68 protein-coding genes (2 of these 68 only partly in view) are annotated in these 54098 nt (G+C 61.1%); 9 read left to right on the top strand and 59 right to left on the bottom strand.

The genetic code is table 11. From position 1 onward, the window contains the following. The 5 genes from ppdK to ACYQ3S_RS08410 all read right to left on the bottom strand — a co-directional run. On the bottom strand, window positions 1–1556 hold the 5' portion of the coding sequence (gene ppdK, locus ACYQ3S_RS08430) for a pyruvate, phosphate dikinase (protein WP_459688455.1). The gene continues 1078 nt to the left of window position 1, outside the view; 1556 of the gene's 2634 nt are visible here — the first part of the coding sequence; the start codon lies at window positions 1554–1556; the stop codon falls past the left edge of the window. Between the two features lie 287 nt (window positions 1557–1843). Further along, window positions 1844–3493 carry a trypsin-like peptidase domain-containing protein gene (locus ACYQ3S_RS08425; RefSeq protein WP_459688453.1) on the bottom strand — a complete coding sequence of 550 codons (1650 nt, stop codon included), beginning with the start codon at window positions 3491–3493 and terminating at the stop codon, window positions 1844–1846. An 87-nt stretch (window positions 3494–3580) separates the two neighbouring features. Then, entirely contained in the window at window positions 3581–4084 is a 504-nt protein-coding gene (locus ACYQ3S_RS08420) for a flavin reductase family protein (RefSeq protein ID WP_459688451.1), read from the bottom strand. A gap of 78 nt (window positions 4085–4162) precedes the next feature. Further along, window positions 4163–6670, bottom strand: a complete 2508-nt coding sequence (locus ACYQ3S_RS08415; RefSeq protein WP_459688450.1) for a DNA translocase FtsK — start codon at window positions 6668–6670, stop codon at window positions 4163–4165. Window positions 6671–6731: 61 nt separating this feature from the next. Beyond that, window positions 6732–7565 (bottom strand): undecaprenyl-diphosphate phosphatase, encoded by an 834-nt coding sequence (locus ACYQ3S_RS08410; RefSeq protein ID WP_459688449.1) that lies wholly within the window; start codon window positions 7563–7565, stop codon window positions 6732–6734. A gap of 280 nt (window positions 7566–7845) precedes the next feature. Between ACYQ3S_RS08410 and ACYQ3S_RS08405 the strand changes: the two genes are divergently transcribed. Genes ACYQ3S_RS08405 through ACYQ3S_RS08380 form a run of 6 tightly spaced genes read left to right on the top strand, consistent with a single transcriptional unit; the run spans window position 7846 to window position 12717 of the window. Beyond that, window positions 7846–8061, top strand: coding sequence for a hypothetical protein (locus tag ACYQ3S_RS08405; protein ID WP_459688470.1), 216 nt, complete (start codon window positions 7846–7848; stop codon window positions 8059–8061). Continuing rightward, on the top strand, window positions 8046–9356 hold the full coding sequence (locus ACYQ3S_RS08400) for a terminase large subunit domain-containing protein (protein ID WP_459688468.1): 1311 nt from the start codon (window positions 8046–8048) through the stop codon (window positions 9354–9356). Before ACYQ3S_RS08405 ends, ACYQ3S_RS08400 begins: the two co-directional genes overlap by 16 nt. A gap of 46 nt (window positions 9357–9402) precedes the next feature. Beyond that, window positions 9403–9612: a hypothetical protein gene (locus tag ACYQ3S_RS08395; RefSeq protein WP_459688447.1), complete on the top strand. Its 210-nt coding sequence runs from the start codon at window positions 9403–9405 to the stop codon at window positions 9610–9612. Beyond that, window positions 9602–11158: a portal protein gene (locus ACYQ3S_RS08390; RefSeq protein ID WP_459688445.1), complete on the top strand. Its 1557-nt coding sequence runs from the start codon at window positions 9602–9604 to the stop codon at window positions 11156–11158. The genes ACYQ3S_RS08395 and ACYQ3S_RS08390 overlap by 11 nt, the downstream gene beginning before the upstream one ends. Further along, on the top strand, window positions 11136–11645 hold the full coding sequence (locus tag ACYQ3S_RS08385; RefSeq protein WP_390124723.1) for a hypothetical protein: 510 nt from the start codon (window positions 11136–11138) through the stop codon (window positions 11643–11645). Before ACYQ3S_RS08390 ends, ACYQ3S_RS08385 begins: the two co-directional genes overlap by 23 nt. 31 nt (window positions 11646–11676) lie before the next feature. Then, window positions 11677–12717: an FN3 associated domain-containing protein gene (locus tag ACYQ3S_RS08380; RefSeq protein WP_459688443.1), complete on the top strand. Its 1041-nt coding sequence runs from the start codon at window positions 11677–11679 to the stop codon at window positions 12715–12717. 66 nt (window positions 12718–12783) lie between these two features. Here the strand turns inward: ACYQ3S_RS08380 and ACYQ3S_RS08375 are convergent, their stop codons facing one another. Beyond that, window positions 12784–13065: a hypothetical protein gene (locus tag ACYQ3S_RS08375; protein WP_459688441.1), complete on the bottom strand. Its 282-nt coding sequence runs from the start codon at window positions 13063–13065 to the stop codon at window positions 12784–12786. A gap of 149 nt (window positions 13066–13214) precedes the next feature. Between ACYQ3S_RS08375 and ACYQ3S_RS08370 the strand changes: the two genes are divergently transcribed. From ACYQ3S_RS08370 to ACYQ3S_RS08360, 3 genes are read left to right on the top strand one after another with little or no spacing between them, the layout of a single operon-like run. After that, window positions 13215–13583 (top strand): hypothetical protein, encoded by a 369-nt coding sequence (locus ACYQ3S_RS08370; protein WP_459688439.1) that lies wholly within the window; start codon window positions 13215–13217, stop codon window positions 13581–13583. Next, on the top strand, window positions 13583–15403 hold the full coding sequence (locus tag ACYQ3S_RS08365; RefSeq protein WP_459688437.1) for a hypothetical protein: 1821 nt from the start codon (window positions 13583–13585) through the stop codon (window positions 15401–15403). The genes ACYQ3S_RS08370 and ACYQ3S_RS08365 overlap by 1 nt, the downstream gene beginning before the upstream one ends. 16 nt (window positions 15404–15419) lie before the next feature. Continuing rightward, entirely contained in the window at window positions 15420–16367 is a 948-nt protein-coding gene (locus ACYQ3S_RS08360; RefSeq protein ID WP_459688436.1) for a hypothetical protein, read from the top strand. Between the two features lie 341 nt (window positions 16368–16708). Here ACYQ3S_RS08360 and eno read toward each other — a convergent pair whose 3' ends face one another. The 53 genes from eno to ACYQ3S_RS08095 all read right to left on the bottom strand — a co-directional run. Then, complete coding sequence (gene eno / locus ACYQ3S_RS08355; RefSeq protein ID WP_459688467.1) at window positions 16709–17983, bottom strand: phosphopyruvate hydratase; 1275 nt, start codon at window positions 17981–17983, stop codon at window positions 16709–16711. Between the two features lie 87 nt (window positions 17984–18070). Further along, the gene (gpmI, locus tag ACYQ3S_RS08350; protein WP_459688434.1) at window positions 18071–19771 is read right to left on the bottom strand and encodes a 2,3-bisphosphoglycerate-independent phosphoglycerate mutase; all 1701 of its coding nucleotides are present in this window, start codon (window positions 19769–19771) and stop codon (window positions 18071–18073) included. A gap of 114 nt (window positions 19772–19885) precedes the next feature. Further along, on the bottom strand, window positions 19886–20656 hold the full coding sequence (gene tpiA / locus ACYQ3S_RS08345; RefSeq protein WP_054326931.1) for a triose-phosphate isomerase: 771 nt from the start codon (window positions 20654–20656) through the stop codon (window positions 19886–19888). Between the two features lie 224 nt (window positions 20657–20880). Further along, window positions 20881–22071, bottom strand: a complete 1191-nt coding sequence (locus ACYQ3S_RS08340) for a phosphoglycerate kinase (protein WP_054326932.1) — start codon at window positions 22069–22071, stop codon at window positions 20881–20883. Window positions 22072–22287: 216 nt separating this feature from the next. Then, complete coding sequence (locus ACYQ3S_RS08335) at window positions 22288–23163, bottom strand: DegV family protein (RefSeq protein ID WP_459688432.1); 876 nt, start codon at window positions 23161–23163, stop codon at window positions 22288–22290. Between the two features lie 10 nt (window positions 23164–23173). Beyond that, on the bottom strand, window positions 23174–23659 hold the full coding sequence (gene trmL, locus ACYQ3S_RS08330; RefSeq protein WP_459688430.1) for a tRNA (uridine(34)/cytosine(34)/5-carboxymethylaminomethyluridine(34)-2'-O)-methyltransferase TrmL: 486 nt from the start codon (window positions 23657–23659) through the stop codon (window positions 23174–23176). Between the two features lie 128 nt (window positions 23660–23787). Further along, the gene (locus ACYQ3S_RS08325; protein WP_459688428.1) at window positions 23788–24726 is read right to left on the bottom strand and encodes a hypothetical protein; all 939 of its coding nucleotides are present in this window, start codon (window positions 24724–24726) and stop codon (window positions 23788–23790) included. Then, window positions 24635–25213, bottom strand: coding sequence for an RNA polymerase sigma factor (locus ACYQ3S_RS08320; RefSeq protein WP_459688427.1), 579 nt, complete (start codon window positions 25211–25213; stop codon window positions 24635–24637). The genes ACYQ3S_RS08325 and ACYQ3S_RS08320 overlap by 92 nt, the downstream gene beginning before the upstream one ends. Window positions 25214–25391: 178 nt before the next feature. After that, window positions 25392–26297, bottom strand: coding sequence for a riboflavin biosynthesis protein RibF (ribF, locus tag ACYQ3S_RS08315; protein ID WP_459688425.1), 906 nt, complete (start codon window positions 26295–26297; stop codon window positions 25392–25394). A gap of 45 nt (window positions 26298–26342) precedes the next feature. After that, window positions 26343–27260, bottom strand: coding sequence for a tRNA pseudouridine(55) synthase TruB (truB, locus tag ACYQ3S_RS08310; RefSeq protein ID WP_459688424.1), 918 nt, complete (start codon window positions 27258–27260; stop codon window positions 26343–26345). Further along, window positions 27247–28206, bottom strand: a complete 960-nt coding sequence (locus tag ACYQ3S_RS08305) for a DHH family phosphoesterase (RefSeq protein WP_459688423.1) — start codon at window positions 28204–28206, stop codon at window positions 27247–27249. The genes truB and ACYQ3S_RS08305 overlap by 14 nt, the downstream gene beginning before the upstream one ends. Then, a complete protein-coding gene (gene rbfA / locus ACYQ3S_RS08300; RefSeq protein ID WP_459688421.1) occupies window positions 28203–28574 on the bottom strand; it encodes a 30S ribosome-binding factor RbfA in 372 nt (123 codons plus the stop codon). The genes ACYQ3S_RS08305 and rbfA overlap by 4 nt, the downstream gene beginning before the upstream one ends. 108 nt (window positions 28575–28682) lie before the next feature. Beyond that, window positions 28683–31046, bottom strand: a complete 2364-nt coding sequence (gene infB, locus ACYQ3S_RS08295; RefSeq protein ID WP_459688420.1) for a translation initiation factor IF-2 — start codon at window positions 31044–31046, stop codon at window positions 28683–28685. A 194-nt stretch (window positions 31047–31240) separates the two neighbouring features. Then, window positions 31241–31744, bottom strand: a complete 504-nt coding sequence (locus tag ACYQ3S_RS08290; RefSeq protein WP_459688419.1) for a L7Ae/L30e/S12e/Gadd45 family ribosomal protein — start codon at window positions 31742–31744, stop codon at window positions 31241–31243. Further along, the gene (gene rnpM, locus ACYQ3S_RS08285) at window positions 31734–32012 is read right to left on the bottom strand and encodes an RNase P modulator RnpM (RefSeq protein WP_459688417.1); all 279 of its coding nucleotides are present in this window, start codon (window positions 32010–32012) and stop codon (window positions 31734–31736) included. Before rnpM ends, ACYQ3S_RS08290 begins: the two co-directional genes overlap by 11 nt. A 22-nt stretch (window positions 32013–32034) precedes the next feature. Then, entirely contained in the window at window positions 32035–33099 is a 1065-nt protein-coding gene (gene nusA, locus ACYQ3S_RS08280; RefSeq protein WP_459688415.1) for a transcription termination factor NusA, read from the bottom strand. Between the two features lie 18 nt (window positions 33100–33117). Then, window positions 33118–33582: a ribosome maturation factor RimP gene (locus ACYQ3S_RS08275; RefSeq protein ID WP_459688413.1), complete on the bottom strand. Its 465-nt coding sequence runs from the start codon at window positions 33580–33582 to the stop codon at window positions 33118–33120. Between the two features lie 261 nt (window positions 33583–33843). Beyond that, window positions 33844–34188, bottom strand: a complete 345-nt coding sequence (gene rplQ / locus ACYQ3S_RS08270; RefSeq protein WP_054326946.1) for a 50S ribosomal protein L17 — start codon at window positions 34186–34188, stop codon at window positions 33844–33846. Between the two features lie 70 nt (window positions 34189–34258). Next, window positions 34259–35206, bottom strand: a complete 948-nt coding sequence (locus ACYQ3S_RS08265; protein ID WP_107631617.1) for a DNA-directed RNA polymerase subunit alpha — start codon at window positions 35204–35206, stop codon at window positions 34259–34261. An 84-nt stretch (window positions 35207–35290) separates the two neighbouring features. Next, window positions 35291–35884 (bottom strand): 30S ribosomal protein S4, encoded by a 594-nt coding sequence (gene rpsD / locus ACYQ3S_RS08260; protein ID WP_459688412.1) that lies wholly within the window; start codon window positions 35882–35884, stop codon window positions 35291–35293. Between the two features lie 18 nt (window positions 35885–35902). After that, entirely contained in the window at window positions 35903–36310 is a 408-nt protein-coding gene (gene rpsK / locus ACYQ3S_RS08255) for a 30S ribosomal protein S11 (protein WP_054326949.1), read from the bottom strand. 16 nt (window positions 36311–36326) lie between these two features. Further along, complete coding sequence (gene rpsM / locus ACYQ3S_RS08250) at window positions 36327–36695, bottom strand: 30S ribosomal protein S13 (protein ID WP_054326950.1); 369 nt, start codon at window positions 36693–36695, stop codon at window positions 36327–36329. A 374-nt stretch (window positions 36696–37069) separates the two neighbouring features. Then, a complete protein-coding gene (rpmJ, locus tag ACYQ3S_RS08245; protein ID WP_031472205.1) occupies window positions 37070–37183 on the bottom strand; it encodes a 50S ribosomal protein L36 in 114 nt (37 codons plus the stop codon). Between the two features lie 261 nt (window positions 37184–37444). Further along, window positions 37445–37663, bottom strand: a complete 219-nt coding sequence (infA, locus tag ACYQ3S_RS08240) for a translation initiation factor IF-1 (protein ID WP_016148769.1) — start codon at window positions 37661–37663, stop codon at window positions 37445–37447. A gap of 22 nt (window positions 37664–37685) precedes the next feature. After that, window positions 37686–37964, bottom strand: coding sequence for a KOW domain-containing RNA-binding protein (locus ACYQ3S_RS08235; protein ID WP_054326951.1), 279 nt, complete (start codon window positions 37962–37964; stop codon window positions 37686–37688). Beyond that, a complete protein-coding gene (gene map / locus ACYQ3S_RS08230) occupies window positions 37964–38728 on the bottom strand; it encodes a type I methionyl aminopeptidase (protein WP_459688409.1) in 765 nt (254 codons plus the stop codon). The genes ACYQ3S_RS08235 and map overlap by 1 nt, the downstream gene beginning before the upstream one ends. 3 nt (window positions 38729–38731) lie before the next feature. Next, complete coding sequence (locus ACYQ3S_RS08225) at window positions 38732–39361, bottom strand: adenylate kinase (RefSeq protein ID WP_459688408.1); 630 nt, start codon at window positions 39359–39361, stop codon at window positions 38732–38734. A gap of 18 nt (window positions 39362–39379) precedes the next feature. Further along, window positions 39380–40669 carry a preprotein translocase subunit SecY gene (gene secY, locus ACYQ3S_RS08220; protein WP_459688407.1) on the bottom strand — a complete coding sequence of 430 codons (1290 nt, stop codon included), beginning with the start codon at window positions 40667–40669 and terminating at the stop codon, window positions 39380–39382. A gap of 1 nt (window position 40670) precedes the next feature. Next, on the bottom strand, window positions 40671–41111 hold the full coding sequence (gene rplO / locus ACYQ3S_RS08215; protein WP_459688406.1) for a 50S ribosomal protein L15: 441 nt from the start codon (window positions 41109–41111) through the stop codon (window positions 40671–40673). 3 nt (window positions 41112–41114) lie between these two features. After that, the gene (gene rpmD / locus ACYQ3S_RS08210) at window positions 41115–41297 is read right to left on the bottom strand and encodes a 50S ribosomal protein L30 (protein ID WP_031472218.1); all 183 of its coding nucleotides are present in this window, start codon (window positions 41295–41297) and stop codon (window positions 41115–41117) included. Between the two features lie 17 nt (window positions 41298–41314). Beyond that, window positions 41315–41818, bottom strand: coding sequence for a 30S ribosomal protein S5 (gene rpsE, locus ACYQ3S_RS08205; RefSeq protein ID WP_054326956.1), 504 nt, complete (start codon window positions 41816–41818; stop codon window positions 41315–41317). A gap of 18 nt (window positions 41819–41836) precedes the next feature. Beyond that, entirely contained in the window at window positions 41837–42196 is a 360-nt protein-coding gene (gene rplR / locus ACYQ3S_RS08200; protein ID WP_054326957.1) for a 50S ribosomal protein L18, read from the bottom strand. An 18-nt stretch (window positions 42197–42214) separates the two neighbouring features. Next, entirely contained in the window at window positions 42215–42760 is a 546-nt protein-coding gene (gene rplF / locus ACYQ3S_RS08195; RefSeq protein ID WP_054326958.1) for a 50S ribosomal protein L6, read from the bottom strand. Between the two features lie 15 nt (window positions 42761–42775). Beyond that, the gene (rpsH, locus tag ACYQ3S_RS08190) at window positions 42776–43174 is read right to left on the bottom strand and encodes a 30S ribosomal protein S8 (protein ID WP_054326959.1); all 399 of its coding nucleotides are present in this window, start codon (window positions 43172–43174) and stop codon (window positions 42776–42778) included. Window positions 43175–43621: 447 nt separating this feature from the next. Next, complete coding sequence (locus ACYQ3S_RS08185) at window positions 43622–43807, bottom strand: type Z 30S ribosomal protein S14 (RefSeq protein ID WP_031475639.1); 186 nt, start codon at window positions 43805–43807, stop codon at window positions 43622–43624. 16 nt (window positions 43808–43823) lie between these two features. Next, window positions 43824–44369 (bottom strand): 50S ribosomal protein L5, encoded by a 546-nt coding sequence (gene rplE / locus ACYQ3S_RS08180; RefSeq protein WP_459688404.1) that lies wholly within the window; start codon window positions 44367–44369, stop codon window positions 43824–43826. Window positions 44370–44388: 19 nt separating this feature from the next. After that, window positions 44389–44706: a 50S ribosomal protein L24 gene (rplX, locus tag ACYQ3S_RS08175; RefSeq protein WP_054326961.1), complete on the bottom strand. Its 318-nt coding sequence runs from the start codon at window positions 44704–44706 to the stop codon at window positions 44389–44391. A gap of 15 nt (window positions 44707–44721) precedes the next feature. After that, a complete protein-coding gene (rplN, locus tag ACYQ3S_RS08170) occupies window positions 44722–45090 on the bottom strand; it encodes a 50S ribosomal protein L14 (protein WP_054326962.1) in 369 nt (122 codons plus the stop codon). A gap of 12 nt (window positions 45091–45102) precedes the next feature. After that, window positions 45103–45360, bottom strand: a complete 258-nt coding sequence (rpsQ, locus tag ACYQ3S_RS08165; protein ID WP_054326963.1) for a 30S ribosomal protein S17 — start codon at window positions 45358–45360, stop codon at window positions 45103–45105. Window positions 45361–45375: 15 nt separating this feature from the next. Further along, a complete protein-coding gene (rpmC, locus tag ACYQ3S_RS08160; RefSeq protein WP_054326964.1) occupies window positions 45376–45576 on the bottom strand; it encodes a 50S ribosomal protein L29 in 201 nt (66 codons plus the stop codon). After that, window positions 45576–46004 carry a 50S ribosomal protein L16 gene (gene rplP, locus ACYQ3S_RS08155; RefSeq protein WP_054326965.1) on the bottom strand — a complete coding sequence of 143 codons (429 nt, stop codon included), beginning with the start codon at window positions 46002–46004 and terminating at the stop codon, window positions 45576–45578. Before rplP ends, rpmC begins: the two co-directional genes overlap by 1 nt. After that, on the bottom strand, window positions 46004–46789 hold the full coding sequence (gene rpsC, locus ACYQ3S_RS08150; RefSeq protein ID WP_054326966.1) for a 30S ribosomal protein S3: 786 nt from the start codon (window positions 46787–46789) through the stop codon (window positions 46004–46006). Before rpsC ends, rplP begins: the two co-directional genes overlap by 1 nt. 13 nt (window positions 46790–46802) lie before the next feature. Further along, complete coding sequence (gene rplV, locus ACYQ3S_RS08145; protein WP_459688401.1) at window positions 46803–47138, bottom strand: 50S ribosomal protein L22; 336 nt, start codon at window positions 47136–47138, stop codon at window positions 46803–46805. 17 nt (window positions 47139–47155) lie between these two features. Then, a complete protein-coding gene (rpsS, locus tag ACYQ3S_RS08140; RefSeq protein ID WP_054326968.1) occupies window positions 47156–47437 on the bottom strand; it encodes a 30S ribosomal protein S19 in 282 nt (93 codons plus the stop codon). A gap of 18 nt (window positions 47438–47455) precedes the next feature. After that, on the bottom strand, window positions 47456–48289 hold the full coding sequence (gene rplB, locus ACYQ3S_RS08135) for a 50S ribosomal protein L2 (protein ID WP_054326969.1): 834 nt from the start codon (window positions 48287–48289) through the stop codon (window positions 47456–47458). Between the two features lie 196 nt (window positions 48290–48485). After that, window positions 48486–48779 carry a 50S ribosomal protein L23 gene (rplW, locus tag ACYQ3S_RS08130; RefSeq protein ID WP_054326970.1) on the bottom strand — a complete coding sequence of 98 codons (294 nt, stop codon included), beginning with the start codon at window positions 48777–48779 and terminating at the stop codon, window positions 48486–48488. Continuing rightward, window positions 48779–49402, bottom strand: a complete 624-nt coding sequence (rplD, locus tag ACYQ3S_RS08125) for a 50S ribosomal protein L4 (protein ID WP_054326971.1) — start codon at window positions 49400–49402, stop codon at window positions 48779–48781. Before rplD ends, rplW begins: the two co-directional genes overlap by 1 nt. 18 nt (window positions 49403–49420) lie before the next feature. Beyond that, window positions 49421–50116, bottom strand: a complete 696-nt coding sequence (gene rplC / locus ACYQ3S_RS08120; protein WP_459688465.1) for a 50S ribosomal protein L3 — start codon at window positions 50114–50116, stop codon at window positions 49421–49423. Between the two features lie 322 nt (window positions 50117–50438). Further along, window positions 50439–50750, bottom strand: coding sequence for a 30S ribosomal protein S10 (gene rpsJ, locus ACYQ3S_RS08115; protein WP_054326972.1), 312 nt, complete (start codon window positions 50748–50750; stop codon window positions 50439–50441). A gap of 520 nt (window positions 50751–51270) precedes the next feature. Then, window positions 51271–52227 (bottom strand): anti-sigma factor family protein, encoded by a 957-nt coding sequence (locus ACYQ3S_RS08110; RefSeq protein ID WP_459688399.1) that lies wholly within the window; start codon window positions 52225–52227, stop codon window positions 51271–51273. Beyond that, a complete protein-coding gene (locus tag ACYQ3S_RS08105; RefSeq protein WP_459688397.1) occupies window positions 52224–52826 on the bottom strand; it encodes an RNA polymerase sigma factor in 603 nt (200 codons plus the stop codon). Before ACYQ3S_RS08105 ends, ACYQ3S_RS08110 begins: the two co-directional genes overlap by 4 nt. Window positions 52827–52859: 33 nt before the next feature. Next, window positions 52860–53831 carry a tRNA dihydrouridine synthase DusB gene (gene dusB / locus ACYQ3S_RS08100; RefSeq protein WP_459688395.1) on the bottom strand — a complete coding sequence of 324 codons (972 nt, stop codon included), beginning with the start codon at window positions 53829–53831 and terminating at the stop codon, window positions 52860–52862. Between the two features lie 108 nt (window positions 53832–53939). Further along, window positions 53940–54098 carry the 3' end of a DedA family protein gene (locus ACYQ3S_RS08095; protein WP_459688394.1) on the bottom strand. It continues 360 nt past the right edge of the window, so only the last 159 of its 519 coding nucleotides appear in the window; the start codon falls outside the window, past its right edge; the stop codon is at window positions 53940–53942.

Raw genomic sequence — 54098 nt, 5'->3', positions numbered from 1 at the left:
CCGGTCAGCTCCGCGTCCTGTGTTTCGATCTTGCCGAGGTATACGTTGCCGGTCGAGCCGTCGAGCGAGATGAAGTCGCCCTCGTGTACGACCGTCCCATCGGCAAAGGTGAGCGTCTTGTCCGCCTCGGAAACCTTGATGCCGTTGACGCCGGCGACACAGCAGGTACCCATGCCGCGCGCAACAACCGCCGCGTGCGAGGTCATGCCGCCGCGCGCGGTCATGATGCCCTCGGAAACCGCCATGCCGTCGATATCCTCCGGCGAGGTTTCCTGACGCACCAGGACGACCTTGAGGCCGGTCTTGTGTGCTTTCGCCGCTTCCTCCGCCGTGAAATAGACCGCGCCACAGGCCGCGCCGGGGGATGCCGGCAGGCCGGTCGTGATCGGGGTCGCCGCCTGAAGCGCGGCGGGAACAAACGTCGGGTGCAGCAGAGCGTCGAGCTGCTTGGGCTCGACCTTCATGATGGCCTGCTCCTTGGTGCAGACGCCTTCGTCCACCAGGTCGACCGCGACCTTGAGCGCCGCCTGCGCGGTGCGCTTGCCGTTACGGGTCTGGAGCATGTAGAGCTTGCCGTTTTCAATAGTGAACTCCATATCCTGCATGTCGCCGTAGTGCTGCTCCAGGCGGGAGGAGATGTCCACAAACTGCTGGTAAACCTCCGGCATGGTATCGGCCAGCGCGGAGATCGGCTGCGGGGTGCGGATGCCGGCCACGACGTCCTCGCCCTGCGCGTTCATCAGGAATTCGCCGTACAGCTTCTTTTCGCCGGTCGCCGGATTGCGGGTGAACGCAACGCCCGTACCGGAGGTGTCGCCCATGTTGCCGAACACCATGGACTGCACGTTGACCGCGGTACCCCAGGAATGCGGAATATCGTTCATGCGGCGGTAGGTATTCGCGCGCGGGTTATCCCACGAACGGAATACCGCGCGGACCGCTTCCATAAGCTGCTTTTTGGGATCCTGCGGGAAATCCTCGCCGAGCGACTTCTTGTAGTGATCCTTGAACAGGACGATCAGCTCGCTCATATCGTCCGCGTCCAGCTCATTGTCCAGCTTAACGCCCTTTTTGTCCTTAACCTGGTCGATGAAGGTTTCAAAGGTGGACTTGGGCAGCTCCATCACAACGTCCGAGAACATCTGGATGAAACGGCGGTAGGAGTCGCGCGCGAAACGCGGGTTATTGGTCAGCTTCGCAACCGCTTCGCAGATCTCGTCGTTCATGCCGAGGTTGAGGATGGTGTCCATCATGCCGGGCATGGAAGCGCGCGCACCCGAGCGGACGGATACCAGCAGCGGGCGGTCGGGATCGCCGAGCGTTTTGCCCGTGACTTTTTCCAGTTTATCGAGGTACTCCATGATCTGCTCCTGGATATCCGGATAGATCGTTTTTCCGTCCTCATAATACCGGGTGCAGGCCTCGGTCGTGATGGTGAAACCCTGGGGAACAGGCATGCCCAGTCCGGTCATCTCCGCCAGATTGGCGCCCTTTCCGCCGAGCAGTTCACGCATTTTGCCGTTGCCTTCCGGGAACATGTAAACATACTTCTTCATTTGGGTCTTCTCCTCCATTTCGTTTCTGTGCTCTCCACACACTTCACTCACGCAAAGATATTATATCATGCGGGGCGCTTCGTGTTCTATTGTGGGATTTCACCGATTTACCAAAGCTATATTGTGCAAAATGACGGTAAAATATGAAAGTTTCTCCATGCTGCGGCTTTTTATTTCTCCGTTTTTTGCATAATCCATCCTTTTTCCGACAAATCATTTTGCTTTTTTGACGGTTTCCCGTTTTTATTTCCCTTTTTGTGAAATGATACAGCGTTGACGCAGAAAATTCATCTCCGCCCGCATCCTGCGCAAATGCCTGCAAAAAAACCGGCGGCCTGAGGCAGACCGCCGATCAAGTTGGAATGAAGTCCGGTTACGACCACCGCAAGAACATCGTATCCCTGATAGGTCGTTTGATAAAGCTGCACGGAATACAGATATCCGGCCGAGGAGGTGAACGCATCTCCGGAAAACAGGTAAAATGTATTTTCGTTCAGCGCCGCATAGTACTGCAGCAGCTTTTGCTGCTCGTCCGGCATGTCGGACATCTTATAATAAAAATAGCTTCCCCCAAAGGAGGGGTTCCGATCGCGCGACCACGCGAACAGGGGTACGCCGGTCACTTTGCTGAAATCCGGCACCGGATACAGCCCCGCGTAGCAGCGGGATGCCGCCGGACGGTGCGCGTCCGTATAGGCGGCGACGCTTACCGCCTCGCTGCCGTTCAGTTCCTCCAGCGCGGTGATCGGCACGGAGAACGACGGCTTGCCGCCGGATTGGCTGCTGACCGTGATGCCGACCAGCCTTCCGGCGCTGTCCACCAGCGCGCCGCCGGAATTGCCGCTGATGACCGAGGCGCTGCTCTCGATCATGGGCGTTGTGTAATCCGTATTATAGGGGTCGATCACCGTTCCCTGCGTCAGCTTCGCCCTTCCGCCGCCGGGATAGCCGAGCGCATACACCGTATCGCCCGCCTGCACCGTTTCCGCAGTCTGCAGGTACGGCAGGCCGCTCCCCTCAAGCTGGATATGCGCGATGTCCATATCCGCGTTCAGGTCATATATGCTGACCTCATGGCGTGTGCCGTCCGTCAGCTCCGCGACCAGGCGGTACACGCCGTTTACCACATGCCCGCAGGTGACCGCGTCTCCGTCCGGCCCGATCAGCACGCCGCTGCCCATGCCGAGCAGGCTTCCTTTCGCATCATAGGAGTACAGCTTGAACACCGCGGGCATGCAGTACGCCATCGCCTCGTCCGCGGTCAGCGTCTCCCTTACCTCCAGCGTAACCGTCTGCCGCAGCGCCGGCTCTACCATGCGCGTCACGATCGCGGCAGCTTCGCTGCGCTTGATGGTGCTGTCCGGCAAAAGCCGGCCGGCTGCGTCCGAGCCGGTCAGGACGCCCGCTCGGTACAGCAGATAGGCCGCATCGGCGTAATACGCCCCCTCCGGCACATCGGGGATCGCCCCGTCCTCCACGAAATTGACTGATTCGAGCGCTTCCTCCGGAAAAGCCTTCGCCAGCACGTCCGCGAACGCGCCGCGGGTCGCCGCCGCTTCATAGCTTTCCAGCGGCGCGGACAGGATGCCGTTTTCCAGCGCGTATACCGCATAAACCGCATACCACGGAGAGGAGGCCGCAAAGTCCGCCGTGCCGTTCTGGTAAATGCTGTGCAGGCAGGCCGCCAGCTTGACCGCTTCCGCCATCGTGAGGCTGCTGTCCGGCGCAAAGGACGTTTGCGAAACGCCGTTGACCAGGCCGTATTCATAGGCCAGCTCCACGTTTTCCGCATACCAGGCGTCAGACGGCACATCCGCAAACTGGCCGGTATAGGGCTGCTGTTCGGTAAAGTTCTCATAGCCTGCGAACGCCGGCGCGGGCAGTACGCCCAACGCCAGCACAGCGCACAGAAGCAGGCTGAGCAGTTTTCTTTTCACAGATGGTTTCCTCCGGTTCCGGTTGTTTTCTTTTTCAGTATACGCCCGGCACCCTGTCGATTTTGTGAACAGTCTGTAGAGATTTGATTAACCTTTGTACGCCGCAACGATCTCGCCGATATACATGGCATGGAAATCGCGGTTCGCATAGTTCTTATCCAGAATCTCCTGCTGCAGAATATCCTCCGGCGCAATCTCGCTCCGGCAGCGCTTGCGGCAGACAAGCACGAGCGCCGCCTCCGCAAACGTCGGCTGCCCCTCCACAAACACCGGCGTCAGGCCGCTGTCGTGCATTTTATCCATGTCCCGTCCGGACTTGGTACCCATCAGGTTCAGGGCTTCGCGGTGTCCATCTTGTAAAAATGTCAGTGTAAAATACTCACTGTTGTCAACAAATTCCTTTGTATACCGGCTGTGGCGGATATAGCAGGTTGCGGAGGGCTTGCCCCATATCACGCCCACGCCGCCCCAGCTTGCGGTCATGGTGTTCCACTTGTCTTCCGTCCCTGCGGAAATCAGCATCCACTGCTTACCGATCATCTCGAACGGGTTAAACGACTGCTCTGCAATATTGATCTTGGTCAAAGACATAATAAACCCTCCTGTTGGAAATTAAAAATGAACAACGGGGAAATACGCGGCAGTCCCCTTTTGAGGGGAGGCGCGGCTTCAATCGAGCGGCGTATGCCGCCGCAGCTTCATTTCCTGCCACTCCTCTTTGGAAATCAGGATTTGGCGCGGCTTGGAACCCTCGAACGGACCGATGATGCCGCGCTCCTCGATCTGGTCGATGATGCGCGCGGCGCGGGAATAGCCGAGCTTCAGACGGCGCTGCAGCATGGAGGTGGACGCCTGGCGGCAATCCATAATCACATCGATCGCCTCCTCGATCATATCGTCCTCTTCCTCGCCCGGGTCGCCGGAGGCGCCGCCCTTGCCCTCCGCCTGCTCCGCCTGGCGCTCAATATGTTCGAGTATCTCTTCATTATATTCGGCTGTGCTTGTCTCCTTGATATGCGCGATCACCGCTTCGATCTCATCCGACGAAATAAAGCAGCCCTGCACGCGCGTGGGCTTGCCCTCTCCCAGCGGGGCGTACAACATGTCGCCTTTGCCGATCAGCTTTTCCGCGCCGGTCGTATCCAGGATAATGCGGGATTCGATCTGGCTGGCCACCGCGAACGCGATGCGGGACGGGATATTGGCCTTCATGATGCCGGTAATGACATCGGCCGACGGACGCTGGGTCGCGACTACCAGATGCATGCCCGCCGCGCGCGCCTTCTGCGCGATGCGGCAGATCGAGGTCTCGACCTCCTTGGCCGCGACCATCATCAGGTCTGCCAGCTCGTCGATGACAATGACGATCTGCGGGAGGACCTGATACTGCTCGGGCGCGCCGCCCTCCTCCTGCTCCGCCTTCGCCCGCTCGGCGCGCATCAGGTCGTTATAGCCGACCAGGTTGCGCACCTGATGGTCCGCGAACAGCTTATAGCGGCGCTCCATCTCGCCCACCGCCCAGTTGAGTGCGCCCGCCGCCTTCTTGGGGTCGGTCACGACCGGAATCAGCAGGTGCGGGATGCCGTTGTAATTACCCAGCTCGACCATCTTGGGATCGACCATAATCAGCCGGACTTCCTCGGGCGTGGACTTGTACAGCAGCGAGATCAGCATGGAATTGATGCACACGGATTTGCCCGATCCGGTGGTACCCGCAATCAGCATATGCGGCATTTTCGCAATATCGCCGATCACCGGCTTGCCGGTGATGTCCTTGCCCACGGCAAAGGACAGGCGGCTGCGCGCGTTGGTGAACGCCGGCGAAGCGATACACTCGCGGATGAACACGGTATTGACCGCTTTGTTCGGCACCTCGATGCCGACCGCGATCTTATCCGGTATGGGCGCGATGCGGACGGATACCGCGCCGAGCGACAGCGCGATATCATCCGACAGCGCGGTGATGCGGGAGATCTTAATGCCGCGCGGGATGGTCAGCTCGAACCGCGTGACCGAGGGGCCGCGCACAATGCCGATGATCTGCGCGTCGATATTGAACGACTGCAGGGTGTCGATCAGGCATTCGGAATTTTCCCGCAGCTCGGCTTCCGCGCCCGCCGCCGATGCCCGCTTGCCCTGCGCCAGCAGCTCGATCGGCGGATAATCGTAAACCGGAACCGGCGCTTTCTGGCTCTCGTCCATCTGCTCGCTCAGCGCCGCCTGCTCCTGCTCCCCGATCTTTTCCGCCTTCTTCGGCGCCTGCTCCGCCTCCGCCGGCGCTTCCTCTTCCTCCGGTTTATTCTCCACCAGGTCCATGATGCTGACCTGCTCGCCCGTCGTTTCCTCCTTGAGCGAACGCAGGTATTCATCCGGTGCGATCGGCTTACCGCCGTGCATGCGGCGCGGCGGCGCGTCCGGAGCCTCGCCCGGCTTGTCCTCGCCCGGCGGCTCGACGTCCAGCGGGATATCAATATTCACCTTGCGGCGCGCGGCGCGCCGCTCCTCCCGTTTCTGCGCATGGACGGCGGCTACCTCATGCACATTGGGCAGCTTAGCCGGCGCCTCGTAGCGCTCGCGCTCCTCCTCGTCCTCATATTCATACGCCGGGGGGCGGAACATATCCATCAACGCCTGCGGCGTGATGCGGCAGGCGGCCAGCAGCGCCGCAACCAGCAGCAGCAGCAAAACCAGCAGCGCGCCGATCGAGGACAGCGCCCACTCAAACACCATATACAGGCCGCCGGACAGCAGGCCGCCGGATTTCATCTCCATGCCGGACTTCAGCAGGCCGGACAGGGTGCTCATGGAGAACGCATATTCATTGGCGCAGGTGATTGCATGCACGATGCCGCCCGCCAGCACGGGCAGCAGGGCGATGCAGCAGCCCCGCAGGCGCACCGGCCCTTTGCGACGCGCGATCAGAAGCGCCGCCAGCCCCAGCAGGGCGAACGGCAGCACATAGCTGCCTGTCCCGATCAGCGCGCCAATCCCCCGATGCAGGGCGTCCAGCACGACCCCATCGATCGGCAGCAGCGACAGCAGGCACAGCAGCCCCGCCACGCCCCAGATCGCGCCCCAAGCCGCGCGCGGCAGAAGCGTCTCCGGCTCGGGCGCGCGGCGCGCGGCCGCTTTCCCGCGCGGCGCGCTTTTTTTGGTTGTGGTTTTTCTTGCAGCCAAATTATTGAAACCTCTCTTCCGTTCTCTTTTCCATACCGCGGCAGGCCCCGCAGCGGAACGGTCAGACCACCATCCGGATCAGGCTGACAACGATCGTGATCGTACCGATCAGCGTGCAGTACACCACGAACGGGCGGAAGTTGCCCCGCTTGGACACAAACCGCACCATGCGGATCGCCGCCAGGCCGGATACCATCGCCACCAGGATGCCTACGATGTAGCAGGCGAGCGAAACCTCGCCCATCGTCGACGGATCGCGGATCACGTCGACCAGTTCCAGAATATTTGCGCCCAGAATGACGGGCAGCGACATGATAAACGCGAACCGCACGGAAAACTCGCGCGAAAAGCCGCGGAACAGGCCGGTACACATGGTGGTACCCGAGCGCGACAGGCCGGGCAGCACCGCGAAGCACTGGCCGATGCCGACGATCAGCGCATCCAGCCAGGTCGCATTCTTTTCCGTCTTATGCTTTTTCGGCGCCTTTTCCGACAGGAACAGGATCGCCGCCGTGACCAGAAGCATCAGCCCGACGACCAGGGACGAGGAGAACGCGCCCTCGATCTTGCTTTTGATCGGCAGGATGGCGAACATCGGCAGAATCGTAATCAGCAGCATGATGATAAAACGGCGGTAGGGATGGCCGTTGATCCGGAAGCCGTCCTTGATCCAGGCGAAAAATTCAAGGAACAGCTCCCTGATATCGCTCCAGAACGCAACGACAACCGACAGCAGCGTGCCAAAGTGCAGCAGCACATTAAACAGCATGTAATTCGTTTCTATCCCGTCCCCAAAAATCGTCTGGGCGAGCACCAAATGGCCGGACGAGGAAACGGGTAAAAACTCGGTCAGGCCCTGTACCAGACCCAGCAGAACGGCGAACCATAAACTCATTCTTTTTCTCCTCTCGGTGGGGCGAATTTTACATACGGTTTTATTATAGCATATCTCCGTGTCAGATACCACCAAATTTAGCAAAATACCGCCGTGTATTCGCAGGCCCGCCGCCTTTGCGCGAGGGCTGCGCCGCTTTCCGCCGCCACGCCCGCAAAAGGGTTATTTTTTTCACGTCCCGCAAAATCGAACATTTGTTCTTGACTTTTGCAGAGGATTCTCCTATTCTATGCCCTGCGGGAAAGTAAGCGACTCTATCCCCAAAGGAGGCGATGCCATTGTGCGAAAAAAGAACCATCCGGACGAGCTGATCCGGATGCTGTACGAGATCGCGGACGACGCGGAAGCGCCCGCGAACAGCCGCCTGACCGCGATCCGCGAGATTCTCGACCGGACGGTCGGCAAGGGGGCGCTGCTGGACGGCGCGGAGGCCGAGCCGCCCGCGCCGGTCGAGATCGTGTTCCAAATCGTGGACGCACGATCGAATACGAAATAACCCCGCGGCAGGCGGCGTTCATCCGGTCGGAGGCGTTTGAAACGCTGTTCGGCGGCGCGGCGGGCGGCGGCAAAAGCCACGGCCAGCTTTTGGACGCGCTGCGCTTCGCGGTGCTGTATCCGGCCTCGCGGCAGCTCATGCTGCGGCGCACCCTGCCCGAGCTGGACCGCTCGCTCGTACCCGCGTCGCTGCGGCTGTTCCCGCAGGCGGCCGCGTCCTACAAGGTGAGCGAGCACCTGTGGCAGTTCGTCAACGGCTCGGTGCTGGAATTCGGCTACTGTGATGCGGAGAGCGACGTGACCCGTTATCAGTCCGCCGAATACGATGTGATCCGCTTCGACGAGCTGACCCACTTCACGGAAAGCCAGTTCACCTACCTGCTCTCCCGCGTGCGGGGCGCGAACGGTTATCCCAAGCAGGTCAAATCCACCACCAACCCGGGCGGCGTGGGACATCACTGGGTCAAGGCGCGGTACATCGACCCCATGCCGCCCGACATCGTATACGAATGCGGCGGCGGCACGCGGCTGTTCCTGCCTGCGCGGCTGGCGGACAACCCATTTCTGCAGCAGGCGGACGCGGGATATGAAAAACGGCTGCGGCTGCTCGCCCCGCACGACCGCAAAGCCCTGCTCGACGGCGTGTGGGAGCTGGACGAGGGACGGTATTTCAGCGAGTTTTCCGCCGAGCGGCACGTCACGCCGCCGCACCCCATCCCCAAGGACTGGCGGCGTTACCTGACGATCGACTACGGGCTGGATATGCTCGCCGCGCTGTGGATCGCGCAAAGTCCGGATGGATACAGCATAGTATACAGAGAGTTATATCAATCCGGTTTGATTATCTCAGAAGCGGCGGCGGCCATTCTGAACTGCGAGCCGGCGGGCGAGCGCATCGACTGCCGTCTGGCCCCGCCCGACCTGTGGAACCGGCGGCAGGAGACCGGCAAAAGCGCGGTGGAGCTGTTCGCGGACTGCGGGCTGGACTTCGACAAAAGCAGTAACGAGCGCGTTGCCGGCTGGCTGGCGCTGCACGAGCTGCTCGCCCCGCGTCGGGACGCGCAGGGCGGGCTGCGCCCCCGCCTGACCATCTTCGACACCTGCCGCAACCTGATCCGCACCCTGCCCGCTCTGCAGCACGATAAGCGCAATCCGTCCGACACGGCGAACACGCCGCACGAGCTGACCCACGCGCCGGACGCGCTGCGCGGCTATGCCGCGACCGTGTACGAGCCGCCCCAGCCCGCGCCGCCGACCCTGTATGACTGCGAGGTGGGAGCGTTTTTGCGGTACTGAACCAGAATGGGGAATCACTGTCCCCATTCCAGAAAAGGAGGACACTATGGAACTATTATGTTACTGCATCGGCGCCGCCCTGCTGGTGCTGACCGGCGCGGTCATATCCGGCGGGCTGCCGCTGCCCGCCCCGCCCTGGCGGGAGGACGGGCGCGGCCGCAGCGGCGATGCGCCGGACGCAGCCGGAGACGCGCTCAGCCGCGACCTGGCCGCGCTGATGGCCTACGGACGGGAGGAGGATGACCATGCGGTTTGACCCCTCGCCCGCCGCGATCTGGCAAAAGTACGAGCGCGACCGCGACTACAAACGCTCGATCGGCCTGTATGACCGCGTGCGCCGCAACGAGGCCTTCTACCTCGGCCGCCAATGGGAGGGGCTGCGCGTCCAGTCGCTCGACCCGCTGATCTTCAATGTGCTGCGGCGCTGCGTCAACCTGTTCGTGTCCATGCTGGTATCGGACGATGTGGCGGTACGCGCGCAGCCGTTCGACATGGACAGCGCAGGCCGCCGGACCGCCCGTATCCTGGAGCGCGCGTTCGCGTCCGCGATCGAGCGGTCGGGCGTCAAGGCGCTCGGACGGCCGCTGCTCAAAAACGCCTGTGTGGACGGCGATGCATGCTTCTATCTCCACTTCGATCCCGCGCTTGAGACCGGTCAGGCGGTCAAAGGCGATATCGCGGCAGAGCTGATCGACTCGACCAATATCTGCTTCGGCAACCCTGCCTGCGACGAGGTGCAGCGCCAGCCCTACCTCATCCTCGCCATGCGGCGCGATGTGGACGAGGTCAAAAAGGAGGCGCGGGAAAACGGCATGGGCGCGGACGAGGCCGAGGCCATCCGACCGGACGACGACACGGACCGCCTGCGCTGCCGCCTGCACGGCGATAGCGACCGCGTAACCGTACTGCTGCACATGCGAAAGACCGAGCACGGCGTGGCCTTCCTCAAGACCACGCGCACCGCGACCGTGATGTGCGAAAAGGAGCTGCCCTACCGCTACTATCCGGTGACCCATCTGTGCTGGAACCGTGTGCGCGGCTCGTGCCACGGCGAAAGCCCGCTGACCGAAGCCATCCCCAACCAGATCGCCATTAACAAGCTGTACTCGATGTATGTGCAGTGCATCAAGCAGGTGGCCTTCCCCAAGATTATCTACGACATGACCCGCTTCCCGAACGGGTGGTCGAACGACGTGGGCAAGGCGGTCGGCATGCGCGGCGACCCGAACACCGCGATTGCGGCCGCGTTCAAGGCGCCCGATATCTCCGGCCAAGTGCTCGGTCTGCTGAAGCAGATGATGACCGACACCGCCGAGCTGATGGGCGCGAGCGAGGCCGCGCTCGGCACGGTCAAGCCGGACAACACCTCGGCCATCGTCGCAGTGCAGAACGCGACCGCCGCCCCGCTTGAGCTGACCAAAATGGAGTTCTACCGCTTCACCGAGGACTGGGCGCGCATCTTCCTCGACCTGATGGGCGCGCATTACGGGGTGCGTACGGTCGTCGTACCGGATGAGGACGGCGGCGAACCGCAGCGGCAGTCCTTCGATTTTTCCACGCTCGCCGGGCTGGATATGCGCCTGCAGGTGGACGTGGGCGCGGCGAGCTACTGGTCCGAGACCATGCAGACCATGACCAACGACCACCTGCTCGAGAGCGGTGTCATCACCGACCCGCTCGTTTATCTGGAAAACGTGCCTGACTATCAGGTGCGCGGCAAACACGACCTGCTGCACGCGCTGCGCATGCAGCGGCAGCAGCAAAAGGAGGCAAATGCAAATGCAGAACAAGACCAGACCTGACAGCCGTCCGGCGCAGCCGCTCCCGCAGGAGACGGGAGCAGCTGCATCCAACCCATTCTCCCCCGATACCGCCCAGTCCGCGCCCCCCGCCGCACAAACCTTTCCCGTGCCGGTGGACGGGCAGACCGTAGAGCTGACGCTGGAGGAGCTGATCCAGGCGGCAAGCCTGGGGCTGTCCAAACAGAACGCCTATGTGCGCCGCAACCGCGCCGCGAACGGCATGCCCAACGGGCAGATCTACGCGGCGTTCGTGGAGGAATATCCCGAGGTCAAGCCCGAGGACATCCCACAGCAGGTATGGGAATGGGCGCAGCAGGAAGGCTCGCTGGTCTCCGCTTACCGCAAGTGGGAGATCCTGGAGCTCAAGGACGAGCTGGCGGCGCTGGAAATGAACCAGAAAAACCGCCGCGCGGCGGTCGGGCCGGCGCAGTCGGACGGCGAGCCAGCGGGCGTCGATCCCGTGACTTTAGCACTGCTCGGCAAATAAACATATCGTATAAACAGGAGGTATTATACTTATGGCTATCAATCTTGCAAGCAAATATTCCGACCAGATCGCCGAGGTATTCACCCGCGCGTCCTTCATCAAGGGCAAGACCGCGGAAACCTTTGACCTGACCGGCGTCAAGACGCTCAAGGTGTACACGCCGATCACGGTCGAGGAGGTGGACTACGACCGCGACGGCGGCCTTGCCCGCTACGGCGACGTGACCGAGATGCAGGACGTGGTGCAGGAGCTGACCATGACGCAGGACAAGGCGTTCACGCTCACCATTGACAAGGGCAACAACCTCGACCAGAACCTGGTCAAAAACGCGGCCGACATGCTGCGCCTGCAGCTGAACGAAAAGTCCACACCCGCCGCGGACAAATACGCCTTCCGCCGCTTTGTGACCATGGCTGGCACGATCGTGGAAAGCGCGGCCAAGCCGACCAAGGCCGACATCATCAGCAAGATCGCGGACGCGTCGCAGGCGCTCGACGACGCGCTGGTGCCGGACGACAACCGCTATCTCTACCTGACGAGCGAGATGTACAAGCTGGTCTGCACCTCGGACGAATTCGCGGGTGTGGACGTGCTTGCGCGCCAGTCCATCGCCAAGGGCGTGTGCGGCGAGGTGTTCGGCATGCATGTGGTGCGCGTACCCAAGAGCTATCTGCCCGAGGACGTGTATTTCCTCGTCGCGCACAAGGACGCGGTGCTTATGCCCTATAAGATCGCGGACGCCAAGGTTCACGAGGATCCGGTGGGCGTATCCGGCGCGCTGATCGAAGGCCGCCATTACTACGACGCCTATGTGCTGGGGGCGAAATGCGGCGGCGTATACGCGCTGGTGGCGGCGGATACGGTATCCGACACGCCGGTGATCGCTTCGGGCAAGATCACCGCGGGCAGCGGCGCGGCCATCCGCTACACGCTGGACGGCTCCGACCCGCGCTACTCGGATTCCGCCAAGGATTATGTTGCCGATACCGCGCTGACCGCGGACGAGGGCTGCCAGATCCGCGCCTACGCGGTCGAAACCGGCAAGTACCCGTCCCCTGTGGCGGCGGGCTAAAGAAAAAAGCCGCCCATAGGGCGGCATGAGACAGGCTCTCAGCCTGGCACAAGTGCGGATATCCTATCAAAGCTTATCAACAAACTGCTTCGCCTGCACTAAACTCAGCCCTGTCTGCTCCCGCAGGTGTTTGACCGCCTGCACCGGCTGACCGCTTTTCTTGAGCAGTTTCAGTTCATTTTGTAATTTTTCACTGATATAATCCGATTTGTATTCTACATGTCCGGTAACATCCGCCAAGCTGTCCAACCGTTCTTTCAGCCTGTGGACCTGCTGCTGCAAAGCCTGCTGCCGCAAATATAGCGCCAAAAGCAGTACAGTCAGCATGGAGATCAAAAGATATGCCATATTACCTTACCCCCCATCCATCTTCATATTGCTTTATATTATAGCATCGGGGCAGGCGGCAAGTTTAAACAACATGTAAACAATCTTCAGATCGGGGCATCCGCCTTTGTGCCAGGCTGGGAGCCATATATTGCAAAAGGAGGAATCTCATGACCGGAACCGAATGCTTCCGCGCGGCGCTGAACCTGCTGTCCGAAACGCCGGACAGCGGCGCGTATTACGAACCGTTCGCGCTGGGCGCGCTCAACCAGCTGCTCGTCAACAGCCTGCGCGAGATCAACGCGGAGCGGGTATTCTGCGCCGAACAGCCGCACGCCGCGCCGCCGCGCATGGGCGCGCTGGACGAGGAGATCCCCGCGGGCGACTGGCTCGCGCGCGAGTGCTTCCCCTATGGGCTGGCGGCTCTGCTCGTGGCCGACGACGACAAGGCAAAATTCAACTGGGCGGCCGCGGAATACGCCGACCGCCTGCTGCGCCACTGTCCGGCGCAGTTCACCGGCATACAGGAGATGGTCTGATGCGCGCTTACCAGTTTCCTTTTCCCGAGACCGAGCGCGAAACCGTGGTCAGCCGTTTCGGCGGCGCGGACTTCCGCACGCACCCCACCAAGGTATCCTTGTCCCGCTCGCCCGACCTGCAGAACCTGATCTGCGACCAGAACGATTTCCTGGTCAAGCGCACTGGCTGGAAAACCCAGCAAAGCTACGGCGCGCCGCTTTTCGGCCTGTTCCCCCTGCCCGACGGGTCCGGCCTGGCCGTGCATGCGGGTACCAAGCTGTATGCCCGCCCCGCCACAGGGACGCAGACCGAGCTGTGTACGGACATGAACGAGGCGTTCTCGCAATCGTTCGTGATGAACGGCGTATTATACCTGCTCGATGGACAGATCTACCGCGCGGTGCGCAAAAACAGCGCCGGAACCGCGTGGGAGGCTGTCAAGGTGCAGGACATCGCCTATGTGCCGACCACCACGATCTCCGCGCAGCCAACCGGCGGCGGCACCAGCTACGAGGCGGTCAACCTGCTCACCCCCAGACGCATCAACACCTTCATCGGCAACGGCTCGGCGACCCAGTTCCAGGTGGACGCAAAAAATCTGGACGACACCGATGTAACCGCGGCGGTAAACGGCGCATCCGTGACCGTGTCCTCGGTCAACCGCACGACCGGCCTGATCACACTGGCCAGCGCGCCCGCGAACGCCAACGGGCTGGCCAACGTATCCATTACGTTCTCCAAGACCGTGACCGGCTATGCGGATAAGATCAACCAGTGCCGGTTTGCCGGACTGTACGGCGGCAAAAACGATACGCGCGTGTTCGTTGCCGGCAATCCGGACGAGCCGGACTGCGACTGGCAGAGCGGGCTGTATGATCCCACCTATTTCCCCGACACCGGTTATACCCGCATGGGGACGGACGCGTCCGCGATCGTGGGCTATCTCAAGCAGTATGAAAGCCAGCTTGTCATCAAGTCCGGCGGCGCGCAGGAGGCGACCAGCTATCTGCGCTCCTACCTGATGGCGGACGACGGAACGGCGCTTTATCCGCTCAAGCAGGGGGCGCAGGGCGCGGGCGCGACCGCGCCGCGCAGCTTCGCCACGCTGGGCGATCTTCCGCTGTTCCTGTCCGCGCGCGGGGTGCAGGGCGCGTTCGGTACTGCGGTCGCGGAGCAACGGACCATCCGCTCGGTGTCGGACGCGATCGTACCCAGACTGGAGACGGAAGCCGGACTGGAGAACGCCTGCGCGGCCGTGTTCGAAGGGAAATACTACCTTGCCGTGAACGGGCATATGTATATCGCGGACGGTACGCTGACCGAGGAGAACGGCGACCCCGCGTGGTTTTACTGGACCGAGGTACCCGCCCAATGCCTTGCCGTACTGGACGGCCGGCTTTGGTTCGGCACCGCTGACGGTCGTCTGTGCCGCTTCGCCCGCGCCGACGAGGATGGCGCCTACTGCGATGACGACGCGGCGATCGACGCGTACTGGCGCACACCCACCCTGCCGCTCGCGGACTGGGGTCGGGTCAAAACCGTGCGCGATGTCATCCCGACGCTCATGCCCTACTCACGGTCGGGCGCGACCGTACAGTATGAAAACGAAAACGGCGCGCTGCTCGCGCTTTCGCGCAACATGGACCTGTTCTCGTTCAAAACGCTGGATTTTTCGCGGTTCTCGTTCCGCTGCATCCCGGGCGCAGTCAGCTACCGCACCCGCCGCCGGCAACACCGCATGCCGCTGTTCGCGGTGCGCATCGGCAACGACCGGCCGGACGAGCCGTTCGGCCTGCTCGCACTCACGATCCGCTGGACGCAGGGACAGACCGTGATCTGAGAAAGGAGGGAAACACATGGCGAAAAACTACAAAGAGGATTTTGACTATTCGGAGGCGATCGCAAACACACAGGACGCGGGCAAACGTCAGGAGCTGCTCGCCGAACGCCAGAACAAGATCGATGCGGAGGGTCTGGCGGGCAAAGTCGCGTCCAACGAAGCGGTATCGACCTGGAACGGGGACTACCGTCCCTATTCGGTTTCGTCCGGCAGCAGCGGAGGCGGGGGCGGCGCCTCTGCCGGCACCAACGCGCTCAACCGGCTTTATGAAGCCGCCGAGCAGGCCCGACTGAAACGCTTTGAAGCCGCGCGCGAGCGCATCGCGCAGCAGCTTGAGCGCAATCTGGCTGCGATCGAGAGCGACTATACGGCCGGCATGACGCAGACCGATATCAACGCGCGGCAGTCCGTGCTCTCCAACGAGGAAAAGCTGGCCGCGCTCGGCCTGAACATGGGTGCGCGCAGCGCCGCCGCAACCTCGGGTACGGCCGAAACCAGCCGTATTTCGATCGACAACCAGTACCGCAGCGATCTCAACGCGCTGGGGCAGGCGCGTCTCAAGGCGCGCGCGGCCGCGCAGGACAGCGCCGCCGGACAGGAAGCCGCGCTCGAAAGCGACTACTATGCCGCCTCGGAAAGCGCTGCGCTCTCCCAGGCGCAGGCGCAGCTCGCGCAGTTCAACGCGGATCGGGATTACAGCCTGTCGGTCGCCGGTCTGACCGGCTTTTTGAACGGCACCCCCACGCTGAACTGGCGCAATTACCAGCTCAGCGTGGACAGCGCGGCAGACAGCGCACAGACGCAGGCCTTTGAGCAGGCGCTCAGCCGCTGGAAAACCAACGGCTATGTGCTGCAGCGCGACGCGGCGATCCTGGGCGTACCCGCGGGGACGCCGACCTCCGACGTAAGCTACCAAAACGCGAGCCTCGCCCTCCAGAAATGGAAAGCAGGCTATTGGTATTGATATCCGGCAAAAAAAAGCCGCACCCTTTGCCAAGGGCGCGGCTTTTTAGGAATGAAGAAGTGCGCGAATTTATGGATTGGACAAACCGGCAGTCCTGCTGCCGCCGCCAATTGATTAGATTATCAAATTTTTACTGTGAATATGATAACACATTCCTCCGCGCTCGTCAACCGTTTTGATTTACAAATACTTGAAAAATTTCTATATGTTGCCAATTTTTCGTGTTTTCTGTAATTTACTGGAAAATTATAGTGCCTTTCTTCTTATAGGGAGAAGAAACCGCTCCACAAAAAATAAGCAGGCCGTCCGCTTCTTGCGGACGGCCTGCTGTTAAGCCATTCTTACTTGTTCTTCAGGTTGAAGAAAGCATCCTTGCCCAGGTACTGCGCGACATCCTCGCCCAGCTCCTCTTCGATGCGGAGCAGCTGGTTGTACTTGGCAACACGGTCGGTGCGGCTCGGCGCGCCGGTCTTGATCTGGCCCGCGTTGAGCGCCACAGCGATGTCCGCGATGGTCGCGTCCTCGGTCTCGCCCGAGCGGTGGGAAACAACGGCGGTGTAGCCCGCGCGGTTCGCCATCTGGATGGCGTCCAGGGTCTCGGTCAGGGAGCCGATCTGGTTGACCTTGATGAGGATGGAGTTGGCAACGCCCATGTCGATGCCCTTCTTGAGACGGGTGGTGTTGGTTACAAACAGGTCGTCGCCGACAAGCTGGATCTTGTCGCCCAGCGCCTTGGTCAGCATCTCCCAGCCTTCCCAGTCCTCTTCGGCCATGCCGTCCTCGAGGGAGATGATCGGGTACTTCTCCGCGAAGTTCTTCCACATCTTGACGAGCTGCTGCTGGGTCATCTTCTTACCGGACTTCGGCTGGATATAGCACTTCTCCTCGTCGTTCCACCACTCGGAGGAAGCCGCGTCGATCGCGATCATGAAGTCCTCGCCCGGCTTGTAGCCAGCCTCTTCGATCGCCTTGACGATCACCTTGAGCGCGTCCTCGTCCTTCTTCAGGTTGGGCGCGTAGCCGCCCTCGTCGCCCACGCCCGCGGCCGGAGTGCCGTTCTCCTTGAGGGTGCTCTTGAGCTGATGGAACACCTCAGCGCAGCGGCGCAGCGCCTCGCGGAAAGAGGGAGCGGAAACCGGCATAATCATGAATTCCTGGATCTCAACGTTGTTGGTCGCATGCGCGCCGCCGTTGAGAATGTTCATCATGGGCATCGGCAGGGTCTTGGCGTTGCAGCCGCCGATGTAGTTGTACAGCGGCAGGGAAAGCGCCTCGGCCGCCGCCTTGGCAACCGCCATGGAAACGCCCAGGATCGCGTTGGCGCCGAACTTGGTCTTGTTCGGGGTGCCGTCCGCCTCGATCATGGCCTTGTCGATGGCCTGCTGGTCGAGCGCGTTCATGCCGATGATGGTCTCCGCGATCTCGCCGTTGACAGCGTCAACCGCCTTGAGGACGCCCTTGCCGTTATAGCGGGACTTGTCGCCGTCGCGCAGCTCGCAAGCCTCAAAGATGCCGGTGGAAGCGCCGGACGGAACGGCCGCGCGGCCCATGTAGGCGCCGGTGTCGCCCTCGACATAAACCTCGACCTCAACGGTCGGATTGCCGCGGGAGTCCATTACCTCACGGCCGAGTACATCAACGATTTCAATGTAGCCTTTCATAATTCATTCTCCTTTTTATATCAATTTTGGGGATACACAGATTTATTTGACGATCAGGCTGTGGCCGGTCATTTCCTCCGGCTGCTTGAGGCCCATCATTTCGAGCAGGGTGGGCGCAAGGTCAGCCAGCACGCCGCCCTCCATCAGCTTGCCCGCATGGCCGACCATCACGAGCGGCACCGGATTGGTGGAATGCGCGGTGAACGGGGTCGTACCGTCCGCGTCGAGCATCTGGTCCACGTTGCCGTGGTCGGCCGTAATCAGGCACTGGCCGCCCATCTGCTGGATCGCGGCGACAACCTTGCCCACGCCGTCGTCCGTCGCCTCGACCGCCTTGACCGCAGCCTCGAACACGCCGGTATGGCCGACCATGTCGCAGTTGGCAAAGTTCAGGACGATCATATCATACTTGCCGGACAGGATGCGCTTTACGCACTCCTCGGTCACGGCAGGCTCGCTCATTTCCGGCTGGAGGTCATAGGTCGCCACCTTGGGGGACGGGATGAGCGCGCGGTCCTCGCCCGCATACTCCTTTTCCACGCCGCCGTTGAAGAAGAACGTGACGTGCGCGTACTTCTCGGTCTCCGCGATGCGCAGCTGGGTCAGGCCCAGGTCGGAGATATATTCGCCGAAGGTGTTCTTGAGGCTCTGCGGCTTGAACGCCACCTCAACGCCTACGATCGTCGCGTCATACTGCGTCATGCAGACGTAGTGAATGTTGCGGCGGTGGCGCGGGAAGCCCTGGAACTCATGGTCCACAAACGCACGGGTGATCTCACGCGCGCGGTCGGGACGGAAGTTGGCAAAGATAATCGCGTCGTCGTCGCGGACGGTCGCGCCCTCGGTCACGATGACCGGAACCACGAACTCGTCGGTCACGCCCGCGTCATAGGAAGCCTGCATTGCTTCGTGCGCGGAGGCCGCATGCTCGCCGATGCCCTCGGCAATGGCGTTATAGGCCTTCTCGACGCGCTCCCAGCGGTTGTCGCGATCCATCGCGTAATAGCGGCCGGAAATCGTGGCGATGCAGCCGACCTCGACCGCGTCGATTTTCGCCTGCAGGCGGTCGATATATTCGATACCGGACTGCGGAGGCGTGTCGCGGCCGTCCATGAAGCAGTGGAAGCACACCTTGCGCAGACCGTTGCGGCGCGCCAGCTCGAGCAGCGCGAACATATGGTCGATATGCGAGTGTACGCCGCCATCGGACAGCAGGCCGAAAATATGCAGGGTGGAGTTAAACCACTTGCACTGGTTGATCGCGCTCATGAGCGCCTCGTTGGTGAAAAAGTCGCCGTCCTGGATGGCCTTGGTGATGCGGGTCAGCTCCTGATAGACGATACGGCCCGCGCCGATGTTGGTGTGGCCGACCTCGGAGTTGCCCATCTGCCCGTCCGGCAGACCGACATCCAGGCCGGAGGCGCCGATATACGTCATCGGGTTTTCCGCAAAGATCTTGTCCAGGTTGGGGGTGTTCGCGGCCTCGATCGCGTTGCCGCCCTTTTCGTCGCGGTGGCCGAAACCATCCATGATGATCAGCGCGGTCGGCTTTTTCGGGCCGGAGGCTTTCTTTGCCGCCGTTTTGCGGGCCGCGGGCTTCTTAGCCGCCGGCTTTTTTGCCGTGGTCTTCTTCTCCGCAGCGGCTGCGGCCGTCTTTCTCACCGCCGGCTTTTTCGCTGCGGCCTTTTCCGCGACAGGCGCCGTTTCCGCAGCCTCCTTGGCGGAGGAAACTTCTTTTTTCATAGCTAAAGCTCCTTTGGCAGAAGTGGGACGAAAGGGGACAACGATCGATATCGATGCCCCCCTCCGCGGTAACGGCGGGGGGAAGCAGCCGCTTCCCGCGCCGTATTCCTTATCTTATTGATTGGCTGCTTCCACGATGGTCGCGAAATCAGCGCTCTTCAGGGAGGCGCCGCCGATCAGGCCGCCGTCAACGTCGGGCTGGGCCAGCAGCTCGGCCGCGTTCTTGGCGTTCATCGAGCCGCCGTACTGGATGGTGATGCCGCGGGCCGCGCGCGCGCCGTACTTCTCGCGCAGGCAGTCGCGGATCGCGCCGCAGACCTCGCCCGCCTGCTCGGCGGTAGCGGTCTTGCCGGTGCCGATCGCCCAGATCGGCTCGTAAGCGATGACAACCTTTTTGATATCCTCAACAGCAACGCCCTGCAGGGCAATCTTGATCTGCTTGCGGATAACCTCCATGGTCACGTCCTGCTCGCGCTCGGTGAGCGACTCGCCGACGCACAGGATCGGGCGCAGGCCGTTCTCCAGCGCGACGAGGACCTTCTTGTTGCAGGCTTCGTCGGTCTCGTTGAAGTACTGGCGGCGCTCGGAGTGGCCGATGATCACATACTTCACGCCCAGCTCCTTGAGCATATCGGCGGAAATCTCGCCGGTGAACGCGCCGGACTTCTCAAAATGCATATTCTCCGCGCCAATGGCGATCTTGGAGCCCTTGGCAGCCTTTACTGCGACCTGAATATCGGTAAACGGCACGCAAAGAACCATCTCACACCACTTGGTCTTGGAAAGCAGCGGCTTCATCTCCTCGATGAGCGCCTTGGCTTCCGCCGGCGTCTTGTTCATTTTCCAGTTGCCGGCAATGATGGTCTTACGGTATCTGCGATTCATGTTGGTTTTACCCCTTTCAAATTTCGGACGGCGGATCCGTCCTGATCGGTTATGTATTTATACGGGGCATCGCGCGAACGCCCCGGTATAAGCACATTTCCGCACCGCACACATCCCATGCGCAGCGCGCATTTTCCACAGGAAAGCGCCGGCCCGCGGCGCCCTCCGCAAAAACCCGCGGCAGGCGCGTGGGTTTTCACATTACCCCTTTCGGCTGGGGGCGCTTACTTATCCAGCAGGCAGGCGATGCCCGGCAGCTCCAGCCCCTCCAGGAACTCCAGCGAAGCGCCGCCGCCGGTGGAGATGTGGGTCATCTTGTCCGCAAAGCCGAGCTTTTCAACCGCCGCCGCGGAGTCGCCGCCGCCGATGATGGAAACCGCGCCGGACGCCGCGATCGCCGCCGCAACCGCCTTGGTGCCGGCCGCAAAGGTATCGAACTCGAATACGCCCATCGGGCCGTTCCAAACAACCGTGCCAGCGTTCTTCACCGCGTCCGAGAACAGCTCGACGGTCTTGGGGCCGATGTCCATGCCCATCATGTTGTCCGGCAGCTGGCCGGCCTCGTAAACAACCGGCTCCGCGTCCGCGCCGAAGTGATCGCCGCAAACGGTGTCGATCGGCAGCAGGAGCTTGACGCCCTTATCCTCCGCCTTCTTAATCAGGCCGAGCGCGAGGTCGAGCTTATCCTCCTCGCACAGCGAGGTGCCGATCTTGCCGCCCTGCGCCTTGGAGAAGGTATAGGCCATGCCGCCGCCGATGATGACGGTATCGCACTTATCGATCAGGTTGTTGATGACGTTGATCTTGTCGGAAACCTTCGCGCCGCCCAGGATGGCGACGAACGGACGGGCCGGATCGGAAAGCGCCTTGCCCATGATGGAGATTTCCTTGTTGATCAGGAAGCCGCACACGGCCGGCAGGTAATCCGCGATGCCGGCGGTGGAGGCATGGGCGCGGTGCGAGGTGCCGAACGCGTCGTTGACATAGATCTCGGCCATATCGGCAAACGCCTTGGCAAGCGCCGGATCATTCTTGGTTTCGCCCTTTTCAAAGCGGACGTTCTCCAGCAGGATGGCTTCGCCCGGCTTGACCGCCGCGGCCAGCCGGTTGGCGTCCTCGCCGACAACGTCCTTCGCCAGCTTGACGTCGATGCTGAGCAGCTCGCTCAGGCGCGCCGCGACCGGCGCCAGCGAATACTTCATATTGACCTCGCCCTTCGGACGGCCGAGATGCGAGCAAAGGATAACAGCCGCGTTGTGGTCCAGCAGGTACTTGATCGTCTCCAGGGACGCACGGATGCGCTTGTCATCGGTGATATTGCCGTTTTCGTCCTGCGGGACGTTGAAATCGCAGCGAACGATGACCTTTTTGCCATTTACGTCGATGTCTTCGACACTCTTTTTGTTGTACTGCATAAAATATACCTCTCCTTAAGATATAAAATATTGCGACACGGATCAAAATCGCGGCGTTCTCTAAAAGAATTCCGCTTCCAAGACCAAATTATACTCGTTTTTCCGGTATCCCGCAAGCAAATTTACGAAAAACCTTACATTTTGGCAATCTTTTAGAGGATTTTTGCGTTTTGCCGCAAAATATTGTGAAATATTAAACAATATGCCCAATCCGGTTCAGTTTCGGGCCTGTCCGTAAAACGCGACCGCCAGGGCCTGCGGGCCGGTATTCGTGATGACCGAGGGGCCGATCGGGCTGCGGCAGACCTGTTTGAAGCCGATTTCCGTCAGCAGGCGCTTTTCCAGCTCGTCGATGCGCTCCGCGGGTACGTCGCCGTACAGCAGGAGCACGGTCTGCTTTTCCGGCTGCTGTACGCGGCCGGACACCTTTTTAATCAGGCCCGACACCAGCGCTTTTTCCCCGCGCACCTTGTCGCATACCGTAACCGCGCCGTCGTACACATGGCTGATCGGCTTGAGCCCGAGCGCTTCCCCGACAAACGCCGCGCCGCCCGAAATGCGGCCCGACCGCTTGAGGTGCGCCAGGCTGTACACGCCCAGATACGCCTCCACCCGCTTGAGCCGGCTGCGCACCACGCCCGCGATCGCCTCAAAGCTGTCTCCCTGGTCGCGCAGGCGGGCGGCCAGCACGACGATATGCCCGTAAATATAGGTGTAGGTCGCGGAGTCGATGATCTCGATCCGCATGCCGCTTCCATATTCCTCCTCAAACATTGAACGGGCGAGGCAGGCGGCCTGGCAGGTACCCGACCCTTTCCCGTTGATCAGCACGCCCAGCACATGGGTACAGCCGCGTTCATACGCGCGCCGGTAGGAATCCAGGAACTGCGCGGGCGAGACCATCGAAGTTACCGGAACCTCACGGCTGGTTTGCAGCAGCTTCCAGTACTCCTCGGCGGTGATGTCGTAATACTCGCGGAACGCGCGCCCCTCATGCGTCAGCGTGATCGGGACGACCTCTATCCCGTAGGCGTCCACCTGCGCCTGCGGGATATCCGCGGAAGAATCGGTCAGAATGTGTATCTTTTCCATAAACGCTCCCTCACTCCTGCGGGAAAGGCCCCGCCAGCCTCAGGTTTTCAAAGCCGGTCTGCCGCAACGCCTCGAACACGATCACGGCGACCGAGTTGGACAGGTTCAAGCTGCGCGCGCCCTCGCGCATGGGGATGCGCACGCACCGCTCCGGATGGGCGGCGAGCAGGCTTTCCGGCAGCCCCTTTGTCTCCTTGCCGAACAGCAGGTAATCCCCGTCCCGATACGCCGCCTCGTGATAGGCGTGCGGCGCTTTGGTCGTGGCGTAAAAATAACGCCCGCCCGGGTTTCGGTCAAAGAACTCATCCAGGTTTTTATACATGCGGACGTCGAGCAGGTGCCAGTAATCCAGGCCCGCGCGCTTCATCCGCTTATCGTCGATCGCAAAGCCGAGCGGCTCGACCAGATGCAGTACGCAGCCCGTCGCCGCGCAGGTGCGGGCGATGTTGCCCGTGTTCTGCGGGATCTCCGGCTCGACCAGAACAATATGCAGCATGGCACTCCCTCATAAAAAACAAACTACCTTTTTATTGTATGGGATGCACCGGTTTTTTTCAAGCAGTTTACCTGTTTTTCTGCAAAAATTATCCCCCGATCCGAAAGATCGGGGGATAAACCGCCACGTTATTCCATTTCCGCGTATACGCCGTAGATATAACCCTGCTCTGCGGCCTGCTCGTCGGTGAGCACCTCGCCGGTGGGCTGCGGGCCGCTCTCATCGTCCGGATACCATACGCCCAGCTTGCCGGTGCGCAGTGTGAGCGTCTGGGTGTCGCTCGTGCCGTCCGTGAAGGTGACGGTGACCGTCAGCTTCGCGCCGTCGAACTCGTCCACGCGGGCGTGCCATGCGTCGCGCAGGTCGGCATCGTCCGCCATATCGACCGACTGGGGCTCGCCCCAGAAGCCGTAGCTCACATTCGCGTCATAGTCCGCGACAAAGCCGTTCTCCACGCGGTAGCTGGCATCCACCCACCACTGGTTTTTTTCCGGTCCCCCCTGCACCATGATGTCGTCCGCGTCCGCCGTGGGCGCAAACTCTCCCATCATGATCGCCTGTACGTCGGCCTCGGTGATCTCCAACCGCTCGGTCCGGTACAGGCCGCCCTGATCGACCGAGGCGCTGACCGTTTCGATATTATCGCCGGTCACCTTGAACAGACAGCCGCTGAAAAAGCCCTTGGTGGGACTGTCCGCACCCCCGCCAGCGATATCAAACACGATCTTGCTGTCCTTCGGCGCAATAGTTTCGCCCGTGTCCGCGGCATAGGCCACGATGCCGAACGAGTTGGCCACCAGCCCGGCGACCGCCTCGTCCGCGCTCTGCCCGCCCTGCATCCGCCACAGGGCCGAGCCGCCCAGCGCCACGCCGAACGCACACGCCGTCGCCAAAATGCGCTTTACCATGCCGAAGCTGCGGCGCGGCGCCGGCGCCAGGTGCTGCGGCGCGGCCTGCCCCTCCCTGCGGCGCTCCTCACGCGCGGCCGCCAGGGTACGCTGCTTCAGCGCCTCCGGCGCTTTTATGTTTTTCATCTGTTCCCATTCGTTCCGGTTGTTCTTCTTCATCGTCCATTCCCTCCAGATCCAGTTTGAGTTGTTTGCGCGCCCGATGGAGCCGCGTGCGCACGGTTGCCGGCCTGCATCCGACCAGCGGCGCGATTTCTTCCGTCCCGTAGCCCTCTACATAGTGCAGGTGTATCACGGTCCGCAGTTCATCCGGCAGCCGTGCGACCGCATGCCACAGGTCGGCGTGGTCGGTATCCTCCGGCGCGGCCGCGTCCGGCGCGGCTTCGAGCGGCGCGGTGCGGCGGAACCACGCCGAACGGCGCAGGTCGCTGCACCGGTTGAGCGTGACCCGAATCAGCCAGGCCTTCAAATGCTCCTCATCCCGAAAATCGGTCGTGTCGCGCAGCAGCCGGAGAAACACCTCCTGATAAACGTCCTCCGCATCCGCGCGGCTTCCCAGGCGGCACAGCGCCAGCCGGTAAACGGCGTCGCCGCAGGCTTCCATCGCCTCGCACAGGAATGCGTCGGAGCGCAGCTTTGTCTGCATGGTGTTCTCTCCTCCTTTCTGTAAACAACACGTCCCCAAGCAGGGAATTGTTCTCTACCATTATAGCAGATTTCAAAAAAAAGACGGGATGGTAAATCCATCCCGTCTTTTCCCGTTGTCTTTTTCCCCGCCGCGCGGCGGACAATTTTATACCAGGCTTCCGTCCCCTGGCGCCCGCTTATTCCGCGAAGTAGGCGCGCGTCTGCCGCACATTCTCCTCGATCGCCGCGCGCAGCGCTTCCGCCGACGCAAACTGCTTTTCCGGCCGCAGGAACTTATGCAGCTCCACATGGATCATCCGGCCGTACAGGTCGCCCGCGAAATCCAGCAGGTGCGGCTCGATGGTCGGCGTGCCGCTGTCCAGGAACGTGGGCTTGACGCCGATATTGGTCGCCGCGATGTGGCTTTCCCCGCCCACCAGCACGCGCGTCGCATAAACGCCGTACGGCGGCAGCGCCATCTCGCCCGGCAGACGCAGGTTGACGGTCGGCACGCCCAGCACACTCGTTCCTACCTTGCGGCCATGCTCGACCACGCCGGTCACGGTATACGGATGGCCGAGAAAACGCGCGGCTGTTTCCATATCGCCCTGGGAAATGAGCTGGCGGATATAGGTGGAGGACACCACGATGCCGTCCATCTTGACGTCATCGATGCAGTCGTAGCCGATGCCGGCCTTTTCGCATTCCTCCGCCATGCCGGCGGCGTTGCCCCGCCCCTTGTAACCGAAGCGGTTGTTCCTGCCGGAAATGATCCAGGCTGCGTGGAACTGCTCGATCAGCACCTTATGGATAAAGTCGCGCCAGTCCATATGCTGCATCTTCTCGTCAAAATGGATGAAGATCACCTCGTCCACGCCGCCGAGCTTTTTGATCTCCTCCCGTCGGTAGGCGTCCGCCGTAATCAGCGGCACCTGGCGCCCCAGCACAACCGAATCCGGATGGACGTCGAACGTGCATACCGCGCTCACGCCGCCGATCTGCCTGGCGCGCTCCACCGCGCGCTCCATCAGCGCCCGATGCCCCAGATGCACCCCGTCGAAATACCCCAGCGCGATCGCGCGCGGCTTTTGAAATTCTTGCATGGGAAACCCTCCCTGAAAAAGCGGCCGCTGCCGGCCCGCGTTTTTTCATCCAAAATTTTTATAGACAAACAGGCCCAGCCCGCCTTTATCGAGCGTCCTTACCTGGCCGAGCATCAAAAAACGCGCCCCGTGGTACACGCGGCACAGCGCGCCCGCCGTTTCGGGCATCCCCTGCGCCATGCGCGGGAATACCACCGCGCCGCGCGTGATGCGTTCCGCGCCCTCGTCCGTCAGCCGCACGGCCGGCTGCAGGGGAAACAGGCTGTCGGTCGGCAGCAAAAGCGCCTGCGCCGTGCCATCCGCCGCCGCGCGCTCGACCTGGCTGAAGCCGCGGCACTCCCGCAGCGTATAGGCGCCCGATCGGGTGCGCGTCAGGCTGTGCATGACCGCCAGCGTACCGAGCGCTTCGCCCAGGTCGTTGATGAGCGTGCGCACATAAGTACCCTTGCTGACCGTCAGCCGCAGCATGCCCTTCTGGGCGTGCTCGTCAAACTCCAGCAGCTCGATCGCGTGGACGGTGATGTCGCGCGCCGGACGCTCGACCGCTTTCCCCCTGCGGGCCAGGTCATACAGCTTCTGCCCGTTCACCTTGACCGCCGAATACATGGGCGGCACCTGCTTCTGCGGCCCGAGGAAGCGGCCCGCCGCCTGCTCGACCGCGTCCCGCGCAGCGCGGCGGCCGCTGACCTGCAGCGTCCCGCCGGTCACATCCTGCGTGTCCGTATTATAGCCGAGCGTGAAGCCCGCGATATATTCCTTATCCTGCGCGGCCGCGAAATCCGCCGCCCTGGTCGCACCGCCGACGAACACCGGCAGCACGCCGGTCGCCAGCGGGTCGAGCGTGCCGCCGTGACCGATCCTGCGCGTGTGCAGGATGCCGCGCAGCTTGGCCACCACGTCGTGCGAGGTAAAGCCCTGCGGCTTATCCATCAGCAGGATGCCGTTCAGCTCACTGTTTGGCATGGAACTGCTCCCTCGCGGCGGTCAGGATGGCGGCTTTCGCCTCCTCCATGCCGCAGTCCAGGCTTGCGCCGGCCGCGCGGATATGGCCGCCGCCGCCGCACTTTTTGCAGATCGCCGCGGCGTCCATCTCCTTGGTCGTGCGGACGGACGCCTTGACCGTCCCGTTTCGGTTTTCGGTCAGCGTAATGCCGATCTGCACGCCCTCGATCTGCCGCGTGAGCGAGGCGATCGAATCCAGGTCGTCCATATCCGCGCCCGTGCGGTCGATATCCGCGCGCCACAGCAGCGCAACCGCGACCGCGCCGTCCTCAAAGAACTCCATCGTATCGAACACAATGCGTTCCATCTGGAAGCGCGGCATGGATTTGGTTTCAAACAGCACGCGGTTGATCTCGCCCCCGTCGATCCCCGCGGTCAGGCAGGCCGCCGCGACCGCGTGGGTATGCGCGGTCGTGTTGGAAAACTTGAAGCAGCCCGTATCCGTGGACACGCCGATGTAGATGCATTCCGCGATCTCCCTGGTGAGCCGCACGCCCAGCGCGGCCAGCACATCGTACAGCACCTCGGCGCAGCCGCCCGCGTCCGGACGGATCAGGTTTTTGGCGCCGAAGCCCGAATTTGAGCGGTGGTGGTCGATCACCAGATCGACCTTTCCCTTGTACTGCTCCGCCGTATCCGGAAACAGCTTTTCCTCCGCGATATCGACGGATACGATATACGCAGGGTTAAAACCGCTCGCCGGATAACAAGGTGCAATCAGCGGTGCATACCGCCTGGTGATCTCCGGATTCTCCAGAATATACGCAGTCTTGCCGAGCTGCCGCAGCCCGCGGCACAACGCCCCCGCGCAGCCGGCGGTATCGCCGTCCGGACGGCGGTGCGTCAGGATCAGGATGTTGTCCGCGCCCTGCAGCGCCGCGGCGGCGCCCGCAACGTCCACGGTCATGCGCGGTCCTCCTCCCCGAGCTTACCCTCGCTTTTCAGCTCGTGCAGCAATTCCGAGATATGCGCGCCATGCGTGATCGAGTTGTCCAGCTCAAACACCAGCTCGGGCGCATAACGGAGCTGTACCTTATGCCCGACCTCGCGCCGCAGCCAGCCCGCGGCGGATTTCAGGCCCTTCATGACCTCCTTCGCCTGCTGCTCGCTGCCAAGCACGGAAATAAAGCACTTGGCATAGCGCAGGTCGCTTGTGACCTCACAGTGTACGACCGAAACCAGCCCGTTCTGCACCCGTGGGTCCTTGACCGAGCGGATCGCCTCAGCCAGCGCCTTGCGCACCTCTTCCGAAATGCGGTCGATTCGTGTAGACATGGTGTAACGTCCTCCTTTGCCTGAGGATGAATGGAAAAATGGAGCATGGAAAATGAAGCTGCCCCTTACGGCTTCGGCTCCATTCTCCATCGTCCCTTTTCAATTATCTTACGGTTTGACCTCTTCCATGACGAAGCATTCGATTACGTCATTTTCCTTGATGTCGTTATAGTTTTCGATGCTCATGCCGCATTCATACCCGGAAGCAACTTCCTTGACGTCGTCCTTGAAGCGCTTGAGGGTGTTCAGGTGGCCCTCGTGGAATACGATGCCGTCGCGCACCACGCGCACCTCAGCGTTGCGCTGGATCTTGCCATCCTGCACATAGCAGCCCGCGACAGCGCCCGCGCCCGTGATCTTGAACACCTGGCGCACCTCGGCATGGCCGAGTACAACTTCCTTGAACTTGGGTTCGAGCATGCCCTTCATAGCCTGCTCCATCTCCTCGATCGCGTCGTAAATAACGCGGTACATGCGCATATCCACGCCCTGCTGCGCGGCGGAATCGGTCGCCGTGCGGTCCGGACGGACGTTGAAGCCGACGATAATCGCGCCGGACGCCGCGGCCAGCATCACGTCGGACTCGTTGATCGCGCCGACCGCGCCGTGGATGACCTTGACGCGGACCTCGTCGTTCGACAGCTTCTCCAGCGACGAGCGGATCGCCTCGACCGAGCCCTGCACGTCGGCCTTGACGATGATGTTCAGCTCCTTCATCTCGCCCTCCTGGATAGAGGCGAACAGGTTGTCGAGCGTGACCTTGTGGAACTGCTTGTTGCGCTCTTCCTTTTCCTTATCCTTACGCTGCTCGACCAGCTCGCGCGCCATCTTCTCGTCGTCCACCGCGTCGAAGATGTCGCCCGCGCCCGGCACCTCGGCCAGGCCGATGATCTCGACCGGCACGGAGGGGCCGGCCTCCTGAATCCGCTTCCCGTCGTCGTTGGTCATGGCGCGTACACGGCCGACCGCCGTACCCGCGATGACCGTATCGCCCGTGTGCAGCGTGCCGTTCTGTACGAGCAGCGTTGCGACCGGACCGCGGCCCTTGTCGAGCTTGGCTTCGATGACCGTGCCGTGCGCCTTGCGGTTGGGGTTGGCCTTGAGGTCCGCGACCTCCGCGGTCAGAAGCACCATCTCGAGCAGGTTTTCGATGCCCTGGCCGAACTTGGCGGAAATATTGCACACGATCGTGTCGCCGCCCCACTCCTCGGGTACGATCTCATATTCGGTGAGCTGCTGGAGCACACGGTCCGGATTGGCGCCCTGCTTATCGATCTTGTTGACCGCCACGATGATCGGCACATTCGCCGCCTTGGCGTGGTTGATCGCCTCGATGGTCTGCGGCATCACGCCGTCGTCCGCCGCCACGACCAGAATGGCAATATCGGTCACCTGCGCGCCGCGGGCGCGCATGGAGGTGAACGCCGCGTGGCCTGGGGTGTCCAGGAAGGTGATCGGCTTGCCGTCCACCGCGACGCGGTACGCGCCGATATGCTGGGTGATGCCGCCGGCCTCGCCCTCGGTCACCTTGGTCTTGCGGATGGCGTCGAGCAGCGAGGTCTTGCCGTGGTCAACGTGACCCATCACGACCACAACCGGATCGCGCGGCACGAGATCCTCCTCGCGGTCCTCGCTCTCGTCAAACAGCCGTTCCTCGATGGTAATATGGACCTCTTTTTCGACCTTGCAGCCCATTTCCTCCGCCACGATCGCCGCGGTATCAAAGTCGATGATCTCCGAAATGGACGCCATCACGCCCAGCTTGATCAGGCCCTTGATTACATCCGCCGCGGTGCGCTTCATGCGGCTGGCCAGCTCGCCGACCGAGATCTCGTCCGGTATCATAACCTTGACCGGTATCTTCTTGAGGGCCGCCATCTGCTGCTGGCGCTGGAGGCGCTTCATCTTCTCCTGCTCCTCCTGCCGGCGCTTATTGCCGAACGGCTTGGCGCGCTGGTCGGCCTTTTTGGTCAGCTTCTGCTTCTTCTGGCCGCGGGACTCCATGCGCTCCGCCTTGGCGTCCACCAGCTTGTCGATACGCTCGTCATATTTATCCAGGTTGACGTCGCCCGCGCCGCGGGTATCGATGCGGTGTACCTGCTTGACCTTGGTCGAAGCGGCGGGCGCGGCCTTGCTTTCCTCTTTCTTTCCCGCCTCCGGCTTGGCAGACGCCGGCTGCTGGGCAGCCTGCGGCTGTCTGACGGGCTTCTCCTCCGCTTTCGGCCGGTCGCCGGACGGGGCTGCGGCGGCCTGCCGCGCCGCCATCTGCGCGTTCAGAGTTTCCTCCATGTTGTTCACCTGATGGTGCTGCGTCATATACTCGAAAATGATGGACAGTTCCTGATCGCTCAGCACCTGCATATGGTTTTTCGGGGTGGTGCAGTATTGGGTCAGGATCTCGGTGATCTCCTTTGTGGAGGCGCCAAAATCCTTTGCGACCTCATGCACCCGATATTTATTCTCTATTGCCATGGGCAACTCCTCCTATACACTGTTCTTCGATGCAGCCGTACAGGCTGCATCGAGAGGGACGCACCGCGCACCGCGCGGATGCGTCCAAGGCTGCGCAAAGTTCCGACACGCGAAACTTTGCTCTGCTCTGGTATCGCATGCACCGGCAAAACTGGTGCATGCGATGGCAAACGCCGCTCTGCGGGTTTTGCCTATTAGAATACGCGCTTTGCGCGTGGGTTTTTGTTCGCTTTGCGCGGGGCGCTGCCTGCGCGGCGCGGCGGCTGTGCCGCCGGTTCCGCCGCCTGAGGCTGCGAGGCGCGGTCGCGGGGCTTCTTTTTGCCCCGCCGCGACTGGATGCGCACGTTTTTTTCCGCAAGCTGCGTGGATACGTCCGCATAGCCGCTATCCTGCGCCGCGAGCCGCTGCACCGCCGCGGACGCCAGACCGATATCGGTCACCGCGCATACCGCGCAGCCGCCCTTGCCGATCGCCGCGCCCAGCGTCTGCTTATCCGCCGGCAGGACGAGGAACGGCACATTTGCGCGTTCGGCATAAAACGCGGCCTTCTTCGCCGTGCTCTCGCCGGCATCCGATGCAGCCATCACGCAGCGCGCCTTTTTCTCCATGCAGGCCTCGCGCACCAGCTCGTCGCCGAACGCCAGCTTGCCGGCGCGCCGCGCCAGCCCCAGCATCCGGAGGACGGGATCATTCATCATGCGCGCCCTCCTCCATCTGCTTTTCCAGCGCGCTGTACACGTCCTCCGGCACCTCGACCGAAAGCGCGCGTTCGATCGCGCGGCTCTTGCGCGCTTTTTTCAGGCACTCCGGCCTGCCGCACAGATAGGCGCCGCGCCCCGGCGCTTTTCCCCTGAAGTCCAGCGAAAGCGCGCCCTCCGGCGAGCGCACCACGCGGATCAGCTCGCGTTTGGGGAACATTTCGCGGCAGCCGAGACATTGCCGCATGGGGACCTTTTTCTGTACCATATTCTGCCGCACCCCCGTTTTGTTATTCGCCCTGTGATTCCGGAGCGATGTCGATCTTGCAGCCGGTCAGCTTGGCGGCGAGGCGGGCGTTCTGCCCCTCCTTACCGATGGCGAGCGAAAGCTGGTCGTCCGGCACGATCACGCGGCAGGACTTGCTATCCGCCTGCACAGACGCGGAGATCACGTCCGCGGGGGCGAGCGCTGCGGAAACGAACTGCGCCGTATCCTCGCTCCACTTGATGATATCAATTTTTTCGCCGTTCAGCTCGCCCGTGATGTTGGCGACGCGCGCGCCGCGCGTACCCACGCATGCGCCGATCGGATCGACGTTCTCGTCGTGCGATGTAACCGCGATCTTGGTGCGGTTGCCCGCTTCACGCGCGATCGACTTGACCTCAACCACGCCGGAATGGATTTCCGGCACCTCAAGCTCAAACAGGCGCTTGACCAGGCCCGGGTGTGTGCGCGATACCACGACCTGCGGGCCGCGCGTGCCGCGGCGCACTTCGATCAGGTATACCTTGACGCGCTGCCCTTCGGCAAGCTGCTCCCCGCGCACCTGCTCGGAAGCGGCCAGGACTGCTTCGCTCTTTTCGCCGCCCGAAACCACGTCCAGATACGCGTTGCCCGAGCGGGGATCGATACGGGCGATCACGCCGGTCAGGATCTCATGCTCCTTGCTCTCAAACTCCGAGATCACCATGCCGCGCTCCGCTTCGCGGATGCCCTGGATAATGACCTGCTTGGCGGTCTGCGCCGCGATGCGGCCGAACGACTTGGTCGGGATGTCGATATCGATGATATCGCCCACCATGGGATTGTTCTTGTACTCGGCCGCCTCTTCGAGCGTGATCTCCTCATACGGCTCATAGAGGTCCTCCGCCTTGACGACTGTTTTGCGCACATACATGCGGATGGTCTTTTTATCCCGATCCGGTTCAACGAACACATTGTCCGTCATCCCGTCGTTGTCGCGCTTGTAAGCAGTAATCAAAGCCTGGCCCACGCGGTCGAGCATGTAATCGACCGGTATCCCCTTTTCCTTTTCGAGCTGCTCCAGCGCGTCAAAAAATTCTGCGTTCACCATTTTTTCCGGTTCATCTCCTTAAATTTCAACCGCAAGTCGCACCGCGGCTATATCTTTGGGTTCATAAACAGTCTGCTGCCCGCCGCTCTCCAGCGTCACACAGCCGTCATCATAGGCAACGAGGATGCCTTCCGTCTGCTTTGCGCCGTTTACCGGCTTATAAAAGCCAAGCTCGACCGGATGGCCGATAAACGCCGCGAAATGCTCCGGCCGCTTGAGCCGTCTCGACAGCCCCGCCGAGGAAACGCACAGCGTATAGGACGGCATATCGTCGAATTCCTTTTCATCCAGCATGGGGTCGAGCGCGCGCGAGACCTGCTCGCACTGGTCGATCTGCACGCCCTCCGGATGATCGACGGTCACGGTCAGCATATACCGGCCGCCCTCCTTTTCAAATTCCACGTCCCACAGGGAAACGCCGGCCTGTTCGCACAGGGGCTTTACCAGCTCTTCCACACGGGCGACGATCTGCTTTGCCTGCAAAGCCGTCCCTCCTTTTCCGATTTTCCTCAAGCAAAGCGTAAGGAGTGGCTTTCGCCACTCCTTACGGTTACTTCTTACTTAACGACAGTAGTATAGCACGAAATCCCGCACATTGCAAGGGGTTTCTGTGTTTTTCTTTTCTGTTTGAAGATATTTCGGCGATACATTCCGCACGAAAGCAAAAAGAAAAAGGTTATCCAGTAAGCACGCTACTGGATAACCTTTTTGCGTCATCTTCCTGTTTTCAGGTGAGCCGTTATCTTACTTAACCAGCTCGATGATCGCCATTTCCGCTGCGTCGCCGCGGCGCGGGCCGGTCTTGATGATGCGGGTATAGCCGCCGTTACGGCTTGCATACTCCGGCGCGATTTCAGAGAACAGCTTTGCAACAACAGCTTCCTTGGTGATGAAAGCCATCGCCTGACGGCGGGAAGCGAGCGTGTTCTTCTTGCCGAGGGTAATCATCTTTTCGGTCAGCGGGCCGACTTCCTTGGCGCGGGCAACGGTGGTCTCAACCCTGCCGTTTTCCAGCAGGTAGGTCACCATCGCGCGCAGCATGGCCATACGGTGGTCGGTAGGACGGCCGAGCTTGCGATTGTTAGCCATTCGTGTTTACCTCCAAAATAAAGTAAAGGCGGCGGCGCGGCTTTTCGTGCCGCCGCATTATCGGTCTTTCTTATTCGTCGGACTTGGCGAGCGACAGGCCCATGGCCTCCAGCTTGCCGATGACCTCTTCCAGCGACTTGCGGCCCAGGTTGCGGACCTTCATCATGTCCTCTTCCGAGGTGTTGATCAGATCCTCCACCGTGTTGATGCCCGCGCGCTTGAGGCAGTTGAACGAACGCACCGAGAAGTCAAGCTCCTCAATGGTCATTTCAAGCACCTTATCGTGCTGCGCTTCGGCCTTTTCAACAACCGTGGATTTGGAGCCGATCTCGTCGGACAGGTCGACGAACAGGTCGAGATGGTCGCGCAGCACCTTTGCGCCAAGCGAAACCGCGTCGCGCGCGGTGATGGTGCCGTCGGTCCAGATCTCGAGCGTGAGTTTATCATAGTCGGTCAGGTCGCGCACACGGGTGTTCTCCACCGTATAGTTGACCTTGTAAACTGGTGTGTAGATCGAATCCACCGGAATGACGCCGATGGAGGTCTGGTGCTGCTTGTTCTTCTCGGCCGGAACGTAGCCGCGGCCCGAAGTCAGCGTGATCTCCATGGACAGGCGCGCATCGCTCATCAGGGTAGCGATGTGCAGGTCGGGATTGAGGATCTCGACCTCGCCGTCAGCGTGGATGTCGCCAGCCTTTACCTCGCCCTCGCCGGCGGCCTCGATGTAGACCGTCTTGGGGCCGTCGCAGTGCAGCTTGGCGATGATGCCCTTGATGTTCAGCACGATCTCGGTCACGTCTTCCTTGACGCCCGGGATGGTGGAGAACTCATGCTGTACGCCGGCGATCTTGATGCTCGACGCGGCCGTACCCGGCAGCGACGAAAGCAGAATGCGGCGCAGGGAGTTGCCCAGCGTGGTGCCATATCCGCGCTCCAGCGGTTCCACGACGAATTTGCCGTAGGAGCCGTCTTCAGCGAGCTGTTCACAGTCAATACGCGGCTTTTCGATTTCGATCATTTGGTACCCTCCTTCACGTTGGTTGGAAACTCTAAGCGGAGCAGGCGGCGCAGGCGCCACGCACGCTCCAAAAGCGAGGGTCTGTTACTTCGAGTACAACTCGACGATGAGGTGCTCGGATACATCGTAATCGATGTCATCACGCGCCGGCATCGAAACGATCTTGCCCTCAAAGGAATCCTTGGCCTTGTCGATCCACTTGGGGCATTGCTTCTTGCCGTTCTCCTCCAGCAGGGTCTTGAACTTGGCGGAGCTGCGGGATTTCTCGCAGACCGCGACAACATCGCCCGGCTTGACCTGATAGGACGGGATGTTGACGCGCTTGCCGTTTACGGTGAAGTGCGCATGGTTGACGAGCTGGCGCGCCTCGCGGCGGGTGTTCGCAAAGCCCATGCGGAACACAACGTTATCCAGGCGGCGCTCAAGCTCCTGGAGCAGGATCTCACCGGTGATGCCCTGCTTGCGCTCGGCCTTCTCATAGTAAGCATGGAACTGCTTCTCGAGCACGCCGTAGATGAATTTTACCTTCTGCTTCTCGTTGAGCTGCATGCCGTACTCGGACTGCTTGCGGCGGGACTGCTTGGGCTGGCGCTTGGTGGACTTGGAGTAACCAAGTACCGCGGGGGAGAGACCAAGCGTTTTGCAGCGCTTGAGAACGGGCTGTGTATTCTTAGCCATTGATTGGTTTCCTCCTTATTATACTCTTCTGCGCTTGGGCGGACGGCAGCCGTTGTGCGGGATCGGGGTCACGTCCTTGATCATAGTGACCTCAAGCCCCGCGGCCTGCAGCGCGCGGATCGCAGCCTCGCGGCCGGAACCCGGTCCCTTAACGTAAACCTCAACCGTCTTCAGGCCGTGCTCCATCGCGGCGGCCGCGGCGGTCTCAGCCGCGGTCTGCGCGGCGAACGGGGTGGACTTACGCGAACCGCGGAAGCCCATTTCGCCGGAGGAAGCCCAGGAAATCGCGTTGCCGTTCAGGTCGGTAATGGTAACGATGGTGTTGTTGAAAGAGGAACGGATGTGAGCCGCGCCCTTTTCAATGTTCTTGCGCTCGCGGCGGCGCGTACGGGTCGCCGCGCCCTTTTTCTGCTGTACCTTAGCCATTTATACGTTCCCCTCCTTACTTCTTCTTGTTCGCAATGGTCTTCTTGGGACCCTTGCGGGTACGGGCGTTGGTCTTGGTGCGCTGACCGCGTACCGGCAGGCCGCGGCGGTGGCGCAGGCCGCGGTAGCAGCCGATTTCAACCAGACGCTTGATATTCAGGCCGATCTCGCGGCGCAGGTCGCCCTCGACGTTGTAGTCGCGGTCGATCACTTCACGCAGCTTGGCGGCTTCTTCTTCGGTCAGGTCCTTGACGCGGGTATCGGGATTGATACCGGTCTTGGCAAGGATTTCGTTGGACGTCTTGCGGCCAATGCCGAAGACGTAGGTCAGGCCGATCTCCACGCGCTTCTCGCGGGGAAGGTCAACACCGGCAATACGTGCCATACTTTATAAAACCTCCGATTTGTTTACACTGAGGCGTGTTGGCAAACACAGTGTAGGGACCGCCTCCGCCCCTGCAGCGCCGCGCGCCTGCGCGTGCTTGTCGTGTTCGCGTAAACCATCATCCCGCGCCATGACGCGCGGCAATTTATCCGAAAACGGGCAAAGCCCGATTTCCGTATCCTGCGCCCGCAGGCGCAATTCAATTGGCAGCCGCCACGCGGCTGCCGTAAAAAGTCCAACTCCGCCGGACTTTTTACACCCCGACTCAGGCGCCCTGGGCGCCGTCATTCGGGTATCGAAACTTGGTTTCTTCGGAACCAAGTTTCGTATATAGGGGACTTTTGAAGTCCCCTATAAGCGCGGTTACGCGCCTTTTAGCCCTGCTTCTGCTTGTGCTTCGGGTTCTGGCAGATAACCATGACCTTGCCCTTGCGGCGGATGATCTTGCACTTCTCGCAGATCGGCTTAACAGACGGTCTTACCTTCATGACATTTTACCTCCATCAAAAATTTTGGTGGGATGGGACACCGGAAAACCGGCGACCGCTGGCGCTCGGGTCACATACGCGCCTCCGCCCGCTTTATCATCGGAAACCGCCACGCGGTTTCCATCAAAAGCGCGGGCTCTGCCCGTGCTTTTGATTCCCCGACCCAGCCGCCTTGGGCGGCGTCATTCGGGTATCGAAACTTGGTTTCTGCGGAACCATGTTTCGTATATAGGGGACTTTTGAAGTCCCCTATAAGCAAGTTTACTTGCTTCGCCAGGTGATACGACCGCGGGTCAGGTCGTAGGGCGACATCTGAACGGTGACCTTGTCGCCGGGAAGAATGCGGATAAAGTTCATGCGGAGCTTGCCGGAAATATGCGCCAGTATCTTATGGCCGTTGGGCAGCTCCACCTGGAACATCGCGTTAGGCAGCGCCTCTATGACGGTACCTTCGAGTTCGATTACATCATCTTTTGCCATATATGTGTATTACCCTCCTCGGTCAATTTGCGTCCTCGTCCCCTGTCCAAAGGGAAAGGGCCTTGCGTATGTCGCTGTTGGTCAGGCGGCCGGACTCCAGCAGCTTGCGCGCCGTGCGCCCGTCGCTCGGTCCCTGGTAGCTCACATGCTTGCGGCGCTTGCGCTTGGGGCTTTCCGCCCTGCGCGCGCGCCCGTTTGCCAGCAGAAGAAAATCCCCCTCTTCCGCCATGACAAGCATGAGCCTGCCCTTGTCCCTGCCGGTCAGCGACAGCACGATATCGGCTGTGTGGGCCTCCACCATTACAACACCTCACCGTCGATGCTGGTCAGTATCTCCGGCTCGCCATCCGTAATGGCGATCGTGTTCTCATAGTGGGCGGACAGCTTCCCGTCTCTGGTTTTGACGGTCCAGCCGTCCGGCAGGACCTTGACGTCATACACACCCACATTGACCATGGGTTCCACTGCGATAGTCATACCACGCTGCAGCCGGATTCCATGGCCCGGATGGCCGAAATTCGGTACTTCGGGCGATTCGTGCAGGTTCTCCCCTACGCCGTGGCCGACGTAAGCGCGTACCACCGAAAAGCCGTTTTTCTCCACATAGGCCTGCACGGCCGCGGAGATATCGGAAACGCGGTAGCCCTCGCGGGCAAATTTGATACCCTCATAGAAGCTCTGCCGGGTCACTTCGATCAGGCGCATGGCCTCCTCAGACACCTCACCGCAGGGTACGGTGCAGGCGCAGTCGCCGTGGTAGCCGCCGATATAGGCGCCGACGTCCACTTTGACGATATCCCCCTCCCGCACCACATGATGCTTTGAGGGGATGCCGTGGATGACCTCGTCGTTGACCGATACGCAGGCGCTGCCCGGAAAGCCGCCGTAACCGAGGAATGAGGGCTTCGCGCCCGCGTCCTCGATCGTCTTGCGGACGATCCGGTCGATTTCGCCTGTCGTGACGCCGGGACGGACCGCGTCCGCCGCCGCTTTCCGCGCAAGCGCGGTAATGCGGCCGGCGACACGCATCCGTTCGAGCTCTTTTTCTGACTTCAAATGGATCATAGCTTACAGACCCAACGCCTGAACGGCGATCTGCTCCGTCTGGCGGATACCCTGCGTACCGTCGATGCTTTTGAGCTTGCCCTGCTTACCATAGTAATCCTTGAGCGGCTCGGTCTGCTCATGGTAGGTTGCCAAACGGTGCTGCACCACATCCGGCTTGTCATCCTTGCGGATGTGCAGCTTGTCGCCGCACACATCGCAGGTGTCCGCCTGTTTGGGCGGGTTGGCCTTGATGTGGTAGGACGCGCCGCACTTGAGGCAGACACGGCGGCCGGTCATACGGCCCTCGATCACCTCGTCCGGCACTTCCAGCGAAAGCGCGCAGTCGATCGTTGCGATCGTATCCAGCGCCTCCGCCTGCGGGATGGTGCGCGGGAACCCGTCCAGGATGAAGCCGTTTTTGCAATCCGGCTCGGCAATGCGCTCCTTGAGCATGCCGATCACGACTCCGTCCGGTACAAGCTGCCCGGCGTCCATAAACTGCTTGGCCGACTGGCCGAGCGGTGTGTTGTTCTTGATCGCTTCGCGCAGAATATTGCCGGTCGATACGCTCGGCACCCCCATCTTTTCCACAAGATAGGACGCAAGCGTGCCTTTGCCGGCGCCCGGAGCGCCCAGTAAAATCAGATTCACTTCAGTATGCCTCCAGCATTATTCCAAGAAGCCCTTGTGATGGCGCATGAGCATCTGTGCCTCCAGCTGCTTGACAGTATCAAGCGCAACGCCGACGACGATGATGACCGACGTGCCGCCCAGAGCCACATTGGAGAGGTTCGGGGAGATCGCGCCGACGATCAGCGGCAGGATCGCAACAATGCCCAGGAAGATCGCGCCCACAAAGGTGACCTTGCCGAGCGCCTTGGTGATAAAGTCGCTCGTCGGCTTGCCCGGACGGAAGCCCGGAATGAAGCCGCCGTTCTTCTTGAGGTTGTTGGAGATCTCGATCGGGTTGAACTGGATGGAAGCGTAGAAATACGCGAACGCAAGGATCAGCAGTCCGTATACGATGATATAGAACGGGTTGGACTGCGAGAACAGGTTCAATACATGCCAGCCGACCGTGCCGGCCGCCGGCTGCCAGAACATCGAAACGGTCTGGGGCAGCGACAGGATGGACGACGCGAAGATGATCGGCATAACGCCGGACGCGTTGACCTTGATCGGCAGGTGGGTGGACTGGCCGCCGTACATCTTGCGGCCGACCACGCGCTTGGCGTACTGCACCGGAATGCGGCGCTCCGCGTTGGACATGAACACGATGAACACGACAACGGCCAGGCCGATGACGATCATCAGCAGCGCGGAAATGATGCTGCCGCCGCCCTGCTTGAACAGGTTGTACAGCGTCCGGATCAGCGACGGGCCGCGGGAAACGATGCCCGCGAACAGGATGATCGAGATACCGTTGCCGATGCCGTTCTGGGTGATGTGCTCGCCCAGCCACATAATCAGCGCGGTACCCGCGGTGAACGTCAGGATGATCGCGGCCGCGGCAAGAACGCTCGTGTTGGACAGGAAGCCGTTGCCGCGCAGCAGCGCATAGTAGGAGAAGCCCTGCAGAAGGCCGAGGACAACCGCGACATAGCGGGTCCAGGAAGCGATCTTCTTGCGTCCCTCCTCGCCGCCTTCCTTGACCATGCGCTCAAGCGCGGGGATGGCGACGGTCAGCAGCTGCAGAATAATGGACGCGTTGATATAGGGCGTGATGGACATGGCGAAGATCGTCGCGTTGGACAGACCGCCGCCGGTGAACATATCAAGGTAACCGAGCATCGACCCCGCCACCTGCGACTGCTCAAAGTAGGTCGCCAGCAGCTCGGTGTTGATGAACGGCACGGGGATGCAGGAGCCAAAGCGGAAGATCAGCAGGATAAACAGCGTATACAGGATCTTCTTGCGCAGCTCCGGCATGTTCCAGGCGTTTTTAAGGGTTTGAAACACCTTAAATCACCTCGGCCTTTCCGCCTGCGGCTTCGATCTTCTCCTTTGCGGACGCCGAGAACGCCGCGGCCTTGACCGTCAGCTTCTTGGTGAGCGTACCGTTGCCAAGGATCTTGACGCCGTCGAGAGCATTCTTGACGATACCGGCCTCGCGCAGCGCTTCTGCGGTGACCTCGGTGCCATCTTCAAACTTCTCCAGAGCGGAAACATTGACCGGTGCGTAGGTGGTGCCGAAAATATTGTTGAAACCACGCTTCGGCAGGCGGCGCGCCAGAGGCATCTGGCCGCCTTCAAAGCCCGGGCGGACGCCGCCGCCGGAACGAGCCCACTGGCCCTTGTGACCGCGGCCCGCGGTCTTGCCGTTGCCGGAACCGGCGCCGCGGCCCTTGCGGTAAGCGGGCTTTACGGAACCTGCGGCAGGCGATAATTCGTGAAGCTTCATGGGTTACGCCTCCTCTACAACTTCGAGCAGGTAACCGATCTGCTTAACCTTGCCGCGCGTCTGCGCGTTGTCCGGCTGAACGGTTACATCGTTGATCTTCTTAAGCCCCAAAGAATGAGCGGTCGCAATGTGCTTATCCAAGCGGCCGACCAGGCTCTTTTTCAGGGTAATCTTCATGTTAGCCATTGTGAGTTACCCCTTTCTTACAGTTCTTCTACGGCTTTGCCGCGAACCGCCGCCACCTGGGCAGCGTCGCGCAGGCTCTTCAGGCCTTCCATCGTCGCGGTAACGACGTTCTGCGGGTTGTTGGAGCGCAGGCACTTGGTACGGATGTCCTTGATGCCGGCAGCCTCAACGACCGCACGGACCGCGCCGCCGGCGATAACGCCGGTACCGGGAGCGGCGGGCTTGAGCAGGACGCGGCCCGCGCCGAACTCGCCGATCACCTCATGCGGGATGGTGGTACCCTTCAGGGAAATCTTGACGAGGTTCTTCTTGGCGTCCTCGATGCCCTTGCGGATCGCGTCCGGAACTTCGGATGCCTTGCCCAGGCCGAAGCCGACCGTACCCTTGCCGTCGCCAACGACGACCAGCGCCGCAAACTTGAAGATACGGCCGCCCTTTACGGTCTTGGCAACGCGGTTGAGCGCTACGACGTTCTCGGAGAACTCGTCCTCGCGCTTATCGTTTCTATTAAACTGAGCCATGTTTTACCTCCTCCCGACTTAAAACTGCAGGCCGCCCTCACGGGCGCCCTCCGCGAGCTCCTTCACGCGGCCGTGGTACAGATAGCCGCCGCGGTCGAACACGACGTTCTCAATACCCTTGGCCTTGCAGCGCTCGGCAACCAGCATGCCAATCTTCTTGGCCGCTTCCTTGTTGCCGCCGTACTCGGTGAAGTCCTTCTCGGCAGTCGAGGCGGAGACTAAGGTGACACCGGCGACATCGTCGATGACCTGTGCATAAATATTCTTGGCAGAACGGTAAACGTCCAGACGCGGACGCTCGGCCGTGCCGCTGATCTTTGCGCGCACGCGCTTGTGGCGCTGCAGACGCGCCTTGTTGGAATCCTTCTTCGAAACCATTTTTCGCCTCTCCTTTCCTTACTTCTTCTTCGCGCCGGTCTTGCCTTCCTTGCGGCGGACATACTCGTCAGCGTAGCGGATGCCCTTGCCCTTGTAGGGCTCCGGCGGACGCTTCTCGCGGACTTCCGCGGCAAACTGGCCGACCTTCTGCTTGTCAGGACCGGAGATGATGATCGTGTTCGGGTTCGGAACGTCGATCGTGATACCGTCGGTCTCGCTCATCGTAACCTGGTGCGAGTAGCCGAGGTTCATAACCAGATCCTTGCCCTGCTTGGCGACACGGTAGCCAACGCCCTGCACGCTCAGCTCCTTTTTGAAGCCGTCGGTCACGCCCACCACCATGTTGTGGATCAGGCTGCGGGTCAGGCCGTGCAGCGCGCGGTTCTGCTTGTCGTCGTTCGGACGAGTGACGAGGATTTCATTTCCCTCCACCGCAACATTCATGTTCGGATGGATTTCGCGGGTAAGGGTTGCCTTTGCGCCCTTCACCGTTACGACGTGGCCGTCGATCTTGACCTCCACACCGGACGGGATGGCAATCGGCATTCTACCAATTCGAGACATATTTTATACCTCCCCTTACCATACAAATGCGAGAACTTCGCCGCCGACGTTCAGCTCGCGGGCCTTCTTGTCGGTCATGACGCCTCTCGACGTGGAAATGATGGCAATGCCGAGGCCGCGGAGCACCTTGGGAAGCTCCTGTGCGCCGGCATAGACACGCAGGCCGGGCTTGGATACGCGCTTGAGGCCGGAGATGGCCTTCTGGCGGCCGTCCACATACTTGAGCGTGATGCGGATGATGCCCTGCGTGTTGCCCTCGAGCGTCTCAAAAGACTTGATATAGCCTTCGTCGAGCAGGATCTGGGCAATTGCCTTCTTCATTTTGGACGCGGGTACGTCCACGCTGGCATGACGAGCATTGCCGGCGTTGCGGATACGGGTCAGCATATCCGCGATGGGATCAGTGATCTGCATAAATGCTCTCCTTTTCAAGAAGTTTGGGGGTAGTGCAGCAATCGGAGCGGGGCTGGGTTGGGTCCCCTCTTGATTGGCCTGTTTGCCTCCCACTTTTCTTTACACTGCCTGTGGCCCTTCCACGGACAGCGGCCGGGGAAACTGTTTTTTATAACAGCCGATAAGCCCGCAAAGCGGGCTATCGACTAATTATAGCATGTTTTTGAACGTTCTGACAAGCAACAAAGTGCATATTTTTATCAAACATTCAGCTTTCGTTCCCGTCAAAACGCAATAAAAGTGTCTTTGCCGACAAAATACGGCAAAGTCTGCAAAAAAGCGGGCGCATGGCGCGCCCGCTTTCGCAATCTTCTCGCGCGAAAGCGCGCAGTAGGATAGAAAACAGAAGCAGGCTTCTGTTTTCATCAAAAGTCAGGGCATAAACCTGACTTTTGATCGGCACAAGGCTTACCAGGAAGCCTTGCGCACGCCCGGGATCTGGCCCTTGTAGGCCAGCTCACGGAAGCAGATACGGCAGATGCCGAAATCACGCAGGTACGCGTGCGGGCGGCCGCAGATCTTGCAGCGGTTGTAAGCGCGGGTAGAGAACTTCGGCTTCGCCTGCTGCTTGAGGATCATCGACTTCTTAGCCATTTATCATTCTCCTCCCTTACTTCTCAAACGGAGCGCCCATCAGCGTGAGCAGCTCTTTCGCTTCTTCGTCGGTCTGCGCGGTGGTGCAGATAACGATATCCATGCCGCGGACCTTGTCGATCTGGTCGTAGGAGATCTCCGGGAAGATCAGCTGTTCCTTGAGGCCCAGGGCATAGTTGCCGCGGCCGTCGAACGCGTCGCCGTTGATGCCGCGGAAGTCGCGCACGCGCGGCAGCGCAACATTGAACAGGCGGTCCAGGAACTCCCACATACGGTCATGGCGCAGAGTGACCTTAACGCCTACCGGCATGCCCTCGCGGAGCTTGAAGTTCGCGACCGACTTCTTGGCGTGGGTCACGACCGGCTTCTGGCCGGTAATCGCAGCGATGTCGCGGACAACGGACTCGATGACCTTGGCGTTGCCGTTGGCCTCCTTGCCGCAGCCGACGTTGACGACGATCTTGTCGATCGTCGGGATCTGCATCGTGCTCTTGTACTGGAACTTCTTCATCAGAGCAGGCGCAACGTCCGCAGTATATTTCGCTTTCATATTCGGAACCATTTATTGCAACCTCCTCTTCTTACAGCGTCTCGCCGCAGTGCTTGCACACCGTCAGCTTCGCGCCGTTCTCGGCAAACTTGTGCGCAACACGGGTCGGCTTGTTGCACTTCGGACAAACGCGCATGACCTTGCAGGCACGCAGCGCGCCCTCGCGCTCGATGATGCCGCCGGTCTCGCCCTGGCGGCGGGGCTTGGTGTGGCACTTGATCATGTTCACACCCTCGATCACGACCATACCCTTTTTCGGGTTTACGGACAGAACCTTGCCGCGCTTGCCCTTTTCCTTGCCGGAAAGAACGACTGCGGTGTCGCCCGTCTTTACATGCAAATTATTCATTTGTTGGCGACCTCCTTACAGTACTTCCGGAGCAAGCGACAGGATCTTCATATAGTCCTTGTCGCGCAGCTCACGCGCGACAGGCCCGAAGATACGGGTGCCGCGGGGGTTTTTATCGTCACGGATGATAACGCCGGCGTTCTCGTCAAAGCGGATGTAGCTGCCATCCGCGCGGCGCAGGCCCTTTACGGTGCGGACGATCACAGCCTTGACCACGTCGCCCTTCTTCACGCCGCCGCCCGGGGTGCATTTGCGCACCGAGCAGACGACTACGTCACCGATATTGCCGTACTTGCGTGCGGAGCCGCCGAGAACACGGATTACCTTCAGTTCCTTCGCGCCGCTGTTGTCAGCCGCGCGCAGAAAAGTTTCCTGCTGAACCATGTGCTCTCCTCCTTACTTTGCCTTCTCGATGATCTCGACCAGGCGCCAGCGCTTATCCTTGGACAGCGGGCGGGTCTCCATCACCTTTACCTTGTCGCCGATGCCGCACTCGTTGTTCTCGTCGTGCGCTTTCAGCTTATAGGTGTGCGGAATAACCTTCTTATACAGAGGATGCGCTACGCGATCCTCGATTGCGACGACAATGGTCTTGTCCATCTTGTCGGAAACGACCTTGCCGACTCGCGTTTTGCGTAATGCTCTTTCGCTCAATTCGTTTCCCTCCCTTTACGCCTTCTCCGCGAGCTGCTTCTCACGGATTACGGTGTTGACGCGCGCAATGTCGCGCTTGACCTCGGTGATCTTGTTGGTATTGTCGAGCTGATTGGTAGCGAGCTGAAGACGGAGGTTGAAGAGGTCCTTCTTCAGGTCGCCAAGCTTTGCGGCGAGCTCCTCGGCCGTCAGTTCTCTGATCTCAGATGCCTTCATCATGCTTCACCGCCATTCTTGGTCTCACGGGCAACGAACTTGGTCTTGCACGGCAGCTTGTGGCTGGCCAGACGCAGCGCTTCGCGGGCAACTTCCTCGGAAACGCCGGCGATCTCGAACAGCACGCGGCCGGGCTTGACGACAGCGACCCAGTACTCGGGCGAGCCCTTACCGGAACCCATTCGGGTCTCGGCCGGCTTCTCGGTCACGGGCTTGTCGGGGAAAATCTTGATCCATACCTGACCGCCGCGCTTGGTGTAGCGGGTCATGGCGATACGGGCGGCCTCGATCTGGTTCGAGGTGATCCAACACGGCTCAGTGGCCTGCAGGCCGTACTCGCCGTTGGATACGAAGTTGCCGCGCATGGCCTTGCCCTTGAGGCGGCCACGATGCACGCGACGGTATTTCACTCTCTTGGGGAGCAGCATTAGCGGTTGCCTCCTTCCTGGCGGGGCGCGCGGCGCTCGCCGTTACCACGGTTGAAGTCGCGGCGGCCGCCACGGCGGTCGTCACGGCCACCGCGACGCTCGCGGCGCTCGAAAGCGGGCTTGGGAGCCTCGATCGAACGGCCCAGACGCGGACCGCCGTGGAGGACCTCACCCTTGTAGATCCAAACCTTTACGCCGATGCGGCCATAGGTGGTCGCGGCCTCGGCAAAGCCATAGTCGATATCCGCGCGCAGGGTCTGCAGCGGGATGGTGCCTTCATGATAGTGCTCGGTGCGGGCGATTTCCGCGCCGCCCAGACGGCCGCCGCAGGAAACCTTGATGCCCTTGGCGCCCATGCGCATGGCACGGCCCATGGACTGCTTCATCGCGCGGCGGAAGCCGATGCGCTTCTCAAGCTGCGCGGCGATGTTCTCCGCGACCAGGGTCGCGTTGGTGTCCGGATTCTTGATCTCGATGATCGAGCAGCGGACCTTCTTGCCGTACTTGCGGGTCAGCTCTTCCTCGAGCTTCTTGATATCCTCGCCGCCGCGGCCGACAACCATGCCGGGACGCGCGCACTGGATCATGATTTTGATCTCGTCGTTCTTGCGCTCGATTTCGATCGCCGGAACGCCTGCGTCGTACAGACGCTTCTTCAGTTCCTTACGGATATTGTAGTCTTCCACGAGGAGGTCGCCGAACACATTGTCCTTAGCGAACCAACGGGAATCCCAATTCTTGATAACGCCGACACGGAGACCGTTCGGATTTACTTTCTGGCCCATTGATTACCCTCCCTTATTCTTTCTCGCCAAGAACCAGCGTGATGTGCGAGGTTCTCTTGAGGATTCTGAACGCACGGCCCTGGGCGCGCGGCATCACGCGCTTCATGATCGGGCCGGGACCGACGTGTACTTCCTTGACGTACAGCTTGTCGGTGTTCATGTGATGGTTGTTCTCCGCGTTGGCAACCGCGCTCTTGAGGAGCTTTTCCATCGGCTCGCAGGCCGCCTTGGGGGTATTCATGATAATGGCCATCGCCTCGCCCGCATCCTTGCCGCGGATCAGGTCGCAGATCAGCTTGATCTTACGCGGGGTCATGCGCACGTTGCGTACAATAGCTCTTGCTTCCATGTTTCCTTAACTCCTCCTTACTTGCCGTTATTGGAGGTCTTGCTGCCCGCGTGACCCTTGTAGGTACGGGTGGGAGCAAACTCGCCCAGCTTGTGACCAACCATATCCTCGGTGACATACACCGGAACATGCTTGCGGCCGTCATGCACCGCGAAGGTGTGGCCGACGAACTCGGGGAAGATCGTGGAAGCGCGGGACCAGGTCTTGAGGACCTTCTTCTCGCCCTTTTCATTCATTTCAACGACTCTTTTGATAAGCTCAGGAGCCACAAAAGGGCCTTTCTTGACACTTCTGCCCATATTACGTTAACTCCTTTCTTACTTGCCGTTACGACGACGCACGATCTGCTTATCCGTGCGGTGGTTCTTCTTACGGGTCTTGTAACCCATCGCCGGCTTGCCCCACGGGGTAACCGGAGACGGACGGCCGATCGGGCTCTTGCCCTCGCCGCCGCCGTGCGGGTGGTCGCACGGGTTCATAACAGAACCGCGGACGGTCGGGCGGATGCCCATGTGGCGGGTGCGGCCGGCCTTGCCGATCTGCACGTTGGCATGGTCGGAGTTGCCGACAACGCCGATCGTCGCCTTGCACTCGAGGCGGACGTAGCGCAGCTCGCCGGAGGGCAGACGGACCATCGCCTTACCGTTCTCCTTTGCCATCAGCTGCGCGCCGACGCCGGCAGAACGGACCAGCTGCGCGCCCTTGCCGGGATACAGCTCGATGTTGTGGATCATGGTACCAACCGGAATGAACTCAACCGGCAGGCAGTTGCCGGGCTTGATGTCGGCATCCTTGGAGGAAACGACCTTGTCGCCGATCGAGAGGCCGTCCGGCGCGAGGATATAGGCCTTTTCGCCGTCCTCATACTGGACGAGCGCGATATTGGCCGAGCGGTTCGGGTCGTACTCGAGCGTCATGACGGTCGCCGGCATATCCAGCTTCTGACGCTTGAAGTCGATGATGCGGTACTTTTTCTTGTTGCCGCCGCCGATGTGGCGGACGGTGATGCGGCCATAGCTGTTGCGGCCGGCGGTCTTCTTGACCTTTTCGAGAAGGCTCTTCTCGGGCTTCACCTTGGACAGGCCCTTGTAGGACAGCACAGTCATATTTCTGCGCGAGGGCGTCGTCGGGTTGAAAGTCTTGATAGCCATTTGGATTTTCAACTCCTTAATAACTCTGTATCTTATCGGGGTGGCATCCCCATACACACGCGAACCAGGTCCGCGTCATTTCATCGCGCCGCGGCGGCGCGTCCTCGCCCGCTGCGCGGACGAGAGGGCGTATCGTGAAAAGTTTGTTCGGAGCTTTTCACGCAATATAGGGGGACGGAGTCCCTCCTATCCGCTTTTACATCATGTTCTCGAAGATCTCGATCTTCTTGGAGTCAGGGGTCAGGGTGACGACCGCCTTCTTGACGTCCGGACGCTTGCCGACGTGGACGCCCATGCGCTTCCACTTGCCCGGCAGCTTGATGGTGTTGACCTTCATGACCTTGACGCCGAAGATCTGCTCTACGGCCTTCTTGATCTCGATCTTGCCGGCGTCGGCAGCGACCTCAAAGGTGTACTTGTTGTCCTGCAGGCCTTCCATCGAACGCTCGGTGATAACCGGCTTCTTGATAATGTCGTAAGCGAACTTCATTATGCGTACACCTCCTGGAGCTTCTCGACCGCCGCCTTGTCGATGATGAACTTGTCGGCGTTGAGGATTTCATATACGTTGAGGGTGGACGCGATCGTCGTGCGGACGCCCGGGATGTTGGCCGCGGACTTGACGACGTTCGTGCGGACCTCAGGGGTGACGACCAGGCTCTTGCCGGTAGCCTCAACAGACTTGAGGAAGCCCGCGAAGCTCTTGGTCTTGATCTCGCCCATATCCAGCCCGTCGATCACGATGATCTCGCCGGCAGCCGCCTTGGCGGACAGGGCGGAGAGCATGGCCAGGCGCTTGGTCTTCTTGGTCAGGCTGTAATTGTAGGAACGCGGCTTGGGGCCGAGCGCGATACCGCCGTGCGTCCACTGCGGAGAGCGGATCGAACCCTGACGCGCGCGGCCGGTACCCTTCTGGCGCCACGGCTTGATGCCGCCGCCGCGGACCTCGGCGCGGGTCAGCGTGGACTGCGTACCCTGGCGCTGGTTGGCCAGGTAATTCTTGACCGCTGCGTGTACAACCGCCATGTTGGGCTCGATGCCGAATACGGCCTCGTTAAGCTCCATCTCGCCGGTCTTCTTGCCGGTCATATCAAAAACTGCTACTGTAGGCATTCGTTGCTCCTCCTTCCCTTACTTTCTCGCGGAAGCCTTCTGCGGGTTCTTGCTGACGCCAGCCTCGCCCTTGGCAACCTTGTTGTTCTTGACGGTGTTCTTGAGCACTACGATGCCGCCCTTGGGACCCGGAACCGCGCCGCAAACGGCGATCAGGTTAAGCTCCGCGTCAACCTTGACAACGTCCAGGTTCTGAACGGTGACCTGCTCGGCGCCCAAGTGGCCGGGCATCATTTTGCCCTTCATGATCTTGGACGGGTCGGAGCACGCGCCCATGGAACCCTGATGACGGTGCATCGGGCCGGCGCCGTGGCTCATCGGGGAGCGGCCCGCGTTGAAGCGCTTGATAACGCCCGCGTAGCCCTTACCCTTGGAAGTGCCGGTCACGTCGACATAGTCGCCTTCCGCGAACATGTCGGCCTTGACCACATCGCCAAGCTGGAAAGTGGAGCAGTCCGCGAAGCGGAACTCCTTGAGATACTTCTTCAGAGACTCGCCCGCCTTCTTCAGGTGGCCCTTCTCCGGCTTGTTGAGCTTGCGCTCCTTGATATCCTCAAAACCGAACTGAACCGCGTTGTAGCCGTCCTTTTCCTCGGTCTTGAGCTGGGTGACGACGCAGGGGCCTGCCTCGATCACCGTGCAGGGGATGACCTTGCCGTCAGCGTTGAAGATCTGGGTCATGCCGACCTTCTTGCCGATGATTGCTTTCTGCAGCATAGTGTTTTTCCTCCTTAAAGGTTATTGGTTGACGGCATTTGGCCGCCAACATGACCTCGCCGCGCGTATCGCGGCAGGGCTTCAAGCGCGCGGTGGGTTAATCCGCCCGCCTGTTGACAATGGAAAATGGAGAAGCCCGCGAAGCCGCAGCTTCGCGTTTCAATCCCCCACAAAAGTCCGGCTTTGCCGGGCTTTTGTTCCGCTGCTTCGGGACGCGTGTCCCGAACCGCGCTTGCCGTGCAAGCGCGAGGGGGTTATCCGAAACGGTTTCTCCGGAACCGTTTCGGTATCCAAGGGGGACTGGTCCCCCTTGGAGGTTTTACAGCTTTACCTCAAACTCCACGCCCGCCGGCAGGTCGAGGGTGGTCAGCGCCTCGATAGTGGCCTGGTTCGGGTTGATGATGTCGATCAGGCGCTTGTGGGTGCGGCGCTCGAACTGCTCGCGGGAATCCTTGTACTTGTGTACCGCGCGCAGGATGGTGACGATCTGCTTCTCGGTCGGCAGCGGGATCGGGCCGGAGACCTTCGCGCCGTTGCGCTTGGCGGTCTCGATGATCTTCTCCGCGGACTGGTCGATCAGCTCGTGGTCGTACGCCTTGAGACGAATGCGGATCTTCTGTGCGTTTGCCATTTTGGTTTTCCTCCTCGTATGTGTGCCATACATTAAATAATGTTTTGACTCGCTACGGAGAGAAACTGCAACCCCGCCGTGCGTATCACGGTCGGGCATGAAAATAACCGGGCGCACTGATAGTGTAACGATCCGGTCACAATAAGAAACGTAAGTGGTTCAGGCCATCGGCTTTGCGGCGCACGCGCCGCAAGTCCCGAATTTACGCAGGAACATTGCGTTTTTGCCTGGAGGCGCTCTGTCCTCTCGGCTGATAGCAGTTATCTCAACCGCCCGATTGTCGGACCTACTCCGCCGAAGTTACCTGCGCAGGGCAGCAATCTCCGGCATCATCGCGTTTTACCCGCTTTTGCAGGTGCCTTTATAGATTACTACAAGCATTTCCCAAAGTCAAGCGTTTGAACAAAATTTCTGCAATTTTTTTGTGAAAGCCTCCAAAATTGCATCCCTGCGGCCGCAGGCACAAAAAATGGCGGCCGCGCCGCCATTTTCCGTATTTCCTCCCTTTTCCGCAGCCGCCTTATCCGACGGCCGCGATCAGGAGCCAGCTTTCCGCTTTGCTGTCCAGCGTCAGCCCCAGTCCTTCGTACGCGGAAACCGCAAAGCCCGCTTCCTCCAGCGCCTTAAAGGTGTCCTGGATCGTGTCCATACTGTTGTCCAGCAGGAAATAAGATACCGTTTCATCCGTGGAGAGCAGCTCCCCGCCGATATCCGGCAGCTCGCCCGTGCCGCTTGCCAGGTAGCAGTGCGCCACGCTTACGCCGCTCAGCGCTTCCGGCAGAGAAAAGGCTTCCGTCTCGCCGCCGGCCTGCATCACTGCCGGCCCCGAATCCCGCGGCTCGACTGCGCCGCCGCCCGCCGGCGCGGCCGTGTCCACATGATCCCCGCCGTCCTTTCCGGCCGGATTCTCCGCTCCGCTTTCCGGAACGCTGTATGATTCCGTCGCCGCCGATTCCGCCGGCGGAGCGCCGCCGGCGTCTGCCGACGCATCCGCCGCCTTCTCCTCCGTCGCCAGCGCCGCCTGGTCCGCAGCGTCCTCGATCGCCGTCCGCGCGTCGCCGTTCATGTCCAGGCCCTCCGTGACGCCTGCCGCCGTGGAGGCGTTCGAGGCGTTGACGCCCGCGCCCATGTTCACCATGCCGAACACCTGCCCCACGCCGCCGCCCAGAACCGCCAGCACGACGACCGCCGCCGCCGCGACCATGGTGAATACCGGCAGCCTGCGCGCCGGCTTTTCCGGCTGCACGACCCGCAGCTTCGCCTCCTGCTCCACGCGCTGCATGATCTTTTCGTGCAGCCCGTCCGGAAGCGCCGCTTCGGTCGAAAACAACGCGTGCATCTGCTCCAAATCCTGTTTCAGCGCGGCGCACGAGGGGCATTCCGCCAGATGCGCCTCCAGCTTTTCCCGTTCGGAATCGGTCAGCGTACCGTCAATGCTGTTTGAGCAGAGCTGCTCATAATATTCCTTATCACTCATGCGTCCCCGCCTCCTTCCGATTCATTAGACGCGGTAGACGGCAAAAGGTTCCCCCGCCGCAGCAAAACCGTGCGCAGCGCAAGCCGCGCGCGCGACAGGCGCGATTTGACCGTTCCCTCGCTGATCTCCAGCACCTCTGCGATCTCGGTGTAGCTCAGGCCGGATACGTCGCGCAGCAATACGATCTGGCGGTGCTCGCCGCTCACTTCGTCCAGCGCAGCGGCCAGCTCGCGCCCAAGCTCGCTGTTCTCCAGATGCTCCTCCGGCGTGGGGGCGGTATCCGGTATCGGGCGCTCCGCGTCGTCCTCTCCCACAAGCGGCTGGGTCTGCGGCTGCGCATGCTTGTGCCGCGCGAAATCGACGCACAGGTTCATCGTGATCCGGAACAGCCAGGTGGAAAGCCCGCTGTCCCCCCGAAAGGACTCGATCGACCGCCACGCGCGCAGGAACACCTCCTGCACGATATCCGCCGCGTCCTCCGGCGAGCCGGCCGAACGCAGGGCGACTGCGTAAACGCGCTTTTCATACAGCCGCACCAGCTCCTCAAACGCCGCCACCTCGCCGCGGCGCGCTCTCGCCAGCAAATGTTTTTCGTCCATGGGCTCCCGCCCCCTTCCTGATGTCAGGCTCCGTCACGCCTGCACAGCGCGCTTGAGCTCCTCGGCCAGCGGATAAAGTTCTTCCAGCCGTTCCAGCGCGCAAATGCGTGTTTTGAAGGCCTTGAGCCCGCTCTGCCGTTTTAGATAGCAGTTTACATGGCGGCGCGCCTCCAGCATGGCGACGCGCTCCCCCTTTTGCTCCGCCGCCAGCTCGATCTGCCGCACCGCGGTATCGATCCGCTCCGCAAACGGCGGCAGCGGCGGGCAGACGCCGGTTTCCAGCAGCGCGTTCGCACGCTCGAAAATCCACGGGTCGCCCAGCGCGCCGCGGCCGATCATCACCATATCCGCACCGGTATGCCGCAGGATGCGGACCACGTCCTCCGGTTCGGCCACATCGCCGTTGGCGATGACCGGTATGGAAACCGCCTCCCGAACCGCGCGGATCGCGTCCCAATCCGCCGTGCCGCTGTACTGCTGCGCGCGCGTCCGCCCGTGTACCGTGACCGCCGCCGCGCCGGACCGCTCGGCCATGCGGGCGAAGTCCACGCAGCACACGCTCATCTCGTCCCATCCCTTGCGGAACTTGACCGTGACCGGCACATCGACCGCACTGACGACCGCTTCGATCACGCGCGCCGCCAGCGCGGGGTCGCGCATGAGCGCAGCCCCGTCCCCGTTGTTCGCGATTTTGGGCGCGGGGCAGCCCATATTGATATCGATGATATCGCAGCCGGACACCGCGCGCGCAATCCGCGCGCCCTCGGCCATGGTTTCCGGCTCATGCCCGAATATCTGCGCCGCGGCCGGATGCTCGTCTGCCGCCAGCGACAAAAGCGCGGGCGTTTTCTTATCCTGATAGCAAAGCGCCTTGGTGGAAACCATCTCGGTCACGGTAAGCGCCGCGCCGTGTTCCCGACAGATCTGCCGGAACGCGCGGTCGGTCACTCCGGCCATCGGCGCCAGAACCAGGCGCCCGTCGAGCGTAACAGAACCGATTTGCATGTCTCTCCCCCACTGCGCATAATTTGACGCAGTATATTTTATCACAAGCCCCCACTGAATGCAAATTGCAAAGTGGTGACAAAACAAAAAACCCCCTTTCGGGAGTTTTTACAGCATGGATAATATTTTTTCGCTGAAGAAATAGCCGAACGAGATCAGCGCGGTGTTCCACGCCGCAATGCCGATCGCGGACCAGCCGACGAACCACTTGACCGGCATCCGGATCAGCCCCGCCGGAATGGAAACAATGGTGCGCAAAACCGGAAT

The organism is Agathobaculum sp. TL06 (genome assembly GCF_054658635.1).
Note: the sequence above shows the minus strand (reverse complement) of the source record. Positions and strands in the feature narration are given on the sequence as shown.

Coding starts and splice junctions, on each gene's coding strand:
- ACYQ3S_RS08420 (WP_459688451.1), bottom strand. CDS start 4,084: ATGTCTTTGACCAAGATCAATATTGCAGAGCAGTCGTTTAACCCGTTC.
- ACYQ3S_RS08410 (WP_459688449.1), bottom strand. CDS start 7,565: ATGAGTTTATGGTTCGCCGTTCTGCTGGGTCTGGTACAGGGCCTGACC.
- ACYQ3S_RS08395 (WP_459688447.1), top strand. CDS start 9,403: ATGGAACTATTATGTTACTGCATCGGCGCCGCCCTGCTGGTGCTGACC.
- ACYQ3S_RS08390 (WP_459688445.1), top strand. CDS start 9,602: ATGCGGTTTGACCCCTCGCCCGCCGCGATCTGGCAAAAGTACGAGCGC.
- ACYQ3S_RS08385 (WP_390124723.1), top strand. CDS start 11,136: ATGCAGAACAAGACCAGACCTGACAGCCGTCCGGCGCAGCCGCTCCCG.
- ACYQ3S_RS08380 (WP_459688443.1), top strand. CDS start 11,677: ATGGCTATCAATCTTGCAAGCAAATATTCCGACCAGATCGCCGAGGTA.
- ACYQ3S_RS08375 (WP_459688441.1), bottom strand. CDS start 13,065: ATGGCATATCTTTTGATCTCCATGCTGACTGTACTGCTTTTGGCGCTA.
- ACYQ3S_RS08370 (WP_459688439.1), top strand. CDS start 13,215: ATGACCGGAACCGAATGCTTCCGCGCGGCGCTGAACCTGCTGTCCGAA.
- ACYQ3S_RS08365 (WP_459688437.1), top strand. CDS start 13,583: ATGCGCGCTTACCAGTTTCCTTTTCCCGAGACCGAGCGCGAAACCGTG.
- ACYQ3S_RS08360 (WP_459688436.1), top strand. CDS start 15,420: ATGGCGAAAAACTACAAAGAGGATTTTGACTATTCGGAGGCGATCGCA.
- eno (WP_459688467.1), bottom strand. CDS start 17,983: ATGGACTCCCGCGGCAATCCGACCGTTGAGGTCGAGGTTTATGTCGAG.
- gpmI (WP_459688434.1), bottom strand. CDS start 19,771: ATGAAAAAAGAAGTTTCCTCCGCCAAGGAGGCTGCGGAAACGGCGCCT.
- tpiA (WP_054326931.1), bottom strand. CDS start 20,656: ATGAATCGCAGATACCGTAAGACCATCATTGCCGGCAACTGGAAAATG.
- ACYQ3S_RS08340 (WP_054326932.1), bottom strand. CDS start 22,071: ATGCAGTACAACAAAAAGAGTGTCGAAGACATCGACGTAAATGGCAAA.
- ACYQ3S_RS08335 (WP_459688432.1), bottom strand. CDS start 23,163: ATGGAAAAGATACACATTCTGACCGATTCTTCCGCGGATATCCCGCAG.
- trmL (WP_459688430.1), bottom strand. CDS start 23,659: ATGCTGCATATTGTTCTGGTCGAGCCGGAGATCCCGCAGAACACGGGC.
- ACYQ3S_RS08325 (WP_459688428.1), bottom strand. CDS start 24,726: ATGAAGAAGAACAACCGGAACGAATGGGAACAGATGAAAAACATAAAA.
- ACYQ3S_RS08320 (WP_459688427.1), bottom strand. CDS start 25,213: ATGCAGACAAAGCTGCGCTCCGACGCATTCCTGTGCGAGGCGATGGAA.
- ribF (WP_459688425.1), bottom strand. CDS start 26,297: ATGCAAGAATTTCAAAAGCCGCGCGCGATCGCGCTGGGGTATTTCGAC.
- truB (WP_459688424.1), bottom strand. CDS start 27,260: ATGCCAAACAGTGAGCTGAACGGCATCCTGCTGATGGATAAGCCGCAG.
- ACYQ3S_RS08305 (WP_459688423.1), bottom strand. CDS start 28,206: ATGACCGTGGACGTTGCGGGCGCCGCCGCGGCGCTGCAGGGCGCGGAC.
- rbfA (WP_459688421.1), bottom strand. CDS start 28,574: ATGTCTACACGAATCGACCGCATTTCGGAAGAGGTGCGCAAGGCGCTG.
- infB (WP_459688420.1), bottom strand. CDS start 31,046: ATGGCAATAGAGAATAAATATCGGGTGCATGAGGTCGCAAAGGATTTT.
- ACYQ3S_RS08290 (WP_459688419.1), bottom strand. CDS start 31,744: ATGATGAATGATCCCGTCCTCCGGATGCTGGGGCTGGCGCGGCGCGCC.
- rnpM (WP_459688417.1), bottom strand. CDS start 32,012: ATGGTACAGAAAAAGGTCCCCATGCGGCAATGTCTCGGCTGCCGCGAA.
- nusA (WP_459688415.1), bottom strand. CDS start 33,099: ATGGTGAACGCAGAATTTTTTGACGCGCTGGAGCAGCTCGAAAAGGAA.
- rplQ (WP_054326946.1), bottom strand. CDS start 34,188: ATGGCTAACAATCGCAAGCTCGGCCGTCCTACCGACCACCGTATGGCC.
- ACYQ3S_RS08265 (WP_107631617.1), bottom strand. CDS start 35,206: ATGATCGAAATCGAAAAGCCGCGTATTGACTGTGAACAGCTCGCTGAA.
- rpsD (WP_459688412.1), bottom strand. CDS start 35,884: ATGGCTAAGAATACACAGCCCGTTCTCAAGCGCTGCAAAACGCTTGGT.
- rpsK (WP_054326949.1), bottom strand. CDS start 36,310: ATGGCTAAGGTACAGCAGAAAAAGGGCGCGGCGACCCGTACGCGCCGC.
- rpsM (WP_054326950.1), bottom strand. CDS start 36,695: ATGGCACGTATTGCCGGTGTTGACCTTCCCCGCGAGAAGCGCGTGGAG.
- rpmJ (WP_031472205.1), bottom strand. CDS start 37,183: ATGAAGGTAAGACCGTCTGTTAAGCCGATCTGCGAGAAGTGCAAGATC.
- infA (WP_016148769.1), bottom strand. CDS start 37,663: ATGGCAAAAGATGATGTAATCGAACTCGAAGGTACCGTCATAGAGGCG.
- ACYQ3S_RS08235 (WP_054326951.1), bottom strand. CDS start 37,964: ATGGTGGAGGCCCACACAGCCGATATCGTGCTGTCGCTGACCGGCAGG.
- map (WP_459688409.1), bottom strand. CDS start 38,728: ATGATCCATTTGAAGTCAGAAAAAGAGCTCGAACGGATGCGTGTCGCC.
- rplO (WP_459688406.1), bottom strand. CDS start 41,111: ATGAAGCTTCACGAATTATCGCCTGCCGCAGGTTCCGTAAAGCCCGCT.
- rpmD (WP_031472218.1), bottom strand. CDS start 41,297: ATGGCTAACATGAAGATTACCCTGAAAAAGAGCCTGGTCGGCCGCTTG.
- rpsE (WP_054326956.1), bottom strand. CDS start 41,818: ATGGCTCAGTTTAATAGAAACGATAAGCGCGAGGACGAGTTCTCCGAG.
- rplR (WP_054326957.1), bottom strand. CDS start 42,196: ATGGTTTCGAAGAAGGATTCCAACAAGGCGCGTCTGCAGCGCCACAAG.
- rplF (WP_054326958.1), bottom strand. CDS start 42,760: ATGTCTCGAATTGGTAGAATGCCGATTGCCATCCCGTCCGGTGTGGAG.
- rpsH (WP_054326959.1), bottom strand. CDS start 43,174: ATGCAGATCACTGATCCCATCGCGGATATGCTGACCCGTATCCGCAAC.
- ACYQ3S_RS08185 (WP_031475639.1), bottom strand. CDS start 43,807: ATGGCTAAGAAGTCGATGATCCTCAAGCAGCAGGCGAAGCCGAAGTTC.
- rplE (WP_459688404.1), bottom strand. CDS start 44,369: ATGGTTCCGAATATGAAAGCGAAATATACTGCGGACGTTGCGCCTGCT.
- rplX (WP_054326961.1), bottom strand. CDS start 44,706: ATGAATAATTTGCATGTAAAGACGGGCGACACCGCAGTCGTTCTTTCC.
- rplN (WP_054326962.1), bottom strand. CDS start 45,090: ATGGTTCAGCAGGAAACTTTTCTGCGCGCGGCTGACAACAGCGGCGCG.
- rpmC (WP_054326964.1), bottom strand. CDS start 45,576: ATGAAGGCATCTGAGATCAGAGAACTGACGGCCGAGGAGCTCGCCGCA.
- rplP (WP_054326965.1), bottom strand. CDS start 46,004: ATGCTGCTCCCCAAGAGAGTGAAATACCGTCGCGTGCATCGTGGCCGC.
- rpsC (WP_054326966.1), bottom strand. CDS start 46,789: ATGGGCCAGAAAGTAAATCCGAACGGTCTCCGTGTCGGCGTTATCAAG.
- rplV (WP_459688401.1), bottom strand. CDS start 47,138: ATGGAAGCAAGAGCTATTGTACGCAACGTGCGCATGACCCCGCGTAAG.
- rpsS (WP_054326968.1), bottom strand. CDS start 47,437: ATGGGCAGAAGTGTCAAGAAAGGCCCTTTTGTGGCTCCTGAGCTTATC.
- rplB (WP_054326969.1), bottom strand. CDS start 48,289: ATGGCTATCAAGACTTTCAACCCGACGACGCCCTCGCGCAGAAATATG.
- rplW (WP_054326970.1), bottom strand. CDS start 48,779: ATGAAGTTCGCTTACGACATTATCAAGAAGCCGGTTATCACCGAGCGT.
- rplD (WP_054326971.1), bottom strand. CDS start 49,402: ATGCCTACAGTAGCAGTTTTTGATATGACCGGCAAGAAGACCGGCGAG.
- rpsJ (WP_054326972.1), bottom strand. CDS start 50,750: ATGGCAAACGCACAGAAGATCCGCATTCGTCTCAAGGCGTACGACCAC.
- ACYQ3S_RS08110 (WP_459688399.1), bottom strand. CDS start 52,227: ATGAGTGATAAGGAATATTATGAGCAGCTCTGCTCAAACAGCATTGAC.
- ACYQ3S_RS08105 (WP_459688397.1), bottom strand. CDS start 52,826: ATGGACGAAAAACATTTGCTGGCGAGAGCGCGCCGCGGCGAGGTGGCG.
- dusB (WP_459688395.1), bottom strand. CDS start 53,831: ATGCAAATCGGTTCTGTTACGCTCGACGGGCGCCTGGTTCTGGCGCCG.